Annotated in this window: 50 protein-coding genes and 1 other RNA gene (2 of these 51 cut by a window edge); 35 read left to right on the forward strand and 16 right to left on the reverse strand. The window is 62.9% G+C overall.

The features are described from left to right. Positions 1-975: the final stretch of an efflux RND transporter permease subunit gene (locus BN1120_RS16190; RefSeq protein ID WP_080768069.1), read on the forward strand. It extends 1560 nt beyond the left edge of the window; the window shows 975 of its 2535 coding nt (coding positions 1561-2535); the start codon falls outside the window, past its left edge; it ends in the stop codon at positions 973-975. A 238-nt stretch (positions 976-1213) separates the two neighbouring features. Here the strand turns inward: BN1120_RS16190 and BN1120_RS16195 are convergent, their stop codons facing one another. Then, positions 1214-2266 carry an AraC family transcriptional regulator gene (locus tag BN1120_RS16195; protein ID WP_042017046.1) on the reverse strand — a complete coding sequence of 351 codons (1053 nt, stop codon included), beginning with the start codon at positions 2264-2266 and terminating at the stop codon, positions 1214-1216. Between the two features lie 298 nt (positions 2267-2564). Between BN1120_RS16195 and BN1120_RS16200 the strand changes: the two genes are divergently transcribed. The 3 genes from BN1120_RS16200 (at position 2565) to BN1120_RS16210 (ending at position 6539) form a co-directional block, all read left to right on the forward strand. Next, positions 2565-3146: an RBBP9/YdeN family alpha/beta hydrolase gene (locus BN1120_RS16200; RefSeq protein WP_042016957.1), complete on the forward strand. Its 582-nt coding sequence runs from the start codon at positions 2565-2567 to the stop codon at positions 3144-3146. A 59-nt stretch (positions 3147-3205) separates the two neighbouring features. Next, on the forward strand, positions 3206-4864 hold the full coding sequence (locus BN1120_RS16205; protein WP_042016959.1) for a fatty acid--CoA ligase: 1659 nt from the start codon (positions 3206-3208) through the stop codon (positions 4862-4864). Between the two features lie 121 nt (positions 4865-4985). Further along, on the forward strand, positions 4986-6539 hold the full coding sequence (locus tag BN1120_RS16210) for a methyl-accepting chemotaxis protein (RefSeq protein ID WP_042016964.1): 1554 nt from the start codon (positions 4986-4988) through the stop codon (positions 6537-6539). 103 nt (positions 6540-6642) lie between these two features. Here BN1120_RS16210 and BN1120_RS16215 read toward each other — a convergent pair whose 3' ends face one another. Then, entirely contained in the window at positions 6643-8235 is a 1593-nt protein-coding gene (locus tag BN1120_RS16215; protein WP_042016967.1) for a GGDEF domain-containing protein, read from the reverse strand. An 88-nt stretch (positions 8236-8323) separates the two neighbouring features. Between BN1120_RS16215 and BN1120_RS16220 the strand changes: the two genes are divergently transcribed. The 6 genes from BN1120_RS16220 to maiA all read left to right on the forward strand — a co-directional run bounded on the left by BN1120_RS16220 (position 8324) and on the right by maiA (position 13870). Then, positions 8324-8968, forward strand: coding sequence for a TIGR01621 family pseudouridine synthase (locus BN1120_RS16220; RefSeq protein WP_042016970.1), 645 nt, complete (start codon positions 8324-8326; stop codon positions 8966-8968). Beyond that, positions 8965-9618 (forward strand): HAD family hydrolase, encoded by a 654-nt coding sequence (locus tag BN1120_RS16225; RefSeq protein ID WP_042016971.1) that lies wholly within the window; start codon positions 8965-8967, stop codon positions 9616-9618. The genes BN1120_RS16220 and BN1120_RS16225 overlap by 4 nt, the downstream gene beginning before the upstream one ends. A 239-nt stretch (positions 9619-9857) precedes the next feature. Continuing rightward, complete coding sequence (hppD, locus tag BN1120_RS16230) at positions 9858-11012, forward strand: 4-hydroxyphenylpyruvate dioxygenase (protein WP_041214989.1); 1155 nt, start codon at positions 9858-9860, stop codon at positions 11010-11012. Beyond that, a complete protein-coding gene (locus tag BN1120_RS16235) occupies positions 11005-12153 on the forward strand; it encodes a homogentisate 1,2-dioxygenase (RefSeq protein WP_042016973.1) in 1149 nt (382 codons plus the stop codon). Before hppD ends, BN1120_RS16235 begins: the two co-directional genes overlap by 8 nt. 10 nt (positions 12154-12163) lie before the next feature. Beyond that, complete coding sequence (locus BN1120_RS16240; RefSeq protein ID WP_042016975.1) at positions 12164-13162, forward strand: fumarylacetoacetate hydrolase family protein; 999 nt, start codon at positions 12164-12166, stop codon at positions 13160-13162. A 69-nt stretch (positions 13163-13231) separates the two neighbouring features. Further along, on the forward strand, positions 13232-13870 hold the full coding sequence (gene maiA / locus BN1120_RS16245) for a maleylacetoacetate isomerase (protein ID WP_010675120.1): 639 nt from the start codon (positions 13232-13234) through the stop codon (positions 13868-13870). Positions 13871-13942: 72 nt separating this feature from the next. Here maiA and BN1120_RS16250 read toward each other — a convergent pair whose 3' ends face one another. The 5 genes from BN1120_RS16250 to BN1120_RS16270 form a co-directional block, all read right to left on the reverse strand. Beyond that, a complete protein-coding gene (locus BN1120_RS16250; protein ID WP_042016978.1) occupies positions 13943-14566 on the reverse strand; it encodes a glutathione S-transferase family protein in 624 nt (207 codons plus the stop codon). Positions 14567-14694: 128 nt separating this feature from the next. Next, the gene (locus BN1120_RS16255; protein WP_042016979.1) at positions 14695-15195 is read right to left on the reverse strand and encodes a thioredoxin family protein; all 501 of its coding nucleotides are present in this window, start codon (positions 15193-15195) and stop codon (positions 14695-14697) included. A 167-nt stretch (positions 15196-15362) separates the two neighbouring features. After that, positions 15363-17027: an asparagine synthase B gene (asnB, locus tag BN1120_RS16260; protein ID WP_042016980.1), complete on the reverse strand. Its 1665-nt coding sequence runs from the start codon at positions 17025-17027 to the stop codon at positions 15363-15365. Positions 17028-17233: 206 nt separating this feature from the next. After that, a complete protein-coding gene (locus tag BN1120_RS16265) occupies positions 17234-17602 on the reverse strand; it encodes a cupin domain-containing protein (RefSeq protein WP_041213049.1) in 369 nt (122 codons plus the stop codon). Positions 17603-17743: 141 nt separating this feature from the next. After that, a complete protein-coding gene (locus BN1120_RS16270; protein ID WP_010675115.1) occupies positions 17744-18493 on the reverse strand; it encodes an HAD-IIA family hydrolase in 750 nt (249 codons plus the stop codon). 201 nt (positions 18494-18694) lie between these two features. On the opposite strand from BN1120_RS16270, the gene BN1120_RS16275 reads away from it, so the two are divergent. After that, on the forward strand, positions 18695-19714 hold the full coding sequence (locus BN1120_RS16275) for an adenosine deaminase (RefSeq protein ID WP_042016982.1): 1020 nt from the start codon (positions 18695-18697) through the stop codon (positions 19712-19714). A gap of 78 nt (positions 19715-19792) precedes the next feature. Here the strand turns inward: BN1120_RS16275 and BN1120_RS16280 are convergent, their stop codons facing one another. The 4 genes from BN1120_RS16280 to BN1120_RS16295 form a co-directional block, all read right to left on the reverse strand. Continuing rightward, positions 19793-20779 (reverse strand): zinc-binding dehydrogenase, encoded by a 987-nt coding sequence (locus tag BN1120_RS16280; RefSeq protein ID WP_042016985.1) that lies wholly within the window; start codon positions 20777-20779, stop codon positions 19793-19795. A 139-nt stretch (positions 20780-20918) separates the two neighbouring features. Beyond that, positions 20919-22028, reverse strand: a complete 1110-nt coding sequence (locus BN1120_RS16285) for an alkene reductase (RefSeq protein ID WP_042016986.1) — start codon at positions 22026-22028, stop codon at positions 20919-20921. 175 nt (positions 22029-22203) lie between these two features. Then, positions 22204-23745: a TerC family protein gene (locus BN1120_RS16290; RefSeq protein ID WP_042016989.1), complete on the reverse strand. Its 1542-nt coding sequence runs from the start codon at positions 23743-23745 to the stop codon at positions 22204-22206. Positions 23746-24036: 291 nt separating this feature from the next. Then, positions 24037-24963 (reverse strand): cation diffusion facilitator family transporter, encoded by a 927-nt coding sequence (locus BN1120_RS16295; protein ID WP_041214996.1) that lies wholly within the window; start codon positions 24961-24963, stop codon positions 24037-24039. Positions 24964-25132: 169 nt separating this feature from the next. Here BN1120_RS16295 and ydiJ point away from each other — a divergent pair, with 169 nt between their 5' ends. The 8 genes from ydiJ to BN1120_RS16335 all read left to right on the forward strand — a co-directional run bounded on the left by ydiJ (position 25133) and on the right by BN1120_RS16335 (position 36488). Beyond that, positions 25133-28189, forward strand: a complete 3057-nt coding sequence (ydiJ, locus tag BN1120_RS16300; protein ID WP_042016991.1) for a D-2-hydroxyglutarate dehydrogenase YdiJ — start codon at positions 25133-25135, stop codon at positions 28187-28189. Further along, positions 28189-28677, forward strand: coding sequence for a hypothetical protein (locus tag BN1120_RS16305; protein WP_042016994.1), 489 nt, complete (start codon positions 28189-28191; stop codon positions 28675-28677). The genes ydiJ and BN1120_RS16305 overlap by 1 nt, the downstream gene beginning before the upstream one ends. Before the next feature lie 126 nt (positions 28678-28803). Continuing rightward, positions 28804-29265, forward strand: a complete 462-nt coding sequence (locus BN1120_RS16310; protein WP_039038762.1) for a hotdog fold thioesterase — start codon at positions 28804-28806, stop codon at positions 29263-29265. A gap of 180 nt (positions 29266-29445) precedes the next feature. Continuing rightward, positions 29446-31344 carry a DEAD/DEAH box helicase gene (locus BN1120_RS16315; RefSeq protein ID WP_029314717.1) on the forward strand — a complete coding sequence of 633 codons (1899 nt, stop codon included), beginning with the start codon at positions 29446-29448 and terminating at the stop codon, positions 31342-31344. Positions 31345-31675: 331 nt separating this feature from the next. Further along, entirely contained in the window at positions 31676-32158 is a 483-nt protein-coding gene (locus tag BN1120_RS16320; RefSeq protein ID WP_039038761.1) for a putative pterin-binding protein, read from the forward strand. A 1-nt stretch (position 32159) separates the two neighbouring features. Continuing rightward, positions 32160-34076 (forward strand): putative bifunctional diguanylate cyclase/phosphodiesterase, encoded by a 1917-nt coding sequence (locus BN1120_RS16325; protein WP_042016999.1) that lies wholly within the window; start codon positions 32160-32162, stop codon positions 34074-34076. A 208-nt stretch (positions 34077-34284) separates the two neighbouring features. Further along, complete coding sequence (locus BN1120_RS16330) at positions 34285-35190, forward strand: LysR family transcriptional regulator (protein ID WP_041214999.1); 906 nt, start codon at positions 34285-34287, stop codon at positions 35188-35190. 104 nt (positions 35191-35294) lie between these two features. Further along, positions 35295-36488 carry an MFS transporter gene (locus BN1120_RS16335; protein ID WP_010675100.1) on the forward strand — a complete coding sequence of 398 codons (1194 nt, stop codon included), beginning with the start codon at positions 35295-35297 and terminating at the stop codon, positions 36486-36488. Positions 36489-36551: 63 nt separating this feature from the next. Here BN1120_RS16335 and BN1120_RS16340 read toward each other — a convergent pair whose 3' ends face one another. Both BN1120_RS16340 and rnt read right to left on the reverse strand, forming a co-directional pair. Next, entirely contained in the window at positions 36552-37874 is a 1323-nt protein-coding gene (locus tag BN1120_RS16340) for a Na+/H+ antiporter family protein (RefSeq protein ID WP_042017001.1), read from the reverse strand. Positions 37875-38100: 226 nt separating this feature from the next. After that, positions 38101-38763, reverse strand: a complete 663-nt coding sequence (gene rnt / locus BN1120_RS16345) for a ribonuclease T (RefSeq protein WP_010675098.1) — start codon at positions 38761-38763, stop codon at positions 38101-38103. A gap of 145 nt (positions 38764-38908) precedes the next feature. Between rnt and BN1120_RS16350 the strand changes: the two genes are divergently transcribed. Together BN1120_RS16350 and BN1120_RS16355 are read left to right on the forward strand one after the other, a co-directional pair. Then, a complete protein-coding gene (locus tag BN1120_RS16350) occupies positions 38909-40882 on the forward strand; it encodes a methyl-accepting chemotaxis protein (protein ID WP_042017003.1) in 1974 nt (657 codons plus the stop codon). A gap of 68 nt (positions 40883-40950) precedes the next feature. After that, positions 40951-41826: a flagellar protein MotY gene (locus BN1120_RS16355; RefSeq protein ID WP_039038755.1), complete on the forward strand. Its 876-nt coding sequence runs from the start codon at positions 40951-40953 to the stop codon at positions 41824-41826. Between the two features lie 100 nt (positions 41827-41926). On the opposite strand, the gene suhB is transcribed toward BN1120_RS16355, so the two are convergent. Beyond that, positions 41927-42730, reverse strand: coding sequence for an inositol-1-monophosphatase (suhB, locus tag BN1120_RS16360; RefSeq protein WP_039038754.1), 804 nt, complete (start codon positions 42728-42730; stop codon positions 41927-41929). 200 nt (positions 42731-42930) lie between these two features. On the opposite strand from suhB, the gene BN1120_RS20990 reads away from it, so the two are divergent. The 8 genes from BN1120_RS20990 to emrD all read left to right on the forward strand — a co-directional run bounded on the left by BN1120_RS20990 (position 42931) and on the right by emrD (position 51196). Then, positions 42931-43386 carry a hypothetical protein gene (locus tag BN1120_RS20990; RefSeq protein WP_080768071.1) on the forward strand — a complete coding sequence of 152 codons (456 nt, stop codon included), beginning with the start codon at positions 42931-42933 and terminating at the stop codon, positions 43384-43386. 120 nt (positions 43387-43506) lie between these two features. Then, positions 43507-44115: a glutathione S-transferase family protein gene (locus BN1120_RS16370; protein ID WP_042017014.1), complete on the forward strand. Its 609-nt coding sequence runs from the start codon at positions 43507-43509 to the stop codon at positions 44113-44115. A gap of 31 nt (positions 44116-44146) precedes the next feature. Next, positions 44147-44809 (forward strand): glutathione S-transferase family protein, encoded by a 663-nt coding sequence (locus BN1120_RS16375; protein WP_041215003.1) that lies wholly within the window; start codon positions 44147-44149, stop codon positions 44807-44809. A 195-nt stretch (positions 44810-45004) separates the two neighbouring features. Then, a complete protein-coding gene (locus BN1120_RS16380) occupies positions 45005-46531 on the forward strand; it encodes an ABC transporter substrate-binding protein (protein WP_080768072.1) in 1527 nt (508 codons plus the stop codon). Beyond that, positions 46528-47490, forward strand: coding sequence for an ABC transporter permease (locus BN1120_RS16385; RefSeq protein WP_042017019.1), 963 nt, complete (start codon positions 46528-46530; stop codon positions 47488-47490). The genes BN1120_RS16380 and BN1120_RS16385 overlap by 4 nt, the downstream gene beginning before the upstream one ends. A gap of 2 nt (positions 47491-47492) precedes the next feature. Further along, on the forward strand, positions 47493-48299 hold the full coding sequence (locus BN1120_RS16390; protein WP_010675089.1) for an ABC transporter permease: 807 nt from the start codon (positions 47493-47495) through the stop codon (positions 48297-48299). Further along, positions 48296-49726: an ABC transporter ATP-binding protein gene (locus BN1120_RS16395; protein ID WP_042017021.1), complete on the forward strand. Its 1431-nt coding sequence runs from the start codon at positions 48296-48298 to the stop codon at positions 49724-49726. Before BN1120_RS16390 ends, BN1120_RS16395 begins: the two co-directional genes overlap by 4 nt. Before the next feature lie 270 nt (positions 49727-49996). Then, positions 49997-51196 (forward strand): multidrug efflux MFS transporter EmrD, encoded by a 1200-nt coding sequence (emrD, locus tag BN1120_RS16400; protein WP_039038746.1) that lies wholly within the window; start codon positions 49997-49999, stop codon positions 51194-51196. Positions 51197-51329: 133 nt separating this feature from the next. Here emrD and ssrS read toward each other — a convergent pair. Both ssrS and zapA read right to left on the reverse strand, forming a co-directional pair. Beyond that, a non-coding RNA gene (ssrS, locus tag BN1120_RS20995) (6S RNA) lies at positions 51330-51512 on the reverse strand. Between the two features lie 16 nt (positions 51513-51528). Beyond that, complete coding sequence (zapA, locus tag BN1120_RS16405) at positions 51529-51861, reverse strand: cell division protein ZapA (protein WP_010675086.1); 333 nt, start codon at positions 51859-51861, stop codon at positions 51529-51531. 173 nt (positions 51862-52034) lie between these two features. On the opposite strand from zapA, the gene BN1120_RS16410 reads away from it, so the two are divergent. The 6 genes from BN1120_RS16410 to gcvP all read left to right on the forward strand — a co-directional run. Next, on the forward strand, positions 52035-52604 hold the full coding sequence (locus BN1120_RS16410; protein WP_042017023.1) for a UPF0149 family protein: 570 nt from the start codon (positions 52035-52037) through the stop codon (positions 52602-52604). Positions 52605-52791: 187 nt separating this feature from the next. Further along, positions 52792-54015, forward strand: a complete 1224-nt coding sequence (gene ubiH, locus BN1120_RS16415; protein ID WP_042017025.1) for a 2-octaprenyl-6-methoxyphenyl hydroxylase — start codon at positions 52792-52794, stop codon at positions 54013-54015. Positions 54016-54116: 101 nt separating this feature from the next. After that, positions 54117-55337 carry an FAD-dependent 2-octaprenylphenol hydroxylase gene (locus tag BN1120_RS16420; protein ID WP_010675083.1) on the forward strand — a complete coding sequence of 407 codons (1221 nt, stop codon included), beginning with the start codon at positions 54117-54119 and terminating at the stop codon, positions 55335-55337. Between the two features lie 382 nt (positions 55338-55719). Further along, the gene (gcvT, locus tag BN1120_RS16425; protein ID WP_042017028.1) at positions 55720-56817 is read left to right on the forward strand and encodes a glycine cleavage system aminomethyltransferase GcvT; all 1098 of its coding nucleotides are present in this window, start codon (positions 55720-55722) and stop codon (positions 56815-56817) included. A 76-nt stretch (positions 56818-56893) separates the two neighbouring features. Continuing rightward, positions 56894-57283, forward strand: coding sequence for a glycine cleavage system protein GcvH (gcvH, locus tag BN1120_RS16430; RefSeq protein ID WP_010675081.1), 390 nt, complete (start codon positions 56894-56896; stop codon positions 57281-57283). Between the two features lie 232 nt (positions 57284-57515). Next, a protein-coding gene (gcvP, locus tag BN1120_RS16435; RefSeq protein ID WP_042017030.1) for an aminomethyl-transferring glycine dehydrogenase crosses the window boundary here: on the forward strand, positions 57516-57671 show its 5' portion. The gene runs 2721 nt beyond the window's last position; only the first 156 of its 2877 coding nucleotides appear in the window; its start codon is at positions 57516-57518; its stop codon lies beyond the right edge, outside the window.

A 57671-nucleotide genomic window follows, 5' to 3' on the forward strand; every position in this document is an offset into this window, starting at 1 on the left:
CAGACCCTGATCCTGGCGGATCGCCTGGGCTGGGAGCTGCAGCAGCATCCCGGGGTGCAGGCCACCAGCTCCCTGGTCAATGCGGTGCGCCAGATCACCGCCGGCACCTATGAGGGCAACCCCAGGCTCGCCAGCATCCAGCGCAACCAGAACGTGTTGAACTACGCGGCCCAGCAGGCCTCGGTCAACAGCCCCGAGCTGTTCAACACCGACTGCTCCCTGATGCCGGTGATCGCCTACCTGAGGGATCACAAGGCCGAGACCCTGAGCGGCGTGGTGGCCATCGCCGAGCGGTTTGCCCGGGAGAACTCGTCGCCGGATCGCCAGTTCCTGCTGGCCGCGGGCTCGGCGGGCATCGAGGCGGCCACCAACCTGGTGGTGCACGAGGCGAACCGCACCATGCTGCTCTACGTCTACCTGGCGGTGACCGTCTTCTGCCTCATCACCTTCCGCAGCTGGCGGGCGACCGTGGTGGCCCTGGTGCCGCTGATGCTCACCTCTGTGCTGTGCGAGGCGCTGATGGTCTTCATGGGGATAGGCGTCAAGGTGGCGACCCTGCCGGTGATTGCGCTCGGGGTCGGCATCGGGGTGGACTACGCGCTCTACCTGCTGAGCGTGCAGTTGCACCATCAACGCCAGGGCATGTCGCTGGTGGAGTCCTATCGCCAGGCCGTGGCCTTCACCGGCCGGGTGGTGGGGCTGGTGGGCATCACCCTGGCCGCCGGCGTGGTGGGCTGGGTCTGGTCCCCCATCAAGTTCCAGGCCGACATGGGCATACTGCTCACCTTCATGTTCCTGTGGAACATGCTGGGGGCCCTGATAGGGGTGCCGGCACTCTCCTACTTCCTGCTGCGCGGCACCCAGCCCGCTCTGGCCGAAGCCGTTGAGAAGGCTGCTGCGCCCCGTGCGAGCGTCGACGCCTCCGCGCCCCAGGGGAGGATGAAGGCGGAACAGCTGCCGGCTGATGTCCGCTAGGGGCGGCAAGCCGAGATGTGAAGAGGGAGGCGACAAGCCTCCCTCTTCTTTTTTGGCGTGATCTGTTGAGGGGCCGGGTTGGATGGCAAAGTGATGCGGGAGTGTCGCGCTGCTGGCTTTCATGGCATCCCACTCGTTTCGCTGTCGATGGCGAGTGCCCCACATGATGGAGAGCGGAATGCAAAGAGGGAGGCCGCAGCCTCCCTCTTTAACTCAACGTCTGGCGAAGGAATGGGGTCTAGCCGTAGGCAAGGCTGGTGTGCGCGCTCTGGGTCACCTTGGGCAAGCCCTTGTGGCGGAAGCGCCAGGTGGCGGGCGGCATGCCGAACTGGGCGTTGAACCAGCGGGTGAATGAGCTCGGCATGGAGTAACCCAGCATGTCGGCGATGTGGCCCAGCGAATAGCCGGAGTTTTGCAGATAACGCATCACCAGATCCCGGCGCACGTCGTTGACCAGCTCGCTGAAGGTGGCACCGCTCTCCTCCAGATGGCGCTGCAGGGTGCGCACGTTCATGCCCAGGGTGCGGGCTATTTGCTCTATGGTGGCGCGCCCCATGGGCAGCAGCAGGTAGATGGCCTTGCGCACGTCAGTCATCAGGGATTGCTGGGTCTCCACCAGCAGGGTGTCGAGGTACTGGCGCGCATGGCGGGCCATGGCCTGGTTGGCCAGGGGGTTGGGGATGTCCAGATCCGCTGACTGACAGACGATGCCGTTGAACTCGCTGCCAAATTCCAGCTTGCAGCCGAACAGCCGCTTGTGGATGGAGAGATCCGCCGGCGCGTCATGGGTGAAGTTGACGCTGATGGGATGCCAGTTCGCCCCGACCCCGACCTGGGCCGCGCAGAAGCGATACATGACGCCGACAGCAAGCTCGGTGGCCTGGCGCGAGGGCATGGGGGCGTCGGTGATGATCTCCTCGCGAATGATCACCGCCTTGCCCGCCTCCTCGATGAAGATGGCCAGGGCGTTATTGAACAGATGGATGTATTGCACCATCACCTGCAAGCCCTCGCGCAGGTTGGGCTGATAGCTCAGCAGCAGGCTCACCTCGCCAAAGTCCGACAGCTGGCGATGCTCCGCCATGCGCAGCCCCAGGCTCTGGCAGTCGCCGGTGCGGGCGGTGAGCTCCAGCAAGTTGATGATGGTGGAGACCGGGATGCGCTGATTGGGCACATCCAGAATGGAGGCACTGAGGCCGGCTTGCGACAACAGGTGGGGGGTATTGAGGCCCAGTTGGCGGGCGACATCGAGGTAGTTGGTGAGGGTAGCGGCTCTGGCAAGAAGGGTCATGATGCAGTTCCCATGGCGACAGCTCATCTGCTGGTTGTTAACTATTTATTATCATTTTGGCTACATCATGGGAAGGCTTATTAACCTATCTGTTAGTCGCAGATCTCAGGGGGTGAGCTCGCTCACAGTCCGCTTCCGATGGCATCCAGGCCCAGCGATCACCGCCTTGTCCGGCCGAGTCTCTGTCGCAAAAAGACAACTTCATGGCATCCAAGGTAAAGCAGCCGGGGGCCCGGCACCTTACTGTGGTCACGATGTCATCCGGCCGTCGCCGGAGCGCCTGAACAGGGGAAGATACATGAAGGAATGTCAGCCCGAGGCCACCGTATTGATCGTGCCCGGCCTGCGTGAACACGTGGCGGATCACTGGCAGACCCTGCTCGCCGAGAGGCTTGACAAGGTGGTGACGGTGCCACCGCTCGCCTCGGACAAGCTCAACTGCCAGGCCAGGGTCGAGGCCATCGAGGCGGCGCTCGCCGCCATCGAGGGCCCGGTGATCCTGGTGGCCCACAGCGCCGGGGTGCTGATGGTGGCCCACTGGGCTGCCCAGTACGGCGCTGTCAGTCAGCACAGGATAAAGGGCGCCCTGCTGGTGACGCCACCGGATCTGGATGCCGACTGGCCGTCCCACTATCCCAGCAAGGAGGCCATGGCGGCCGGTGGTTGGCACCCCTTGCCCCGTATGACGCTGCCGTTCCCGAGTCTGGTAGTGCTGAGCCACAACGATCCCCTGGCGAGCACTGCGGCGGTGCGAGCCCTGGCCGGGGAGTGGGGGAGCGAGCTGGTGGATGCCGGGGCGGTGGGACACCTCAATCCGGCGAGCGGATTTGGCCCCTGGCCAGAGGCCGAGGCCTTGCTCGGGCGTCTCGACGCCCGCTAACTCAGATGGCGAGGGGAGACGGCTCCCCTGCGCCCAAACACGAATCGGAAGGAGTCCGTATGGTGAAGACAAGGATCATACCGCCAGCCCAGGGAGCCCATGCTTATCCCTTGCTGATCAAGAGCCTGCTGTTGTCCGGGGTGCGCCATCACCCGGGCCGGGAGATCGTCTACGCAGATCGGCTGCGCTACGACTACCGCACCCTCAATCAGCGCATCCACCGCCTCGCCAACCTGTTGACCGCCTCGGGCATTGGACCGGGGGACACGGTGGCCCTGCTGGACTGGGACAGCCACCGCTCCCTCGAGTGCTTCTTCGCGGTACCCATGATAGGCGCCGTGCTGCACACGGTGAATGTGCGCCTGTCGCCGGAGCAGATCGCCTTCACCATGCACCACGCCGAGGATCACCTGGTGCTGGTTCATGACGACTTCCTGCCCATGATGGACTCCATTCAGGAGAAGCTGCCCACGGTGCGCGGTTACATCCGGCTGACCGATGGGGAGTCGCCCTCTACCGGTTTGCCCCTGCTCGGGGAGTACGAGACGCTGCTGGCCGGGGCGGACGACCAGTTCGACTTCCCCGACTTCGACGAATATTCGGTGGCGACCCTGTTCTACACCACGGGCACCACCGGGGATCCCAAAGGGGTCTACTTCAGTCACCGCCAGCTGGTGCTGCACACCCTCAACGAGCTGGGCACCCTGGCGGCCCATGCGGGCCAGTCGCTGCTCTGCTCCGACGACGTCTACATGCCCATCACACCCATGTTCCACGTCCATGCCTGGGGCGTCCCCTATGTGGCGACCATGCTGGGGGTGAAGCAGGTCTACCCGGGGCGCTACGAGCCGAACAAGCTGGTCAAGCTCTATCGCGACGAAGGGGTGAGCTTCTCCCACTGCGTGCCGACCATATTGCAGATGATCCTGGACTGCGAGGAGGCCAGGCAGACCTCGTTCGAGGGCTGGAAGATGCTGCTGGGAGGCAGTGCGCTGCCGCTCGGGCTGGCGACCCAGGCGAGCCAGAAGGGGATACGGGTGCACGCCGGCTACGGCATGTCGGAGACCTGCCCGCTGTTGTGCGTGGTGCACCTCGCTCCCGAGGAGCTGGCGCTGCCCATGGCGGAGCAACTGCCGCTGCGGATCAAGACCGGAAAGCCCATCGGCCTGGTGGACTTGCGCATCGTCGATACCGAGGGCAAGGATCTGCCCCACGACGGTGAGGCCATGGGGGAGATAGTGGTGCGCGCCCCCTGGCTGGCCCAGGGCTACCTGAAGGAGCCCGCCAAGGGGGCTGAGCTGTGGGATGGCGGCTGGCTGCACACCGGGGACGTGGCCTCCATCACCCCGGACGGCACGGTGGAGATCAAGGACCGCATCAAGGACGTGATCAAGACAGGTGGCGAGTGGATAAGCTCGCTGGCGCTGGAGAGCCTCATCAGCGCCCATTGCGGGGTGCATTCGGTGGCCGTAGTGGGGGTGCCGGACGAGCAGTGGGGGGAGCGCCCGTTGGCCCTGGTGGTCGGCAAGGAGGGGACGAACCTGGATCCCCAGGCCATCAAGGCGCACCTGCAGGGGTTCGTCGACAGTGGTCGCATCAATCGCTGGGCCATTCCGCGCCAGATCCGCATAGTGCAGGAGATCCCCAAGACCAGTGTCGGCAAGGTGAACAAGAAGCTGATCCGGGAGCGCGAGTGCCATCCGGCGGTGGAGAACTGAGGGCGCCGTCATAGATCCAGAGGACGGCCTCTCAGTCATCCCCACTGTCTGAGGGGCCTTGTTGGCCGGGCTGCCATGGCTTGACTACGATAACTGAGTTATCAAACAAGGGGTGTGCGCCATGAAGAAAAGCCAGGTTCATCTCATCGACGAAGAGGTGGATTTTCCTGCCAATGAACAGCTGGTCTCCACTACGGACCTGCAAGGTGTGATCACCTACGCCAATGATCACTTCTGCCGGGTAGCGGGGTACAGCCGGGCCGAGCTCATCGGCCAGCACCACAACATGGTTCGCCACCCGGACATGCCCAAGGCCGCCTTTGCTGACCTCTGGGGCAAGCTCAAGCAGGGCAAACCCTGGCGCGGCATGGTGAAAAACCGCTGCAAGGATGGGCGTTACTATTGGGTGGATGCCTATGTCACCCCCATCTTCGAGCAGGGGCGGATCAATGGCTACCAGTCGGTCCGCAGTCGCGCCGCGCCGGAGATGAAAGCCGTGGCCGGGCGCACCTATGCCAGATTGAAGAGCGTGGAGCGGGGGGAGCGAAAGGGCGGATTGAGCCTGCGCCCGATGCGCCACGGGCTGGCCATCGTCGGTGTCTTGCTGCTGCTGGCGGGGGGGGCCTATCTGATGGGGCCCTGGGGGCCGCTGTTCACCCTGTTGCCTCTCTTGTGGCTGGCCCTGATCTATCGTGACACCCTCATCACTACCCCCCGTTATCTGCGACAGCTCGCGGACGAATATGACAGCCTGACCCGGCTCATCTATTCGGGGGAGGATGCCAGTGCCATTGCAGACTTCCACATCAAGCTGTTGCAGGCCAGGATCCGCACCGTCCTTGGACGAGTGGACGATGCGACCCTCTCCCTGCAGGATCTCGCGGTGCATCTGAAAACAGCCTCCAGCGAGGCGAGCGCCGACATCGCCGAACAGGATGTCCAGACCCAGCAGGTGGCGACGGCCATCACCGAGATGGCGGCGACAGCCCACGAGATTGCCCGCAATATCCTGGAGACGGACAACCAGATAGCTCAGGCCAAGGCGCACTGCCAACACACCGACCAGCAGTTGGAAGATACCCAGCACAGGGTGACGGAGCTGGCCACCCAGGCAGAGCATGCCTTCACGGCCGCCGTGGCACTGGCGGAGGAGTCGGACCGCATCGGTGTGCTGATGAGCGAGATCCAGGGCATTGCGGATCAGACCAATCTGCTGGCGCTCAACGCCGCCATCGAGGCTGCGCGGGCAGGGGAGCAGGGGCGAGGCTTTGCGGTGGTGGCGGACGAGGTGCGAACCCTCTCCACGCGCACCCACAAGGCGACCGAGCAGATCCAGAGCAGCATAGGCCAGATCCAGCGTACTCTGAACGGCTGGAAGGGCATGATGCAGCAGAACCTGCAACAGACCCAATCCTGCGTGACCCTGACCCGCCAGGGATCAGAGAGCCTGCATCAGGTACTGGCGGAAATAGAACGGGTGGTGGACCTCTCGGCCCAGATCTCGACGGCGGCAGAGGAGCAGCAGGCGGTGGTGGAGGACATCAGCCGCAACGTCAACGCCATCTCCCAGCACTCCCACACCAACAGCAACAAGATGCAGGACATGGATGCCTCGAGCGACATCCTGCTCACCAAGGCTCGCCAGCTCAAATCCCTGGGGCAGACCTTCGGGTAAGAGCGGTCAGACTCATGCAATGCAGGAAGGCCACCCCTGGGGTGGCCTTCCTGTTTATCGGTTTCATGGGGGTATCGGCTCTGTGTACCGGGAGATGAGCCAGTCAGCCGGGCTGCTCCGCCAGCGCGATGACGCGGCCACCCTTGTCACAATACATGGCCCTGTCGGCCTGAATGAGCCACTGCTCCGGGCTCCAGTCATGCTGGTAGTGGCTGACGCCGATGCTGATGCCCACCTGCATCGGCTGGTCATTGACCACGAAGGGGGCCTGCATGGCCTGGCGGATCACGGCGGTGACCTCCTCTGCCTGACGGATATCGTAGCCAGGCAGCAGCAGGATGAACTCGTCCCCCGCCAAGCGGGCAAAATAGCACTGGTGGCCGATGGCGTCGTGGATCCGTCGGGCCAGCTGGCAGAGGATGGCATCCCCCTGGCTGTGGCCGAAGTTGTCGTTGATGCGCTTGAAGTCATTGAGATCGCAAAACAGCAGGCAGCCCGGATTGTCGCTTTGTACCTGGTGTTTCAACTGCTCCATCAGGCTCAGGCGATTGGGCAGCCCGGTAAGGGGATCGAGGCGGGCCAGTTGCAGTATCTCCTGCTCTCGCTGCTTGCGCAGGGCCACTTCCTGGTTGAGCCGCTTGTTGCTCATCAGAAGATAGAGGGAGAGCAGCAGGATGAGACCACCAACACCCAGGCTCAGCAGGAACCAGGGGCGCCAGAAGATCCACTGTTCTGAGGGGACCTGATAGAGGAAACGGGTCAGGGAGACCGGTTTGGCAAGGAGGCCTATCTCCACCAGCTGCTGCATGATGTGAGCGAAGCGATCCGGATTCATATACCCGATCTCCACATAGAGCGGCTGGATCATCTCCTTGCTCATCTGCAACTCGTATTCCATGTGGGCCTGGCTGCGGTTGACGCCATACTCCGTGCGCAGCAGTGCGATGGCTTCCTCGGGGTGGGTGAGGGCATAGCGCCATCCCTTGAGGCTGGCTGCACGAAAACGTGCTACCCGCTCCGGATTGAGCCGCTCCTGTGCCTGGGTGGTGAAGAGAATGTCGCTGTAGAAATCGATGCCGTAGTTGCGAGGGTTGATGACGGACACCGAGATGCCGCGCTCTTCCAGATAGAAGGGCTCATTGCTCAGATAGGCGTTGAAGATGTCTATTCGGCCGGCGATCAGATCGTCGATGTTGACCGAGGTGGGTACCGGGATGAGCTGGCGCTCGTGAAGCCCCTGATAGTAGAGGGTGGCCAGCAGTTCGGCATCCTGATGACCCGGAAACATCATGATCCGTTTGCCACGCATGTCCGCAACGGTGAGAATGCCGCTGTCGCGGCGTGCCAGGAAGATGGAGGGAGAGTGCTGGTAGACGCTGGCCAGCGCCAGCAGCGGCTTGCCCTGGGCGTAGTGGGTCAGCACCTCGGTGTTGCCGACGCCAAAGTCGGCGCGTCCGGCCAGCACCTCCTGAACCGGACTTATTCCCTTGCCACCTGGCCTTATCTCGACATCCAGACCGGCGTCGGCGTAATACCCCTTGGCCTTGGCCATGTGATAGCCCACAAACTGGGGCTGATGCAGCCAGCGCAACTGCAATACCACCTTCTCCGGCAGATCACGTGTCCGTTCACTGGCCTGGAGGGGCGAGAAGCAAGTGATGCCAAGCAACAACAGCCAAAACAGGCATTTTTTCATTCGTGCGATTCTTGTGCTGAGGGTCCATGAAGATGGCCTGCAGGCCTGCATTCAAGTTGTTAACAAATAACATTCTAAAGGGTTATACATGTACCGGATACAATTGCAGCACAAAGATTTCATGGTGATCAACAAGCGTCCGGGCATTGGCATGCACGATGATGCCGGCGAGCCGGGTCTCGTCAATCGGGTCAGAATGGATACCGGTCTTGACCTCTATCCGGTCCATCGACTGGACAAGATGACCTCTGGGCTGGTGCTGCTGGCCCGCACCCCCGAAGCGAATCGCGCCCTCAGCATGGCTTTCGCGGCGCGGGAAGTGAGCAAGCAGTATCTGGCCCTCTCCGATCGCAAGCCGAAGAAGAAGCAGGGCTGGGTGAAGGGGGACATGGAGAAAGGGCGAGGCGGCAGCTGGATGCTGAGCCGCACCCAGGATAACCCGGCCATCAGCTGGTTCGACTCCGTTTCGGTGCGCGAGGGGCTGCGCCTTTATCGCATCAAGCCCCGGACCGGCAAGACCCACCAGATCCGGGTGGCCTTGAAGAGCGTGGGAGCCCCCATCCTCGGGGATGAGCGTTACGGCGGCACGGCGGCGGATCGCGGTTATCTGCACGCCTGGCGCCTCGCCTTCACCCTGGCAGGTGAGAGCTTCGATCTCGTCTGTCCGCCCGATGAGGGGGCGCTGTTCCTCCTGCCCGAGTTGCATGCCGCCATCGCGGAGATCTCCGAATGAGCGCTGCAACCGCGAGAGTCCCAGCCCGCGGCTGGATCCTGGCCGACTTCGATGACACCCTGGCGCCGGATGACAGCCATGCGGGGTTGCTGCGTTTCATCTTGCGCCGCCGTCTCTGGCCGCTGCTGCTGTGGCCACTGATGGCGTTCGGTGCCGTGATCTATCTGCTGCCAGGTCAGCGCAGTCGCGGCATTGCACTCATCTGGTGGGCCATCACCCTCGGGCTATCCCCCCTGGCCTGGCGCGCCCTGGTACGGCAGTACAGCCTGACCCGGCCCGGTCTGTATCGGGAGGCGCGAGCCCTCTTGACGGGGGAGGGGTACCGCTGCTGGGTCATCTCCGCCAGTCCCCGCGCCCTGGTCCGTGCCCAGATCCATCGTCAACTGCCAAGGCTCCCTCACCGCATCATCGGCTCGCGGATGGGTTACCGTTTCGGCGGCCTGGTGCCGCGCTTCTATTGCCATGGCAGGCACAAGCTGCTGCCCGAGCTCCTGACCCTGGAGGCCGCACTCACCCTGAGTGACAGCTTGCACGATCTGCCCCTGCTGGCGTTGGGGGAGCAGGCCTGGCTCATCAACCCGCAAAGGACTCGATTGCTAAAAGCGAGGGCGGTGCTGCCCCATATCGAACCCCGTTATTGGTCGCTGTAAGGCAAAGCTGACAGCCTTGCGGGACGCTAACGAGCGCAGTGCAAGGTTGAGGCTGTGACGTCACATTTCATTTACATTTTTTGGCGCGGATCCCCGCCAAACTATCTGAACGCCGCCCCTTCTCATTCCCTGCGCCTGCCACTCTAATGAAACAAGTTGTTAACAATGCCGTGCGGGCTGCCTGTCGAGCCCTTGCGGCGTGAACCGTTTCGTTATCAGTTCATCGCAAGGAGCGCATCATGACCACCCCCTCTTCCCGTACTCACACCATCAACCCCCTTGGCACCGACGGGTTCGAGTTTGTCGAGTACACGGCGCCGGATCTCAAGGGCATTGCGGCCCTCAAGGCGCTGTTCGTCTCACTGGGCTTTGCCGAAGTGGCCAAGCACAGGCACAAGCAGTGCTGGCTCTATCGCCAGGGGGACATCAACTTCGTGGTCAATGCCGAGCCCCACTCCCAGGCGGAGGAGTTTGCCCGGGCCCATGGTCCGAGCGTGTGCGGCATGGCGTTTCGGGTGAGCGATGCCGGCCGTGCCCAGCAGTACGCCATCGGCCAGGGGGCCAAGCCGTTTGTGGGCAAAATAGGTCCCATGGAACTCAACATCCCCGCCATCTACGGCATCGGCGAGAGTACCCTCTCCTTTGTCGATCGCTATGGCGAGCGGGGCTCCATCTATGACGTGGACTTTATCTTCTACCCCGACTGGCAGGCCCGCATGGCCGAGGTGGACGCAGGGCTCTATGAGATCGACCACCTGACCCACAACGTCCATCGCGGCAATATGAACCTCTGGTCGAATTTCTACGAGCGGATCGGCAACTTCCGGGAAATCCGCTACTTCGACATCGAGGGCAAGCTGACCGGACTGCACTCGCGCGCCATGACGGCCCCCTGCGGCAAAATTCGCATTCCCATCAACGAGTCGGCGGACGACAAGTCCCAGATAGAGGAGTACCTGCGCCAGTACAAGGGGGAGGGGATCCAGCACATCGCGCTCGCCTCTGCCGACATCTATCACACCATCCGCACGCTCAGAGGGCGGGGAACCGGCTTCATGCCGACGCCGGACACCTACTACGAGAAGGTGGACAGCCGGGTCGCTGGTCATCAGGAGGATCTGGCGGCGCTGAAAGAGCTGCGCATCCTCATCGACGGCTCGCCGACGAAGGACGGCATCCTGCTGCAGATCTTCACGGACACCGTCATCGGTCCCGTGTTCTTCGAGATCATCCAGCGCAAGGGCAACGAGGGCTTTGGTGAGGGCAACTTCCAGGCACTGTTCGAATCCATCGAGCTGGATCAGATCCGCCGTGGCGTGCTGGACGGATCCACGCAAGGGGAGGTGAACAGTGCCGCGCAGGGCCAGAAAAACGGAGAACCGAGCGATGCGTAACTGGATAAGCTTCCCCCATCGGGAGGGAACCCACTCCCGCCAGGCCCATGCCGACCTGCCGGAGCAGGCCATCTATGAGCGCGAGCTGGGGCGCTCGGGCTTCTTCGGTCCGGCCACCCACATGCACCACAAGCATGCTCCCACCGACTGGGTCAACTGGGAAGGGCCGCTTCGGCCACGGGCGTTTGACTTGAACGATCTGCAGGAGGAGGTGAGCTCCCTCTCCCCCTGGGTGATGCCGGATATTCTCAGCAACCCCCACTGCCGCTACCGCATCTGGCGCCTGCATGAGCCCATGCCGTTTCTGGTGCGAAACGCCGATGGCGACGAGCTCCTGTTCATTCACGAGGGGAGCGGAGAGTTCTATTGCGACTACGGGCACCTCATCTTGAGAGATGGCGACTATGTGGTGATCCCCCGTGGCACCATGTGGCGCATCGAGCCCACCGCGCCCCTCTTCATCCTGATGATCGAGGCGACGGAAGACAGTTATCAGCTGCCGGACAAGGGACTGGTGGGCAATCACGCCATCTTCGATCCGGCGGCCCTGGACGTGCCCGCCATCAACGAGCGCTTCCTGGCCCAGCAGGATGAAAACCCCTGGTCGCTGCAGATCAAGCGCCACGATCAGGTCTCGGTCGTCACCTGGCCGTTCAACCCGCTGGATACACAAGGGTGGCACGGGGACTTGTGCGTGGTGCGCCTCAACTGGCGGGATATCCGCCCGCTGATGAGCCACCGCTACCACCTGCCTCCCTCGGCCCACACCACCTTCGTGGCGAGCCGTTTTGTCATCTGCACCTTCGTGCCGCGTCCCATCGAGAGCGACCCAGGTGCCCTGCGGGTGCCCTTCTACCACAGCAACGACGACTTCGACGAAGTGCTCTTCTACCACGCCGGGGACTTCTTCAGCCGGGACAACATCAAGCGGGGCATGGTCACCTTTCACCCTGCCGGCTTCACCCATGGTCCCCATCCCAAGGCCTTTGCGGCGGGGCTGGCCCATGCCAAGACCTTCACCGACGAGGTGGCGGTGATGCTCGACACCCGGGATGCCCTGGTCGTCGGCCCGATCTGCGAAGGGGTCGAACACCCCGGTTATATCACCAGTTGGCAGCGTCCAGAGACGCTCGGCAAATAAGGAATTCGATATGAAACTGGCAACCCTGAACAATGGCAAGCGCGACGGCGCCCTGGTGGTGGTGAGCCGCGATCTGGCGCGCGCCGTCCACGTGACGACCATTGCCCCGACCCTGCAGTCGGCCCTCGACGAGTGGGGCGAAGTGGCGCCGCAATTGGCGAAGGTTTATCAGCGACTCAACGAGGGCGCCTGCCCCGACGCCTTCCCCTTCGATGAGGAGGCGTGCCTCTCCCCGCTGCCTCGCGCCTACCAGTGGATTGACGGCAGTGCCTACGTCAATCACGTGGAGCTGGTGCGCAAGGCGCGCGGCGCCGACATGCCAGAAAGCTTCTGGCACGATCCCCTGATGTATCAGGGAGGCTCTGACAGCTTCCTGCCGCCCCGTGGCCCCATCGTGATGGGCTCCGAGGAGTGGGGTATCGACTTCGAGTCGGAAGTGGCCGTCATCACCGACGACGTGCCCATGGGCACCCGTTCGCAGGGGGCGGCGAGCCACATCAAGCTCTTGATGCTGGTCAACGACGTGAGCCTGCGCAACCTCATTCCCGGGGAGCTTGCCAAGGGCTTCGGCTTCTTCCAGTCCAAGCCCTCCAGCAGCTTCTCGCCGGTGGCCATCACCCCGGACGAGCTGGGGGATGACTGGCGCGATGGCAAGGTCCACCTGCCCCTGGTGACCCACCTCAACGGCGCCCTGTTCGGGCAGCCCGACGCCGGGGTGGACATGACCTTCACCTTCCATGAGCTGATTGCCCATGCCGCCAAGACAAGGCCGCTCGGGGCGGGCTGCATCATCGGCTCGGGCACCGTCTCCAACTACGACAGAAGCCGGGGATCCTCCTGCCTTGCCGAGCGGCGGATGCTGGAAATTATCGAGTCAGGTCAAGCCACTACACCCTTTCTGCGCTTTGGTGATACAGTGTCCATCGCGATGCAGGATCGCAACGGGATGAGTCTGTTTGGCACCATTTTGCAGCGGGTCACGCAAGCAACGGCCGAGCGGGCGAGCTAGGAGAGCCCGACCCCTGGAGGGGCGGGCGACACGGCAGGTGGCAGACACCTGCCACCACAGGGACACACTATGCTGCAGTTGTTTGGATATTGGCGCTCATCGGCCAGCTTTCGCGTGCGTTTGGTACTGCAACTCAAGGGGCTCGATTATGAGCAGCACCCGGTCAACTTGCGGCAGGGTGAGCAGAAGGAGAAGGCCTACCGCCGGGTCAATCCCCAGGGGCTGGTGCCGTTTCTCGTGGACGATGACGTGCATCTGGGTCAGTCGGTGGCCATCATGGAGTACCTCGACGAGACCTATCCCGCCTACCCCCTGATGCCCTCCGCCCCCATCGAACGTGCCCGGGTGCGCCAGATAGTCAACATGATCGCCTGTGACACCCACCCCCTCAACAACCTGCGCGTGCTGCACTACCTGGAGCAGGAGTTGGGGCAGAGCAAGATGGCGCGGGATGCCTGGTATCGCCACTGGATAGACGAGACCTTTACCGCGCTGGAGCAGCTTCTCATGACCACCGCCGGCATCTATTGCGTGGGCAACGAGGTCACCCTGGCGGACTGCATGCTGGTGCCCCAGGTCTACAACGCCCGCCGCTTTGACATGACCCTGGATGACTACCCCACCATTGCGCGCATCGTCGCCAACTGCGAGCAGTTGCAGGCCTTTATCAAGGCTGCCCCCGCCAATCAGCCGGATGCCCAGCCCTGAAGCTGTGCAGACCGGGCCAGCGCGTTGGCCCGGTCTGCCGTCTCTTTCCTTGCCCGGGTTATCTTGCTCGCCTCAGGGCGTGCCATTGGCCCCATAGCGTCGAAACCCCGGCCGCTCTTTCAGTCGCTGGTAGTAGTCATTCACGGCGGGTAGCGACGGGCGATCATAGGGCGTCTCCAGCCAGCGGTTGACTGACAGCCCGATGGGAATGTCTGCCAGCGAGAAGTGCGTACCGGCCACATATCCTCCGGTTGTTTGAAGCTGTCTCTCCAGGATCTCCATGCAGTGAGACCACTGCAGGCAAGCTGCGTGAAGGGCCTGATGGTCTTGATGCTGGGGGGAGCGCCTCACCAGCGACAGGAAGGCGTAGCGCCAGGCGGTGTTCAAGTCCGATGCCTGCCAGTCAATCCATTGATCGACCCTGGCCCTGGCTCTCGCCTCGGCGGGATAGAGTGCATTGGCACCATGGCGCGTCGCCAGGTAGCGGATGATGGTGTTCGACTCCCACAGCGTAAAATCCTCATCCTGAATGACGGGCACCATGGCATTGGGGTTGAGCGCCAGAAACGCCGGGGTGTCCGTGGGTTTGAAGCCAGATCCCCACTCCTCCAGCTCGAACGGGAGGGTCAGCTCGGCGCAGGTCCACAGTACCTTGCGCACATTGATTGACGACGCCTTGCCCAGTATTCGCAACATCTTTTTCGTCCTTGTCCGGGGTGATGGATGGCCTGTTTGTCGCAGACATGCCACTTCCCTGTTTGCGTAGCCATCAGTGCCCTGCACTGTCACTGACCGTGCGGGGCCCTGTTTTATTGACTGGCGAGTCAGCCGTGGGTGGTTCTGGGCTGGAAATAGGCGATAAATTTGCCGAGTTTCTCACCGTCGTAACTCTTCCCCTTCTCCAGCAGCCCGGTGTTGAAGGACTCGAGCAGCCTGCCCTTGGCATCCAGCACGTAGAAGTGGGGGACCCCCAGATACTCGGGATAGGCTTTCAGGAAGGATTCATTCTTGTTCTGCTCGCTGACGTTCACCTTGACCACCACGAAGGTGCGGTTGAGCTGGCCGGCGAGATCGGGTTCCCGGTCCAGAAAGCGGTTCATCTCCTGGCACCAGCTGCACCATTCGCCCCCCACCAGCAGCAGGACTTTCTTGCCCTCGGCACTGGCCTTGGCGGTAGCGGCGGCGAGATCGCGGGCCGGATCCCGCGTCTCGTCATAACCCTGGCTGTAATCGGGCAGGCTCTGACTCCAGAGGTGGTCGCCCGCGCAGGCGGCGCCATTGAAAAGGAGGGTGCCCAGCATCAGGGGCAGTAACAGTCGTTTCATGGTCTCTTCCTTGTGTCGTTATCTTTGCTTCCAGGCGCAGACAATGTGACACGGGGCGTTTCCTGCGCCAAGCCGCAAACAGGGAAGGGGAAGGCAAAAAGCGGCAATGGAATGGCAGAAAACAACAAAGCCCCTCGAGAGGGGCTTTGTATTCAGGTCAGGGGCGATCAGTAACCCTGCTGGTGGACGTCCATCACGGCGCGACCGGACGGGTCGGCCATCTCCTTGAACTTGGCATCCCATTCGAGCGCGGTCGGGGTGGAGCAGGCGACCGACTTGCCGTAGGGCACGGTGCGGGCGGCGGACTCCAGCGGGAAGTGCTCATCGAAGATGGCGCGGTAGTAGTACGCCTCCTTGGTGAGCGGGGTGTTGACGGGGAAGCGGAACGCCGCGGCCTCGAACATCTGATCCGTCACCTCTTCCTCGACCATGGCTTTGAGGCTGTCAATCCAGGAGTAGCCTACGCCGTCGGAGAACTGCTCCTTCTGGCGCCACGCCACTTCGTGGGGCAGCAGATCCTCGAAGGCTTCCCGCAGAATGTGCTTCTCGATCTTGCCCTTGCCGCACATCTTGTCGGCGGGATTGAGGCGCATCGCCACGTCCATGAACTCCTTGTCGAGGAAGGGCACGCGGCCTTCCACGCCCCAGGCGGCCATGGACTTGTTGGCCCGCAGGCAGTCATACAGATGCAGGGAGGCGAGCTTGCGCACGTTCTCCTCGTGGAACTCACGGGCGTTGGGGGCCTTGTGGAAGTAGAGGTAGCCGCCGAACAGCTCGTCGGAGCCCTCTCCCGACAGCACCATCTTGATGCCCATCGCCTTGATGTAGCGGGCCATCAGATACATGGGCGTGGAGGCGCGGATGGTGGTGACGTCATAGGTCTCGAGGTGATAGATGACGTCCCGCAGGGCATCCAGCCCTTCCTGCACGGTGAAGTGGATCTGGTGGTGGATGGTGCCGAGGTGATCGGCCACCTTGCGGGCGGCGGCGAGATCCGGCGACCCTTCCAGGCCGACGGCGAAGGAGTGCAGCTGGGGCCACCAGGCTTCGCTCTTGCCATCATCTTCCACCCGGCGGGCGGCATAGAGCTTGGTGATGGCGGAGATGACGGACGAGTCCAGACCACCGGAGAGCAGCACGCCATAGGGCACGTCGCACATCAGCTGGCGCTTGACCGCCGCTTCCAGGGCCGCTTTGAGCTCGGCCTTGTCGCTGACGTTGTGCTCGACCGGCGCGTATTCCATCCAGTCCCGTTTGTACCAAGTTTTAAGCTCGCCATCCTTGCTCCACAGGTAGTGTCCCGGCGGGAAGGTTTCGACGCTCTTGCACACGGGCACCAGCGCCTTCATCTCGGAGGCGACGTAGAAGTTGCCGTGTTCGTCGCGGCCGGTATAGAGGGGGATGATCCCCATGTGGTCGCGACCAATCAGGTAGGCATCCTGCTCAGCGTCATAGAGGATGAAGGCGAAGATGCCGTTCAGTTCGTCCAGGAACGCCGGGCCTTTCTCCTTGTAGAGGGCCAGCAGCACTTCACAGTCGGAGTGGGTCTGGAACTGGAAGTCGACCTTGAGGTTCTTCTCCAGCTCCTTGTGGTTGTAGATCTCGCCGTTGACGGCCAATACGTGCGTGCGCTCGGGGTTGTAGAGAGGCTGTGCGCCGTTGCCCGGATCGACGATGGCCAGGCGCTCGTGCACCAGGATGGCCTTGTCGGAGCTGTAGACGCCGGACCAGTCAGGCCCGCGGTGACGCAGTCGCTTGGACATCTCCAGGGCCGATTTGCGCAGGGCAGTGGCGTCGGTCTTGATGTCCAGAATGCCGAAAATAGAACACATTGGCGGTAATCCTCTTGATTTTTATATGAGCCCCCCACGTTTGGGCTCGAAATTCCATTTACATTCCTCGCCAATCACAATGCCTAGCGGAAAACCCTTTTGCAAGCGGGAAAACCGCAGAAAATCATGCCGTAAGCGTCAAGTTGCGCCAGAGGATGGCGGCCGTCCGGCCGCCTGAAGAGAGAGGGTCAGGGTTGACGTGCGCGTCAAGTCGCGGCGGGTTCGAAGATCACATAGAGCTTGCGGCAAGGGGTGAGGGTTTCCCACTGCCCGACAAAACCGGCGGGAATGACGAACTGATCCCCCGGTTTGAGGTGCAGCCGGCCGCCCTGCTCGTCGTGGATCACCGCCTCCCCTTCCAGCATCTGGCAGTATTCGTGTTCGGTATAGTGAACGGCCCAGCAGCCCGGCTCGCAAGCCCAGAAGCCGACGTGAAACTGCTGGCTCGGGTCGGAGTAGTGGTTCCATGCCGTCTGGCTCGGCGTTCCGGCCCTGATGCGCTCGGGGGCGGGCATCAGCGGGGTGGGGGAGACAGTGTGCTTGTCCAGCAGGATCCAGTCGTTCAGGCTCTTCATGGTGCGTCCTTGAGTGGCGAAGGAGCATCCTGCTCCCGTTTAGTTTGTTTAACGATATTGCGCTTACGTTAAACGAAACGGGCCCCCTTTGCCAAGGGGGCCCGTGCAGGCTGAAGGCTACCGGAAGGGCGGCACCCGGGATCAGACGATGTCGATGTCCACCACGGAGTCGAAGATGTGGTTCGGTCGAAACGGCATGCGGTCGATGTCCGCCACCTTGCTCACCCCGGAGAGCACCAGCACCGTCTCGAGACCGGCCTGGAAGCCTGCCAGGATGTCGGTGCGCAGGTTGTCGCCGATGATGATGGTGTCGTCGGAGTGGGCCTCCATCCGGTTGAGGGCCGCGCGAATGATCCAGGCGCTCGGCTTGCCGACATAGAAGGGCTTCTTGCCGGTCATCCGCTCGATGGGGGCACACAGGGCGCCGCAGGCCGGGTACATCAGGGGGCCGTGGGTGTCGGGGTTGGTGGCGATGAAGCGGGCCCCCTGATCCACGAACTTGGCGCCCTGCTGCATCATGGTCCAGTTGTAGTTGCGGGTCTCCCCCACCACCACGAAGTCCGGGTCGATATCGGTGATGGTGAAGCCGGCCTTGTAGAGCTCGTGGGTCAGGGCCCCTTCGCCAATCACATAGGCCTTCTTGCCATCCTGGCGCTTGAGAAAGTCGGCGGTGCCCATGGCGGAGGTGTAGAAGCACTCCTCGGGCACCTCTATTCCGGCGGAGCGGAAGCGGTTTTGCAGATCTTTCTGGGTCTGGGCCGGGTAGTTGGTGAGGAACAGGAGCTTGCTGCCCTGCTCCAGCAGGCGGTGGACGAAGCGGTCGGCGCCGGGAATGAGATCGTTGTTGTGCAGGATGACGCCGTCAATGTCACAGATGACGTTTTTCTTCATGAATTCTCCTTGTAGGGCGCAAGAGCGGGGACAGGGCATCCCTCTGTTCGTCTCTTCAATGGGTTATGGTTTTTGTGCCGCCATTATAAGGCCCTTTGATGACAAGTCTCCTCCGGCGGGCCAGATGGGTGCACAATGAAGGCGAAGGGAGGGCGCCGCCCCGGTGGTGTCCGCACGGAGTCTGACGATGGAGCCGTCATCATGGAGCACTTTATTGCGGGCTTGCCCAAGCTGGAACTGCACCTGCATATCGAGGGGACCCTCGAACCCGAGCTGATGTTCGCCCTGGGTCAGCGCAACGGGGTGGCGCTGCCCTGGCCCGATGTTGGCAGCCTGCGCGCCGCCTATGAGTTCGACGGCCTGCAATCCTTCCTCGATCTCTACTACCTCGGTGCCAGCGTGCTCATCCACGAACAGGATTTCTTCGACCTCACCTGGGCCTATCTCGAGCGCTGTGTTGCCGATCACGTGGTGCACGTGGAGATCTTCTTCGATCCCCAGACCCACACCGCCCGCGGCGTGCCTTTTGCCAACGTGTTGGGGGGCATCGAGCGGGCGCTGCAGGCTGGGGAAGCAGCCTTTGGCATCAGCTGGCGTCTTATCATGAGCTTCCTGCGCCACCTGAGTGAAGAGGCGGCATTCGCCACCCTGGCAGAGGCCACGCCGCACCTGGCGCGCCTGCACGGGGTCGGCCTCGATTCGGGGGAGCGGGGCAACCCGCCCAGCAAGTTTGCCCGGGTCTTTGCCCGGGCCAGGGAACTGGGGCTGCCGGTGGTGGCCCATGCCGGCGAGGAGGGACCTGCGGACTACATCTGGCAGGCGATCCGGGAGCTCGGGGTGCAACGCATCGATCACGGGGTGCGCTGCGTCGAGGATCCCTCGCTGCTGAGCTATCTTGCTGACACACGGCTGCCCCTCACCGTCTGCCCCCTCTCCAACGTGCGGCTCAGGGTGTTTGACCAGATGGCCCACCACAATGTGCTGAGGCTGCTGGAGCAGGGGCTCTGCGTCACCGTCAACTCCGACGATCCTGCCTATTTCGGGGGATACCTGGGGGCCAACTTTCAGGCCCTGGCCGACGGGCTTGGCGCCAGCCAGGAGCAGCTGTGCCGACTCAGTCTCAATGCCGTGGAGGCGAGCTGGCTGAGCCTTGCGGACAAGGTGCGCCTGACCCGGGACATTCGCCTCCATGCCGCCCTGCACGGGGTGAGCCTGCACTGAGCAGGCCGCCTTGCACACCTTGAATGGAGGAGGCCCGCCATGGCTGGCGGGCCTCTTTGTGCCATCGTTGGGCGGGTATCAACCCACCCTCACCAGATACTTCTCCCCTTGTCCCTCCTGCTTGACGCGGGTGAGCAGGGCAGGCAGGGCGTCGAAGTCGCCCACTACCAGCGGCGGCAGGGTCAGCTCGCCGCTCGCCATCTGCGCCATCATGGCGACACCGGCCGCTACCAGACGGCTCCACTGTTTATCCGAGCCAAAGGCGTGCTGGGCGCCGAGGGCAATCTCGTGCAACGAGTGGCAATGGCTAAAGGCGGGCAGCGGGTTGCGCGCGATGCGCCCGAGCACCGTCACCATGTGGCCGTAATAGCCAAGGGCAGGCAGCAAGGCTTCTGCCTGCTGGCTGGAGACCAGATCGATGATCCCCTCGAAGGGTTCACCGCCGTTGGCGGCCTGCAACTGGGCCAGCCAGTCGGGATCCCGATAGTCCGCCACCCCCTGCACGCCTAGCTGTTTGAGCCACTGGTGGTGGCGCGGGCTGGCGCTGGCAAAGACGCGGGCACCCTTCTGGAGGGCAAGTTGCACCGCGAAGCGGCCGACACTGCTGCCAGCCCCCGAGATGAGCAGGGCCTCCCCGTGCAGGTGCGGCAGCTTGGCCAGCGCCTGCCAGGCGGTGAGGCCGGGGCAGGGGAGCGCGGCGGCCGCCTCGTCGCTCAGGGCATCGGGCACCGGCATCAGGGCGCGAGCCGGCACCAGGGTGTGGCGGGCAAAGCTGCCGCCGTGGCGCAAGTCGGTGTGATAGGCGACCCGGGTGCCGGGGCGCAGGTGGGTGACATTGGCCCCCAGCGCCACCAGGGTGCCCATGCCATCGACGCCGGGCACATGGCCTGGCTGCCAGTGGGGATGACCCTGTTCGATGAGTTTCCAGTCCACCGGATTGAAGGCGATGATCCGGTTGGCGACGAGGACCTCGTCGGGGCCGGGGGTGGGGAGCGCTTGCCGGGTGAGGGTGAGCTGGTCCGGTTCGCCGGGGGCGTGCCAGCACCAGGCCTGGGTATGGTTCATGGTGACTCCTTGAAAGAGAGGGGCGCAGATTGAATCACATGGCGTAACAATGTCTTGGGTTGTTGTTGCACTGGCAAGACAACAAGGCGGACCCCACGCTGGTGGGGTCCGCCCGGGAAGAGGTTCGGCGCCAGCCGCCTTATGCCCGCTCTGCCCCATAGACGGGGTAATCGGTCAGCCCTTTCTCGCCGCCGCCAAACAGGGTGGCGGGATCATGGGGGGCGAACGGATGGCCGTGGCGCAGGCGGTTCGGCAAGTCGGGGTTGGCCACGAAGGGGCGACCGAAGCCAATCATGTCGGCCCAGCCCGCCTCGATGGCGGCGCGGGCGCGTTCCCCATCGTACTTGCCGGCGTAGATGAGGGTGTTGGGGAAGGCGTCGCGCAGCCCCTGCTTGAAGCTCTCCGCCATCAGGGGGGCGTCGTCCCAGTCCGCTTCGGCGACGTGCAGATAGACCACGCCGAGCTTGCCCAGCAGGCGCGCGGCGGCCAGATAGGTCTCCTGGGGGTTGGCATCCACGGTGCCGTTGAGGGTGGTGAGCGGCGCAAGGCGTACCCCGACCCGGTCGGGACCGATCTCGTCACAGACCGCTTCGGTCACCTCTTTGAGGAAACGCAGCCGGTTTTCGAGCGAACCGCCATAGCTGTCGGTGCGGGTATTGGACTCGGAGTCGAGGAACTGGTTGATGAGGTAGCCGTTGGCGGCGTGCAACTCGATGCCGTCAAAGCCCGCTTCCATGGCGTTGCGGGCGGCCTGGCGAAACTGCCCCACCACGGCGTCGATGTCGGCCTGGGTCATGGCGCGCGGGGTGACGGTCTCCACAAACCCCGGGGCATCGCTGCCGTTGTCGACGAATACCTTCACTCCCTTGGCCTGGATGGCGGAGGAGGAGAGGGGCTGGGCGCCGCCGATGTTGTCAGGATGGGTGACCCGGCCCACGTGCCAGAGCTGGGCGAACATAATGCCCCCCTCGGCGTGGACGGCATCGGTTACCTGCTTCCAACCTGCCACCTGCTCGGCGCTGTGGATGCCCGGCGTCCAGGCGTAGCCCTTGCCCAGGGGGTCTATCTGGGTGCCTTCGCTGATGATGAGGCCGGCCCCGGCACGCTGGGCGTAGTAGGTCGCCATCATGGCGTTGGCCACGTCCCCGGGCTGGCTGGCGCGGGAGCGGGTCATGGGGGGCATGACGATGCGGTTGGCAAGGTGCAGCTGGCCGAGGCGAAGGGGGCAGAACAGGGGATCGTGGTGCATGATGGATTCCTCAATCTTTGGGAGTGAGGTGACTTTAGAGGGGATTGTTATTGTGAAAAAGAGGGGGTATTGCAGAAGAGAATTGCCGCTATCGCAGCAATGGCGCGGGAGGGGCCGGGCTCGGGCCAGAAAAAAGAGGGCCAAAGGCCCTCTTTTGCTGCATTGCCACCGATGATCAGGGGGAGAGTGGGGTGACCCGTACTCGCTCGATGCGCCGCTCGCTCACGGCCATGACCTCGAAGCAGAACTGGCCGAGGTGCAACTGCTGACCGACGTCGGGCAGGCTGCCGAAGTGGGAGAGCAGCATGCCCGCCAGGGTCACGTACTCGTCGCTCTCGCTCACCAGACCGTCGCAGTTCAGGGCCTGCTCCACCTGATGGATGTTGGTGGTGCCGTGGATGAGCCAATGCTCGCCCTCGCGCACCACATCGGGGGTCTCGTCCTCGTCCGGCAGCTCTCCGACGATGGCCTCCAGCAGATCGTGGTTGGTGACCAGCCCCTGGATGACGCCAAACTCGTCCGCCACCAGGATGAGGCTGCCCCTGGCCTGGCGCAGCTCCGCCAGCAGCCGGATCACGTTGATGGTCTGGGGCACGATGACGGGCTCGTTCTGTCTGGCTAGTGCTGCCAGGGATTGCCCCTCGTTGAGGGCAAACAGCAGATCCCGAGCCTTGACCACCCCGATGATCTCGTCCAGCTCCCCGTCACAGACCGGGAACAGGCTGTGGGGGGCCCGTTGCAGCAGGGCGCGGATCTCGTCCTCGCTGTCGCTCACGTCGATCCACTCCATCTCGGAGCGCGGGGTCATGATGGTGCGAATGGAACGCTCGGCCAGCGACAGCACGCCGCTCACCATGTAACGCTCCTCTTCACCGAAACCAGGGGGCAGGGGCTGAGCCTGCACCTCTTCTTCGTCCTCCTGCGGGTGGGCTGAGCGTTTGTTCCCCCCCATCAGCTTGAAGATGGCGGCGGTGGTGCGCTCGCGCAGGGGCTGGCGCGCCTCATGGCGCAGGGCACTGCGCTGGGCGAGCTGGTTGAAGAACTCGATGAGCACCGAGAAGCCGATGGCCGCGTAGAGGTAGCCCTTCGGAATGTGGAAGCCGAAGCCCTCCGCCACCAGGCTGAAGCCGATCATCAAGAGGAAGCTCAGGCAGAGCACCACCACAGTGGGGTGGGCGTTGACGAAGCGGGTCAGGGGCTTGGAGGCGAGCACCATCACTACCATGGCGATGGTTACGGCCGCCATCATGACGCCGAGGTGATCCACCATGCCGACGGCGGTGATGATGGAGTCCAGGGAGAAGACCGCATCCAGCACCAGGATCTGGGCGATCACCACCCCGAACCCGGCATAGACGCCGGTGCCGCCTTGCTCCTCGGGCTTGGCCTCGAGTCGCTCATGCAGCTCGGAGGTGGCCTTGAACAGCAGGAAGAGTCCGCCTCCCATCAGGATGAGATCCCGACCGGAGAAGGGGTGATCCCAGATGTGCAGCAGAGGCGCCGTGAGGGTGACCAGCCATGACATGATGGTGAGCAGTCCCAGGCGCATCAGCAGGGCCAGGGAGAGACCGATGATGCGCGCCTTGTCCCGCTGGGCGGGGGGCAGTTTTTTCACCAGGATGGCGATGAAGACCAGGTTGTCTATCCCGAGAACGATTTCCAGGATGATCAGGGTAAGCAGACCGACCCAGAGTGACGGGTCCAGCAAGAATTCCATGTGATTGACCTCAATGAAGACAGATGCAGTGAATCGTGGTCACGGCGTGGCCGTGGTGACGGAGACGATCGCTTCAGAGGCGTTGGTTGAGCAGGTACAGATAGGCTTTGATGGGAAAAGACGAAGGGCTACTTCGGGGATTGTCCATGATGGGCAATAAAACCTCGGGTCAAAAGTGAGCCCTGATGATAACGACTCGCCGCCATTTGGCAAGGGGGTCTGGACGCGCAGGGGGAGGCGCTCGCCCAACAGGGACAGGCGGGGCTTGCCAGGCAAGCCCCGCCTTGCGGCTTACAACCAGCGTTTCTCGCGGGTGAAGCAGACCGAGAGCCAGGCGTCTCCCAGGGTGTCGCCGAGGCGAGACCAGAGCTCCTGGCGCAGGGCATCCTGGCGTTCGACGGGCCACTCCTGGCCGGGGGCCACCAGGATGTTGAGCTCGAGATCGAAGCGGCGGCCGCTTTTTGCCAGGTGGCTGTAGCACTCGACCCCATGGCGCAGGCGCAGGGCCTCGACTTCGCTGGCCACCAGCCGGGAGACATCCCCCTTGGGGGCGATTTTCAGCACTTCCCGCAGGTTGCGACCGAGCACCTTGATGGGGATGAGGGTGGCACACAGGGCCAGCAGCGAGACCAGCACCGGGTCTATGTAGCGGTTGTAGTGGCCGTAACCCAGGGTATCGAGCCCGATGGCGACCAGAAAGCCGATGAGCAGGGTGGCGCTGAGCAGGGTATCCACCAGCCACTCCTTGGAGTCCACCCGCACCAGCTCGGAGTTGACCCGCTCGGCCACGTCGGCCTCGATGAGATAGAGGATGCCGCAGAAGAAGGTGGAGACGACGGCATAGATGAGGGCGTGGCCGAGATCGATCTCCCGTCCTCCTGCCAGCAGGGAGGTGATGCCGCCATAGAGGGCGCCGAGGCAGAGCAGCAGAATGATGGCGCCGTTGATGACGTTGGCGATGGGTTCGAAGTGGGCGTAGCCGTATTGGAAACGGGCGTCGGAGGGGCGGGTAACCAGGTAGGCGGTGATGAGCCCAAGGCCCGTCATGCCCATGCTGAACAGGGTGAAGATGCCGTCCAGCATGATGGCGTTGGAACCGACGAACAGACCATAGCCGATCCCGAAAATGGCAAAGGTGATGCAACCAAACAGCGACAGGGTCAGCGCCTGTTTTTCGGTGCGAATAAGCGTACTGATAACATGGCTGTAGTGAGCCATAAAAGTCCTCCTTTCAAATGGTGAAGATTGCGCGCGCAAGCGGTTTTCTAGCTGATATACTGCCCGCTCACATGTGAGCGGACTGGTTCGGACACCCGCAAAGAGGCAGGTCCGAACGGTCGTTGTCGCCGGAATGCCGGCATCAAGCAAAGGATGGGAACAAGGATTCATGATCCCGAGACTCGATTACCAGGACAGTTTGTCACCTACAACCCTGCAGTTTCTTGAGTTGCTGGCGCGATCAGCATTTCGTGGTGATATCGAAAAGTCTTATGCAAGCCGGTTGGCGATGGCGACGGATAACAGCGTCTATCAGGTCGTACCTCAGGCGGTTCTCTATCCGCGCAGCGCGGATGACATAGCGGTGATGCTCAAGCTGGCCCAGGGGCCCGAGTACGCGACCTTGAGTTTCTTCCCTCGCGGCGGCGGTACCGGCACCAATGGCCAATCCTTGGGCGGCGGCATTATCGTCGATCTCTCGCGCCATATGAACCAGATCATGGAAATTAATCTGGAAGAGGGCTGGGTGCGGGCCCAGGCAGGAGTGGTCAAAGACCAGCTCAACGCCTTTTTGAAGCCCCACGGCTACTTCTTCTCGCCGGATCTCTCCACTTCCAACCGGGCCACCTTAGGGGGCATGGTCAACACCGATGCCTCGGGGCAGGGGTCCCTCGTCTACGGCAAGACCTCGGATCATGTGCTCGGCCTCAAGGCCGTGCTGGAAAACGGTGATATCATGGCCACCGAGCCGGTGACCGGTCAGCGTCTGGCGGACAAGCTGGCCCTCGAGACCCGTGAAGGGGAGATCTATCGCACCCTCTATCGCATCGGCCGCGAGCGGCGCGCCGACATCGAAGCCACCTTCCCCAAGCTCAACCGCTTTCTGACCGGTTACGATCTCAAGCACCTCTATCAGCCCGAGAGCGACACCCTGGACGTCAGCCGGGTGCTGTGCGGTTCGGAAGGTTCCTTGGGTTTTATCACCGAAGCTAGGCTCAACATCACCCCTATCCCGCGCTACCGCACCTTGGTCAACGTCAAGTACGACAGCTTCCCCTCCGCGCTCAGAAACGCCCCCTTTATGGTACAGGCCCATGCGCTGTCGGTGGAGACGGTGGACTCCCGGGTGCTGGGACTGGCCCGCGCCGACATCATCTGGCACTCGGTGAAGGATCTCATCCAGGATGTGCCGGGCAAGGATCTGCAGGGGCTCAACATCGTCGAGTTTGCGGATACTGACGAGGCCGAACACAAGGCCAAGGTGGCGGAGCTGTGCCGGCGCATCGACGGCCTGCTGGCGCGTGGTGAAGCCGGGGTCATTGGCTATCAGGTGTGCGACCACCTGCCGAGCATCGAGACCATCTATGGCATGCGCAAGAAGTCGGTGGGGCTGCTCGGCAACGCCGAGGGGCGCAAGAAGCCGGTGGCCTTCACCGAAGACACCGCCGTGCCGCCGGAATCCCTGGCGGACTTCATCATGGAGTTTCGCGCCCTGCTGGATGCTCACGGCCTTGACTACGGCATGTTCGGCCACGTCGATGCCGGGGTGCTGCATGTGCGCCCGGCGCTGGACTTGTGCGATCCCGAGCAGGAGGTGCTGCTGCGGCGCATCTCGGATCAGGTGGTGGCGCTGACCGCCAAATACGGCGGCCTGATGTGGGGGGAGCACGGCAAGGGCTTTCGCTCCGAATACAGCCCCGCCTTCTTCGGCGAGCTGTGGGAGGAGCTGCAACGGGTCAAGGGGGCGTTCGATCCGGCCAACCGCATCAACCCGGGCAAGATCTGCATGCCTTATGGCAGCGGCGCTTCGCTTGTCTCGGTGGACGGGCCCAAGCGCGGCAAATTCGACCGCCAGATCCCGATTGCCGTGCGCGAGAGCTATACCCGGGCCCTCGATTGCAACGGCAACGGTCTCTGCTTCACCTTCGAGACCGACTCCCCCATGTGCCCCTCGGTCAAGATCAGCCGCGACCGCCGTCACTCCCCCAAGGGGCGGGCTGGCCTGATGCGTGAATGGCTACGCCAGTTGTCGGAGCAGGGCTTCGATCCCCTTGCCGAAGAGGTGGCGCTGCAAAGCGGCGGTTTGCGCTTCAAGCAAATTGTCGACAAGTTCCGCAATACGGTGGCCCGCGCTCGGGGCGAGTATGACTTCTCCCACGAGGTGATGGAGGCGATGGAGGGGTGCCTTGCGTGCAAGGCATGCACCAGCCAGTGCCCCATCAAGGTGGATGTGCCCACCTTCCGCGCCCGCTTCATGCAGCTCTATCACAGCCGATATCTGCGCGGCCCCAAGGATTATTTCGTGGGCACGGTAGAGAGCTATGCGCCCCTGCTGGCCAAGGCCCCCAAGCTGGTCAACTTCTTCCTCGAAAAAGAGTGGGCCCAGAAGGCGACCGAGAAGAGCATCGGCATGGTGGATGTGCCGCTGCTCTCCGTGCCGACTCTGGCCGAGGAGCTGCGGGATCACCGCGCCCGCTATTTCGATCTGCCGGGCCTGGAGGCCATGAGCCCCGAGCAGCGCCAAAAAGTGGTGCTCATCGTGCAGGATCCCTTCACCAGCTACTACGACGCCCCCGTGGTGCGTGACCTGGTGAAGCTGGCCAGCAAGCTGGGCTATCAGCCCTACCTGTTGCCGTTCAAACCCAACGGCAAGCCCCAGCACGTGAAGGGATTCCTGCGCGCCTTCGCCCGCACCGCAGCCAGCAGCGCCCAGTTCCTCAACAAGGTGGCGGCCCTCGGCATCCCCATGGTGGGGGTGGACCCCTCTCTGGTGCTCTGCTATCGAGATGAGTACGTGAAGGCGCTCGGCCCCGCCCGCGGTGATTTCCAGGTGCTGCTGCCCCAGGAGTGGCTGCTCTCCCTGCCTGACGAGGCGCTGCCGCTGCGGGAAGAGGCTGCCGCCGACCCCTGGTATCTGTTTGCCCACTGCACCGAGAAGACCGCCAAGCCCACCACCCACGGTGACTGGAGCACCCTGTTCGGCCGCTTCGGTGCGCGTTTGCAGCCGGTGTCGGTGGGTTGCTGCGGCATGGCGGGCACCTATGGTCACGACGCCAAACAGGTGGAGAACTCCAAGGGGATCTACGGTCTGAGCTGGGCCGAACCTCTTGAACGCCTGCCCAAGGCTCGCTGCCTGGCCACCGGTTATTCGTGCCGCAGCCAGGTCAAGCGGATGGAGGGGGAGAAGCTCAAGCACCCGCTGCAGGCCCTGCTGGAACTGCTCTGATGCTCCACTTTCCCAAGGGATTCCGGGTGCCGAAGGCCTATCGGCACCCGCATTTTCTGTTGCTCCCCACCACGCCGTCCCAGGCCGTGGTGGAGTTTGTCGCCATCCTGCGCGAGCGGGAGCAGCTCCATCAGCTGTTTCGCCCGGACGATGTGTGGCCCTCCGCCCATTTCAGCCTGAGTCAGCACGAGGCCGACTTGGAGTGGCAGCACTCCGAGTTTCTGGCCAAGCGCTCCTTTGCCTATGGCCTCTGGAGCCCGGACAGGGAGCCCCGCTTCTGGGGCGGGGTTTACCTCTATCCGTCGGTGCTGCCGGAGGTGCAGGTGGAGCTCTTCTTCTGGAAGGTGGCCGAGGCGCCGCTCACTGACAGCGAACTCGAAGCCGAACTGCGCACCTGGCTCGGCAAGGTATGGCGCTGGTCCGAGCCGCGTCTGCCGGGGCGGGACGGCACCTGGGCCGAGTGGCCAGGGGTGACCTATCCCTGGTGAGGGTCAATCTCGATGCAAGATGCCCCGGCGTGGGCATCTTTTTTTTTGCGCCTTTTTCGCCGACACTGCTGGTTTGCCGCTACAGCGCAGCGATAACCCGTTGATCACGCAAGGAGTCCGCTCACCATGAGTCAAGAAAGCAGCCCCATCTGGCGCAAACCCATGAGCCTGGAGGGGCTCAATGCCAGCTCCCGCAACACCCTGATGGCCCACCTCGACATCGTCTACACCGCCTTTGGCCCCGACTGGCTGGAGGCCACCATGCCGGTGGATCACCGCACCCATCAACCGCTCGGCATGCTGCACGGCGGCGCCTCCGTGGTGCTGGCGGAAACGCTGGGATCGCTTGCGGCCAACATGGCGGTGGGGGAGGAGAGTTATTGCGTGGGGCTGGAGGTCAATGCCAATCACCTACGGGCCAAGCGGGAAGGGGTGGTGACGGGGCGCTGCGCGCCGCTGCATCTGGGGGCAACGACTCAGGTGTGGCAGATCGAGATTCGCGATGAACGTGGTCGTTTATTGTGCACCAGCCGATTGACCATGGCAGTGCTCAAGCACAAGCGGGACAAGGACTCTGGCGAAGCGTGATCCGCAATAACGCATCATGAGTGAAAAATAAGCAAGCCATAGTCGCGAGATCCCTCTATAATTGCCAACGTCTTGAGACACCTATCACATTTTTCAAGACAGCAGAACAAAGTGGCGCTATAATCGCCGCCTTTTTGCTATTCCGCGGTGTTAGCCGCCTGCCTTAATCTGGAAGAATCTATGTCTGATACCGAACAACTGCCCCTTTTTAGTGAGCTTGGACTGGCCGCGCCTGTATTGAAAGCGCTGCAGGACGTGGGCTATGAGCGCCCGTCTCCCATCCAGGCCGCAGCAATTCCCCACCTGATGGCGGGACACGATCTGCTGGGGCAGGCACAAACCGGTACAGGGAAGACCGCTGCTTTTGCCTTGCCTCTGTTGTCTCGTCTGGAAGCTGGTAACCGCAACACCCAGATCCTGGTGCTGGCCCCGACCCGCGAGCTGGCCCTGCAGGTGGCTGAGGCGTGCCAACGCTATGCCCACCACATGCCCGATTTCCACGTGCTGCCCATCTACGGCGGCGCTTCCTACGAAACCCAGACCCGCGCTCTGCGCCGCGGTGCCCAGGTTGTCGTGGGTACCCCGGGCCGCGTGATGGACCTGATCCGTCGCAAGAACCTGGACCTCTCCGGTCTGAAAGCCCTGGTGCTGGATGAAGCGGACGAAATGCTGCGCATGGGCTTCATCGACGACGTGGACTGGATCATGGATCAGTGCCCGGCCGGTCGTCAGGTTGCCCTGTTCTCTGCCACCATGCCGGAGCAGATCCGTCGTGTTGCCCAGAAGCACCTGAAGCAGCCCAAAGAGATCAAGATCGCCTCCAAGACCGCGACCGCCACCACCATTCGTCAGCGTTACTGGCAGGTGACCGGTCTGCACAAGCTGGACGCCATGACCCGTCTGCTGGAAGTGGAATCCTACGAAGCCCTGCTGGTGTTCGTGCGTACCAAGAACGCCGCCGAAGAGCTGGCAGGCAAGCTGGCTGCCCGTGGTCACGCCTGTGAAGCGCTGCACGGTGACATCCCGCAGAAGCTGCGTGAGCGTACCGTTGACAAGCTGCGTCAGGGCCAGCTGGACATTCTGATCGCCACCGACGTGGTCGCCCGCGGTCTGGACGTTGAGCGCATCACCCACGTGGTGAACTACGACATTCCCTACGACACCGAATCCTACGTTCACCGTATCGGCCGTACCGGCCGTGCCGGTCGCAAGGGTGAAGCCATCCTGTTCGTGGCGCCGCGCGAGCGTCGCATGCTGCGTGCCATCGAGCACGCCACTCGTCAAGCCATCGAGCCGATGAAGATGCCGAGCACCGAGGACATCAACCAGCACCGTCTGGCCAAGTTCAAGGAGCGCATCCGCGAAACCATGATGGGCGAAGAGCTCGAGATCTACCACAACCTGGTGAACGAGCTGATCGAAGAAGACTCTGCCGATCCGCTGGAGCTGGCTGCCGCACTGGCCAAGCTGGTACAGGGTGACCAACCGCTGCTGCTGGATGACTCCATCCCGGATCCGGTGTTCAATGCTGGCAACGACCGCGGTGGCTTCGAGCGTCGTGAGTTCAACGACCGTGGCGGTCGTGACTTCGGTGACCGTGGCGATCGTCCGGCCCGTCGCATGCCGTCCCTGGAGCCGCGTCCGCTGAAAGACAACCCGGACGTGGAGATGGAGCGTTACCGTGTCGACGTGGGCGCCCATCACGGCGTCAAGCCGGGCCAGATCGTGGGTGCCATCGCCAACGAAGCGAACATCGAGAGCCGCTTCATCGGCAACATCGACATCGCCGATGACTTCTCCACCGTCGATCTGCCCAAGGGCATGAGCGCCGAGGTGCTGGAAGTGATCAAGAAGGCCCGTGTCTGCCAGCGTCCGCTGCAGATCACCCGTTACACCGAAGTGCCGGCCGGTGGCAACACTGCTCCCCGTCCGCCCCGTGGTGATCGTCCGTTCCGTGGCGACCGTCCTTTCAACAAGGATCGCCGTCCCCAGGGTGACCGTCCCTTCAACAAGGATCGCCGTGAAGGCGGTTTCGACAAGGGTCGCAAATTCGGTGGCAACAAGCGCCGCGACAGCTAAACCCTGACTGCACTGATGAGAAGGCCGCTCCATGGAGCGGCCTTTTTTGTGTCTGTTTTTCAGATGCGTAGCAAAGATTGTCACCTTTTTCCGGCCGTGGCGGGCACCCGGTTTGATGAGGAGCCAGTGAAATGAAAAATGGTGCAATCCATTTGCCTGGGGGTGGCGCCTGGTGTCATTCTTTGGGAAGCGATTGGGTACTTTTGGAAGGCGCAGAGATAGTTGCTGGTTGCAAACGACTGCGACTTTGGTCTGAAGGTGCATTCTGTTGTTTGCATATGAGTCAGCAGAGTGAGATGAATAAATAAACCGTATGACAGGGAGGTGCGTGATGGGCAAGTGGCTTGGCAAGGTGTTGCTGATATCTGGATGGCTCGTGTCGGGTATGGTGTTGGCGGAGGAGCCCTTCTTCAGAATTGCGGGGGCGGGGTGCTGCAATGGCAAGGGGGAGGTGGTGCTGACCCGTGCCGAGTTTGAGGCCTTGCCGCAGACGGAGGTTAAGACAGGGACGCCCTGGACCGAGGGGGAGCACCTCTATCGCGGGGTGTTGCTGCGGGACCTGGTCAGGATCTACGGTCTCAAGAGCCAGGAGGTCAAGGCCCTCGCGGTCAATGAATACTGGGCCGCACTGCCGCTGGAAGACGGGGAGAAGTACCCGGTGCTGGTGGCCGAGAAACAGGATGGCAAGGCTCTGACTCTGCGCAACAAGGGGCCGCTCTGGGTCATTTATCCCCTCACCGACCATCCCGAACTCAACAAGGAGCTCTATCACAGCCGGATGGTGTGGCAGCTGACGGCGCTGGAGAGCAAATAAGATGCTGCGCGGCAAGTTCTTGAGCCTGATCCTGATGGTGACCACCTTTTTGGGGGTGACCCTCTGGTCGGTCTGGAACTATGACCGCGCGTTCAATGCGGTGACGCGCTACACCCAGCTCTCCGCCTGGGCACTGGCCCAGCTCGAGCTGGAGATCCACGCCTTCGAGGAGGGCTTGCAGCTCTATCGTGCCGGTGCCGCCAGCCGGGAGGAGATGAACAAGCGCTTTGACATTGCCTGGAACCGGCTCGATGTCTTCCTGCACGGGGAGGAGGCAAAGTCGGTCAGGGCCCGATTCGGTGCGGACAAGGCGGTCGGCAAGATCCTCGCTCTCTTCGAACGCTATGAGCAGGATGTGGTGCAAGGGGAGCCGAATTCCCCTGCACTCAAGATGTTCACGGCCGCGCTCGATGACGAGATGCGCGGGGTGCGGGACGTGATGGTGAAAAACTTCACCGGGCCTTCTGCCATCGCCCAGCGCGAGCTGCTCAACGAGTCGAAAACCCAGAACTTCTTCATCCTGGGATTTCTGATGCTGGCGACCATGGTGATGTTGATGGTGCTGTTTCGCGAAGTGCGTCGCCAGCATTTTCTGGCGTGGAACGACCCTCTCACCCGTCTCCCCAACCGGGCGGCGCTCATCAAGCACCTCCAACAGTGGACCAGCCATCCCGGTCGGCGCAGCAGCATCACCGTCTGTCTCATGGATCTGGGGCATTTCAGGGAGGTCAATGACAGTCTGGGTTACGAAGTGGGGGACGCCTTGCTCAAACGGCTTGCGGCGCGGATCAAGGCCGCCTCTGGCCAGGGGATCTTCGCTGCCCGTACCGGCAGTGACGAGTTCACCCTCATCATCACCGGCACCATGCCCACCTATCTGCGCTTCCCGTTTCTGGAGCAACTGCGCAGCGAGCTGGCGGATCTGGTGTTTGCTGCCGATCCGGCGCACCGGGTCCGGGTCTTCATGGGCACCAGCCAGTACGTGAAACCGGATCATTCACCGGAAGAGATGCTGTTGTTTGCCGATATCGCCCTCGACAGCGCCAAGCGCAAGCGGCTGAATCGCAATGTGCTCTTCTCCAGCAGCATGTATCAGCACTATCAGCGCAAACGCCGGCTGTCGACCGAGCTGCGGGAGCTTATCCACTGCCCGCAATGCCCGCAACTGGCCCTTTACTATCAGCCCATCGTGCGCGGCCAGAGTGTGGTGAGGCTGGGGGCGGAGGCGCTGATACGCTGGCATCATCCGGAATATGGCTTTATTGCCCCCCTCGACATCATCTCGCTGGCAGAAGAGAACGGGTTGGGTGAGGCGCTGGGGGGCTGGATCATCCGGCGCATGCAGCTCGATCTGTCCGGCTTCCCGAAGGAGGTGCTAGCACCGCTCGAGATCTCCATCAACCTCTCCAACTCCATGTTCAACATGGGGTTGGCCAGGGAGATTGAAGAGAAGATGAGTGACGGTCCGTTGGGACTGCACCAGTTGATAGTGGAGCTGACCGAAACCATCGCCCTCGATGACATCGCCCTGAGCAAGCAGATCATCCACTCCCTGCGCCAGATAGGGGTACGGGTGGCCCTCGATGACTTCGGAACCGGCTGGTCCTCGTTCTCTTACCTGCGTGAACTCTATTTCGACAAGCTCAAGATAGACAGATCCTTTATCACCGCGATCGACAGTGACACCCGGCAGGCGCTCTTCGTCGAAACCATCACCACCCTCTCTCATCAGTTGGGGGTGCGCGTCGTGGCGGAAGGGGTGGAAAACAGCGATGAGCTCAAGGCGGTGCTCACCATAGGGGTGGATGAGATCCAGGGTTATTTCTACTCGCGTCCCTTGCCGCTGCCGGAGTTCATGCAGTTCTGTCACCGCTATTTCGCCCACAGCGCCGCCATTCAGGAAGTGGCACTGGGCTAGCCTTGGGGCAATCGAGCTCCTGTAGCCTTGTCTTCGAGTCCCTCTGTTCGATCGTTCCTGGTTGATATTTCATCCCGACACCTTTCTCCCATGGCAGGAGCGCTCATGACGCGGTTTTCTTGTGCCTCCTGCCAGAACGAGGGTGCGAGAGGACAGGCCCGGTGCTACCTTGTGCCACGAACAGTGCCACAGGGCAGAGGAGCCAAAGATGGATCGCTTGGGGGTGATGGAGGTGTTCGTGCTGGCGGTGGAGACCGGCTCGTTTTCGGCGGTGGCCCGCCGACTGGGGATGGGGCAACCCACGGTTTCCAGATTGATTGCCCAGCTTGAGGCGCACCTTGGCAGCCGCCTGTTGCTGCGTTCGACCCGGGGGCTGGCGCCCACCGAGGCCGGAGAGGCCTACTATCTGCGGGCGAGAGAGATCCTGGCCCAGGTCAACGAGGCCGATGCCATGGTGCAGCAATGCCGGGCGGGCCTGAGCGGGCGTCTGCGGGTGAGCGCTCCCGTCACTTTCGCCCGCCTGCATATCATTCCCCATCTTGCCGGTTTTCTGGCGGCTCACCCGGGACTGGATCTGGAGATCCTGCTGGATGACGGCAATGTGGATCTCATTTCGGCGGGCATCGAGGTGGCTCTGCGGATCGGCAAACAGGCCGACTCGTCGCTGGTCGCCCGCTGCCTCGCCCGAAGCGACATGCGGGTGCTGGCGACGCCGGCCTATCTGGCCGCCAAAGGAGAGCCTGAGACCCCTCAGGCTCTGCAACAGCATGATCTGGTGCTTTACAGTCCACGGCCCGGAGTGGGGCAGCAGTGGCGATTTCGCCGCGGCGTCGAAGAGAAGGTGGTTTCCGGAGAAGGCAGGCTGATGGTCTCGGCGGCCGAAGGCATGCGCGCCGCCGTATTGGCAGGACTGGGGCTTGGTATCGCCTCGGAGTGGATGTTTGCCCCCGAGCTTGCCCGCGGCGAGGTGGTGGCGGTGCTGCCCGAGTGGCAACTGCCCATGCAGGAGCTCTGGACCCTGCTCCCGGCAGGTCGCCAGCCTGGTGCCAAGGCGAGCGCCTTTCTGGCATTCGTGACCGGCCTGCCCGGGGTGGGGCATGCACCAGCGGAATAACTGTTATGGTCTCCACCGCTCTACTGGTGGCGACGTTCCCCGGGTAGGCTGTGCGCATGGGGCCCGTATCCTGGCGGGAGCCCTTCTACCACGAGGAGAAGATCATGAGTACATCGCCTTCTGCCGGAGGGGCCGCAACCCCCGGCCCCTCCCTGCTCTTCGCCATGGCCCTGTCATGCGGCCTGGCAGTTGCCAACATCTACTACAACCAGCCCATGCTGGCGGTGATGGCGCAGGACTTTCCCGGGCACTCGGGCATGCCATTGATCGCCATGCTGACCCAGCTCGGCTATGCCATGGGTCTGCTTTTGCTGGTGCCGCTTGGCGATGTAGTCGAGCGCCGCTGGCTCATTCCGGGGCAGTTTGCACTGATCGCGCTGGCTTCCCTGCTGGCGGCCACGGCCACGAGTGCCACCACCTTGATGCTGGCCTCCGTCCTGCTCGGCATCGGGGCCACGGCGGCCCAGCAGATAGTTCCGGTGGCGGCGACCCTGGCAGATCCCGCCCGCCGGGGTGCCGTGGTCGGCAGCGTGATGAGCGGCCTGCTGGCCGGAATACTGCTCAGCCGCACCGTCGCTGGCCTGGTCACCGCTTATGGCAGTTGGCGCGCCATGTTCTGGCTGGCCATTCCCCTGGCCCTGTCGGGGGCTCTGCTGATGGCCAGGATGATACCGTCCGGATTGCCGCGCTCTCCCCTCGGTTATGGCCGTCTGCTTCACTCTCTGGTCGGTCTGTGGCGCGAGGAGCCCGCCCTACGCCGCGCGACCCTGACCCAGGCCTTGCTGTTTGCCTCCTTCAGCGCCTTCTGGACCGTGCTGGCGTTCTACCTGGCCGAACCTGCCTATGGGTTGGGGGCCGACATGGCGGGTCTGTTCGGGGTCATCGGGGTGGCTGGGGTGGTTGCGGCCCCTCTGGCAGGCCGGATGGCGGATCGGTTGGGGGCCAGACCAGTGGTATTGGCCGGTGCCGTGCTGGTGGTGCTTGCCTGGATCTGCTTCGAGCTGTGGCTCTCTCTGGCCGGGCTGGCGTGCGGGGTCATCTTGCTGGATCTCGGCGTGCAGAGCGCACTCATCGCCCATCAGCAGCGCATCTATGGTCTGAGACCTGAGGCCAGGGGGCGCATCAATACCCTCTTCATGACCGGCATGTTCCTGGGGGGAACCCTCGGCTCCAGCCTGGGGATGCTGGTCTGGCAACAGGGACACTGGCTCGGGGTGGGAGCAGCCGGCATGGGGTTGGCCCTGGTGGCCTGTCTCTGCGCCCTGGCCGGCAGGCGGGGGCTGCAACCGGCCATCTGAGGCATGTGCAAGACAAGAAAGGCGACCTCGGGGTCGCCTTTTGTCTGTCTGCTCGGGATGGTCTCAGAGCACCATGGCGGCAATCCAGCCGAAGATCACTAGGGGGATGTTGTAGTGGATGAAGGTTGGCACCACGCTGTCCCAGATGTGGTCGTGCTGACCGTCGGCATTGAGGCCCGATGTGGGGCCGAGCGTCGAGTCGGAGGCGGGGGAGCCCGCGTCCCCCAGCGCGCCCGCGGTGCCCACCAGGGCGATGGTCGCCATGGGCGAGAAGCCGAGGTGGATGCACAGGGGCACATAGATGGTGGCGATGATGGGCACGGTGGAGAAGGAGGAGCCGATCCCCATGGTGATGAGCAGGCCCACCAGCAGCATCAGGAAGGCCGCCAGTCCCTTGTGACCGGCCATCATGGTGGAGACGGACTGCACCAGACTCTCCACCCCGTGGGTCTCCTTCATGACGGCGGCGAAGCCTGCGGCCGAGATCATGATGAAGCCGATGAGGGACATCATGCGCACACCCTGGGTGAAGGCATCCTGGCTCTCGCGGCATTTGATGACGCCGCCGCAGGTGAAGATGATGAAGCCTGCGAGTGCCCCCAGCACGATGCTGTTGGTCATCAGTTGCAGGCCGAGTGCCACGGCGATGGCCAGCAGGGCGACCCAGATGTGGTTGAGATTGAGCTCGACCGTCTCGGGTTCGGCGGCCAGGATCTTCTCCAGATCATACTGACGCGGCTTGCGGTAGCTGAAGAAGACGGCGATGAGCAGGCCGAGGAACATGCCGAATACCGGGATGGCCATCGCCAGGGGCAGTTGGCTGAATTCCACCGGTACGCCGTTGTCGACGAGATTCTTGGCCAGGATGTTGTTCAGGAAGATGCCGCCAAAGCCCACCGGCAGCAGCATGTAGGTTGCGGTCAGGCCGAAGGTGATGACGCAGGCCACCTGACGGCGGTCTATCTGCATCTGGGCCATGACATGCAGCAGCGGCGGGATCAGGATGGGAATGAAGGCGATGTGCACCGGGATCAGGTTCTGGGAGGAGATGGAGACCGCGAGCACCGAGGTGAGCAGCAGGCTCTTGACCCAGAGAATGCGGGTGCTGCTGGCATCCTTGCCGAGCTGGTTGATGACCTTGCGGGCCAGCAGATCGGTGATGCCGGAGCGGGAGATGGCTACCGCGAAAGCCCCCAGCATGGCGTAGGAGAGGGCGATTTCTGCACCGCCGCCCAGGCCGCCGGTGAAGGTGCTGAGGGTCTGCTCGAGGGAGAGTCCACCGAGCAGGCCACCCACGATGGCACCGATGGCGAGGGAGACCACCACATTGATCCGCAGCAGGCTGAGCACCAGCATCAGCGCCACCGCGATAACAACAGGATTCATTTGATTTCCTTATGGATTGTGTTGCTGTCAGTCGTGTGAAAGCCAGCTAGTTTGCGAAAAACAGGCTAAATGTCGAGAAAAAAATCGGCAGATCCCGGCCAAGGGACGCATCTTCTGCTGGCGGTGAACGGGAACCGGGAAAATGGCCCTTCTTCCTTGCCCAGACAGGTCCCCTCATGCAGACAGGCTGCCATGGGCAGCCTGTCTGGGCAGGGGCTGGGAGTGTTCAGCCCTCGTCTTCGGTGTCCGTCGTTTCATCCGGGTTGGCCAGAGGCCAGCCTCCCAGGCTCTTCCAGCGATTGACGATGTGGCAGAAGAGCTCTGTGGTGCGCTCGGTGTCGTAGAGGGCCGAGTGGGCCTCTTTGTTGTCAAAGGGAATATTGGCGCTCTGACAGGCCTTGGCCAGCACCGTCTGCCCCAGGGCAAGACCCGAGAGGGCGGCGGTGTCGAAGGTGGCGAAGGGGTGGAACGGATTGCGCTTGAGGCCGGCCCGCTCGGCGGCGGCCATCACGAAGCCGTGGTCGAAGGTGGCGTTGTGGGCCACTATGATGGCGCGACCACAATCCTGCTCCTTCATGCCCTTGCGCACCCCCTTGAAGATCTCGGTGAGTGCTTCCTTCTCGTCCACCGCGCCCCGCAGCGGGTTGAAGGGGTCGATGCCGGTGAACTCCAGCGCCGCTTTCTCCAGATTGGCGCCCTCAAAGGGCTGGACATGAAAATGGAAGATCTGGTCAGGGACGAGCCAGCCCTGCTCATCCATCTTGAGGGTGTGGGCGGCTATTTCCAGCAGGGCATCGGTCTTGGCATTGAATCCGGCGGTTTCAACATCGATGACGACGGGGTAAAAGCCGCGAAAACGGCCCTTGAGGGTGTGAACGGCGTCGGTCATGGTATCTCGGTCGGCGTGAAAGGAGGCGGCATTATGGCAAAAAAGCGGGCCCTTGTCCCTTATCTGCCGCCATGGGACGGCAAGAGGACCATTTTGAAACACCTGTGCTTATAATGGGCGACGTCAACCATGGAGGGAGAGGACGATGAAGAAGCTGGGATTGGCACACAAGATGATGTTGGTGGTCTGTCTGCCGCTGTTGGCCCTGCTGTTTTTCTCCGGCCGGTACGTCTATGAACGTTATCGGGTCGAACAGGAGATGAGCGGCGCCCTGGTCGCGCTGGCGGTGGTGAAGGAGGCGGCGCAGCTGGCCCATGAGCTGCAACGGGAGCGCGGCATGTCGGCCGGCTTCCTCGGCTCTGGCGGCAACAAGTTTCGCGATGCGCTGCCTGCCCAGCGCAAGGTGGTGGACAGTCTGTTGCAGCGTTTTCATCAGGATCCTGCCTTGCTGGCGCTGACCGAGGTGCAGCAGGGAGTGGCCGGACTCACTGCCATGCGTGAGCGGGTCAGCGCCCTGGGGGTCGAGGTGGCGGAACAGGTCGGCTTCTATACCCGCCTCGTGACCGCCTTGCTGGCGGTAGTGGACAAGATAAGCGTCGACAGCATGGATGCCACCATCGCCCTGCAGACCAATGCCTACGCCGCCTTCCTGCAGAGCAAGGAGCGTGCGGGGCTGGAGCGGGCGACGCTCAGCAACGTCTTTGGCCGTGACAGCTTCACGCCTGCGCTGTTGCAGCAGTTCATCTCCCTGCTGGCGGCCCAGAACACCTATCTCGAACGTTTCCAGGCGGTGGCGAGTCCAGCACAGCGTCAGTTGCTGAACGACAGCCTCGCCTCACCCGTGGTGGCCAAGGTGGCCGCCATGGAGAAACTGGCCCTGGACAAGGCGGCAAGCGGCGGTTTTGGCGTCGATGCGGAGGCCTGGTTTGCCTTGAGTACCGACAAGATAGGCCTGCTCAAGGAGATAGAAGACAGCCTCTATCAGCAGCTCTTCGAGCGGGTGGAACAGATGCGGGTCGGGAGTGCCAGTGACTTCTGGTGGGGGGCGGCTGGCGTGTTGCTGTGCATCGTCCTGACCACCTTCGTCTGCTGGCGGGTGGTGCGGGATCTGCATCTGGGCTTCATGGCCCTGCACCAGACCTTCAAGCGCCTGGTGCAGGAGAACGACCTGACCGTGCGGGTCGACTGGCGATCCGGGGATGAGCTGGGGGCCCTGGCGCGGGATCTGAACCATTTCCTCGGGCACCTGGAGAGTTTGCTGCTGGCTGTGCGCCACTCCTGTGACGTGCTGATACGCAGCGCCGCCAGCTCGGCCGAGGTCATTGCCGAGGTGAATGCCGGCGTAGTCAGGGGATGCGGGCAGGTGGATCTGGTGGCGACTTCCGCCACCGAGATGGCATCGACTGTCGCGGAGATTGCCCGCAACGCAACCCAGACCTCCCAGGCGACTCAGCAGGCCATCGGCCGGGCGAAGCAGGGTGACAAGGAGGTGGATCAGACCATCCACACCATCCAGCAGGTGGCGGGTACCCTGAGTGATACCCAGCAACTTGTGGACAGCCTGCATCAGGATACCGAGTCGGTGGGCGAAGCGCTCAACCTCATCAAGCAGATCTCGGACAGAACCAACCTGCTGGCCCTCAATGCCGCCATCGAGGCGGCCCGTGCCGGTGAATCCGGGCGCGGCTTTGCTGTGGTGGCCGACGAGGTGAGAGCGCTTGCCTCCCGTACCCAGCAGGCGGCGGACGACATAGAGCGGATGCTGGGCCGCTTGCGCCAGGGGGCTAACGAGGCGGTGGCTGCCATGCACACGGGCACCGAACAGGCCGGCCTTAGCGTGACGGAGGCCAAGCGGGCGGGGAGCGAGCTGACCGACATCGTCAACGAGGTGCGCAAGGTGAGCGACATGACGGCCCAGGTGGCCACCGCCACCGAGGAGCAGCGTTATGTGACCGACGACATCCAGCAAAACGTGATGACTATCCGTGACGTGTATGAGACCCATCGCCAGCACTCCCATACCCTGCAACAACACAGTGCCGAACTGGATGCCCTGGCCCGGGATCTGGCGGGACGCATCGCCAGCTTCAAGCTGATGGCCCCTTCTTCCCCCCACTGAGCGTTTTGACCTAAAGCTTGTCCTGCCGCTGCCGATAGATAATTCGAGATAGTGTGGAGGACAAGCCGTTGAATGCTTGGGTGTTGGGGTTGATCAGCATATCAGTGAGTATGCAGCTGCAGGCGGGCGTGACCGAATTTGGCGCCGGTCTGGATCAATCCGTCTGGCGTCTGACCTCTGATACCCAGGTGGAGTGCAGGTTGGAGCATCCTATTCCCCGCTGGGGAACCGGGGCCTTTGTCAGCCGGGCCGGGCGCAAGATCAATCTGGATTTCGAGCTCAAGGGGCAGCGACCCCAGGCGCGTACCCAGACAGTGAGCCTCGGGATCATGCCCCCCAGCTGGCGTCCCGGGGTGGCCGGGCGACAGATCAGCCAGTTGCAGTTCTATCAGCAGTTTGACGGCCTGGTGGCGGGGCAGACCGCCTGGACCATGCTGGACGAGCTGGAAGGAGGGCGTATGCCGACTTTCCAGTATCGCGACTGGTATCGTCAGGACAGGCCGGTGCGGGTATCGCTCTCGTCGGTCAATTTCAGGGTGAAGTACCAGGCGTTCATGGACTGCCTGAGTGGCTTGCTGCCCTACAGCTTCAACGACATCGCCTTCAGCGTGCTCTCCTATGACAAGAACAGCGATCAGTTGTCACCGGCCTCCAAGCGGCGGCTGGCGATGATCGGTGACTATGTGAAGGCAGACAAGAGCATCGATGTGGTGGTGATCGACGCCTACAGCGACAGCTATGGCGGCCGCTGGCCAAACCAGAAGCTCTCCGAGAAGCGGGCGGATGCCATCAAGCAGGTGTTTGTGGATCTCGGCATCGAGGAGGGCAAGATCTCGGTGGAAGGGCACGGTGAGAAACAGCACGTGGCCTCCAACGAAACGGAAGCTGGCCGAGCCAAGAACCGCCGGGTGGTGATCAACATGGGACGCAACGGCACTATCTGATCCCGATGAGTCATCGAGAGGGGCGGGATTTTCGCTGTAGTCAGGAATAAAAAATGCCAGTCGGCGAACCGACTGGCATTTTTTTCACGGGTATCCGGGATTACTTGGCCAGGGATTCCGGCAGGTTTTCACGGATCTTGCCGAGCATCTCTTTCAGCACGCGGGGGTTGGCTACCACGATGTTGCCGGAGTTTTCGTAGTTGTGACCACCGACGAAGTCGGTGACGATGGCGCCGGCTTCTTTGGCCAGCAGCTCACCGGCGGCGGTGTCCCAGGGTTTCAGGCCGATTTCCCAGAAACCGTCGACGCGGCCAGCGGCCACATAGGCGAGATCCAGCGCGGCGGAGCCAGCACGGCGGATATCGGCACACTCGATGAACATGCTCTGGAACATCTTCAGGTAGGGTTCGATGTGGTGCTTCTGCTTGAACGGGAACCCGGTGGCCAGGATAGTGCCGGAGAGCTCTTTGGCCTTGCCGACACGAATACGGTAGCCGTTCAGCTGGGCGCCGCTGCCACGGGTGGCAGTGAACAGCTCGTCACGGATGGGATCGTAGACAACGGCTTGTTCGGTCTTGCCCTTGACGCGCAGAGCGATGGAAACGGCAAAGTGCGGAATGCCCTTGACCAGGTTGGTCGTGCCATCCAGTGGGTCGATGATCCATTGGTAGTCCGGATTGGTACCGGCAATCTCACCAGACTCTTCAGCAACGATACTGTGTTCCGGGTAAGATTTTTTGATGGTGTGAATGATGGCCGCTTCGGCGTCACGGTCAACGTTGGTCACGAAGTCATTGCTGCCTTTCTGGATAACCTCGATGTTCTCGGGTTGAGAAAAGGCTTTTACTACTACTTGACCGGCGTTGCGCGCAGCGCGCACGGCGATATTCAGCATCGGATGCATAGGTTCACCACTGGATGTTAAAGAACGGGGGATAAAAGGACGCGACATCTTACCAAGATATTCGGGAATAGCAACTGCTATGCCCTCATTCGGTCAGGGTGGTGACTGACAGATCTGACGGCTCCAATAAAGACCTGTAATCAACTAGTCTTATCGCGACAGCCGGATAACAGGCTGTGGTGAGCATAGGGATATGAGCCATGAATCTGTCATTAGTCAGTCAGAAACCGTCGTCGCGGACGACTCTGGGTGTGTTGGCCGCACTGCGTGCCGCCAGCGAAGAGAGCGATTATGTCACCGAGGTCCGGGTGGCGCAGCCCCAGCAGTGGCAACCGTCGAAGGACGAAGCGGCGATACTGCTGCTGGAAGAAGAGGGCGCTGCTTGGCCTGTTCCGCTCTGGCCAGCAGGAGGCAGTACACTGGGATTGCCGGTGCTTCCCCTGTTGGTGCATCGACAGTATGAACATGCTCCACAGGGGCCGGATGTTCGGGATCCGCATTTTTATTTCGTCTCCAACGGTATTCTGCTGGATGAGGCCGAACTGGCGGATCCTGCCTGCAGCCTGGTGCTGCAAAGCAAGTTTGAATCCTATTTCCCGCTGCTTTCCCGTCTTATTTTGCTGCGCCAGCGCCAACCAGGGGTACTGAGCAGCTAATCATCTCCCCCTCGATGCGGGCTGTTCAAGCGGCACAATATTTGTCATAACTGACCGACATTGTGCCGCTTTGCTATGGCCTGTGCAGCAGCTCACCGTGTGTTCGTCGACGGAGGTGACATGAAGGTTTATGAGCTGAGACGAGCCCCCAATGCCCGTCGGGTCAGAATGTTTCTGGCGGAGAAGGGGATCGAGATGGACTATCAGCAGGTCGATCTGGGGGCGGGGGAAAACCTGGTGCCCGCCTTTTTGACCAAGAACCCGGCCGGGCGCATTCCTGTACTGGAACTCGATGACGGAACCTGTCTGAGTGAAACCCTGGCCATCTGCCGCTATTTTGAAGAGCTTCATCCCGAACCGAACCTGTTTGGCAGCACCGCGCTGGAGCGCGCCACCATAGAGATGTGGAGTCGCTTCATCGAGTTCAACCTCTGGCTGCCGACCGGTATGGCGTTTCGTCATATCACCGGTTTTTACAAAGACCGGGAGCGGGTCTTCCCCGAATGGGGGGAGGAGTGCAAGCAACAGGCTCAGACCTGGTTTGACAAGCTTGATGCCCGTCTTGCCGAGGTGCCCTATATTGCGGGGGAACGCTTCACCATCGCTGACATTCTTGCCCTCTGTACCATTGATTTTGGCAAGGTGGTCGGCCTGCGCATCACCCCCGAACAGCCCCATTTGCAGGACTGGCATGACCGGGTGAGTGCCCGGTCCAGCGCCCAGGCCTGATCCTTTCCTCTGAACGTTCAAGGAGTCCAAGATGATAGAGTTGTACACTGCCGCCACGCCCAACGGGTTCAAGGTGTCGATCGCCCTCGAAGAGCTGGGGCTGCCCTACAAGGTCATTCCCCTTGATTTCGCGACCATGGAGCAGAAGAAGCCCGAGTTCCTGGCCATCAACCCCAATGGCCGCATCCCGGCCATCGTCGATCGGGACAATGGTGACTTCGCAGTGTTCGAGTCCGGCGCCATCCTTCTCTATCTGGCGGAAAAAACCGGCAAGTTGCTGCCACAGGATCCCAAGCGCCGCTCCCAGGCCATCCAGTGGCTGATGTTCCAGATGGGGGGCGTCGGTCCCATGATGGGGCAGGCCAACGTCTTCTATCGCTATTTCCCCGAGAAGATCCCGGCCGCCATCGAGCGTTACCAGAAGGAGGGGCGACGCCTGTTCGAGGTGCTCGACGGTCATCTGGCACACCATGAGTATCTGGCAGACGAGTACAGCATCGCCGACATCGCTACCTGGCCCTGGGTGCGCATCCACGACTGGAGTGGTATCTCCATCGAGGGGTTGGTGCATTTGCAGGCCTGGATGGCACGCATGGAAGCCAGGCCCGCCTGCCAGAAGGGCATCACCATTCCACCGCGCAATGAGAGCCCCGAGGATCAGGTCAAGCGGGCGCAGCAGATGGTGACTCGCTGACACCATCATGATGGCCCTGACGGGCCATCTTTTTTATTCCCCTTTGACTCCCCGTTGTTTGACGATCTGCATCGCAGTCGCTTTTTGTCTTTCAAATAAGCCATTTATCAAAAATCAAAAGTCATTCTCCCTGATTAATTGTTATGTTATAACGCCACCTCTTTGGTTGATGAACATGAAGCTTGGATGGAAAGGATGACAAAAAAATGCACCGCAGCCGGGTGGTTCGCCCTGGCTCTGATGGCAGGAACGACAGCAGTCGACGGCAAACCGCTTGCCATGGTGGGGCCCTGGGAGATCCACAGTGTCGACCCCGCCAGCAACGGGGTCTTCTTTACTCGCATGCAGGTGGCGGAGACCCTGGTAGATGTCGATGGGAAAGGCAATCTGCAACCCGGGCTTGCCAGTGAGTGGTCGCGTAGCGATGACGGTCTGCAGTGGCAATTCACGTTGCGCCCCGGGGCCCGTTTTCACGATGGCAGCGAGGTGAGCGCCGAGCAGGCCGCTTTTGCCCTGCAACAGGCCTGGCGCAAGCCCGGCGTGATGACCAGTGCTCCCATTGCGTCCATCGGGTCTGGAGATGGCGTCTTGAAGGTCACCCTGAGCGAACCCTTCGCCTCCCTGCCGGCCGTGTTGGCCCACCCCAGCACCCAGATCCTGGCGAAGGCCGCCTACGATGCCAAGGGAGAGGTAACCCAGGTGATAGGCTCTGGCCCCTACCGCATCACCCGCCTGCAACAACCCCAGCGGATAGAGACTGTGCGTTTCGACGGCTGGCAGGGGGCCAGGCCCGCAATCGAGGAGGTCAGCTACCTGACGGTGGGGCGCGCAGAGAGCCGCACCCTGATGGCCGAGAGCGGTCAGGCCGACATCGCCTGGGGGCTGGATCCGGTCAGCATCCGCCGCTTGCAGCAGGCGTCACGGGTCTCCATCGCCTCGGTCACCCTGCCACGGACCATCCAGCTCAAGCTCAATGGCGCCGATCCCCGTCTGAGCGATCCGGTGGTGCGCCGTGCCCTGAGTCTCGCCATCGATCGTCGTGGTATGGCAGCCGCCCTGCTGCGGGATCCAGAGATGGCGGCAACCCAGCTCTTTCCTCCCACTCTGGGGGAGTGGCACCAGCTCGGGTTGACGCCGCTTGCCTATGACATCAAGGCGGCCCGGGCGGCCTTCGCGGCGGCAGGCTGGCAGCCGGGGGAGGACGGTGTGCTGCGCAAGGGGGAAGAGCGCTTCGCCCTGACCCTGCGTACCTTCCCTGACCGTCCGGAGCTGCCGCTCCTCGCCACGGCACTGCAGGCGCAGTGGAAGGCGGTAGGGGTGGAGCTCAAGGTGGCGGTGGGCAACTCGAGCGAGATCCCGGCGGGCCATCAGGACGGCTCCCTCCAGCTTGGTCTCTACGCCCGCAATTATGCCCTGGTACCGGATCCCCTGGTCACGTTGCTGGGGGACTTGGCCCCTGCCGGTGCGGACTGGGGGGTGATGAACTGGCACTCCCCAGCTATGACGCAAACACTGACCCGCCTTGCCACGCAAGCCTTGTCGCCCACAGACGCCGCCGCGGCTCGCCGGGAGATAGCCACGACATTGCAACAGGAGTTGCCGCTCCTGCCCATCGCCTGGTACCGCCAGAGCGCGGCGGTCAGTCGGGGGCTGGAGGGATTTGAACTCGATCCCCAGGAGCGCAGCTATGGCCTGGACAAGTTGACATGGAGCGCACGATGACAGCGACACCCTTGTCTCGCGTCATGGGGATACTGGGTCAGCGTCTGGTGCAGGCGCTGGTGGTTGCCCTGCTGGTGGCCGGACTCTGTTTTCTGATGGTGCAGTCCCTGCCCGGAGACATCGCCTTTCGCATCGCGGCGGGTCGTTATGGCTATGACTATGTCACCGCCGAGGCGGCCAACGCGGTGCGCAGTGAGCTGGGGCTGGCCGGCTCGGCCCTTGCCCGTTTTGGCGACTGGCTGTGGGCCTTGCTGCAAGGGGATCTCGGCAGCTCCCTGGTGACGGGCGCACCGGTCGCCACCGACGTGGGTCATCACCTGGGCGCCACCCTGACGCTCGCGAGCGCCTCCGTGGTGCTGGCGCTGGTGGTGGCGCTGCCGCTTGGCAGCCTGAGTGCGCTGCGCCCGGGGGGATGGTGTGATCGCCTGACCCTGGGCTGGAGCGTGCTGATGCGTGCGTTGCCCCCCTTCTTGCTCGGCCTGGTGCTCATGGTGATGCTCTCGGTGGAGCTGGGTTGGGTCAGTGCGGCAGGGCACGGGGAGGGGAGCAACCTGCTGCTGCCCGCCCTGACCCTGGGATTGGGGCTCTCCGGCGTGCTCTCCCGGGTGGTGCGTGAAAGCGTGCTCACCGTGGTGCAGTCCGGTTATTACCGATTTGCCCTCACCAAGGGGCTTTCGCCGGCCCGGGTTTTCTGGCGTCACGGTCTGCGCAACACCGGGGTCAGCATCATCACCTATACCAGCGTGCAACTGGTGCTGCTCATCGAGGGGGTCGTGGTGGTCGAGAGCCTGTTTGCCTGGCCCGGGATCGGCCATGCGCTGGTGCACGCCATCTTCTGGCGCGACATCCCCATGGTTCAGGGGACAGTGCTGGTGCTGGCGGTGCTCTTCGTGCTGCTCAATACCCTCACCGATCTGCTTTGTCTTGCCATTGACCCCCGCGGTCCCAAGGAGTCCTGATCATGTCGTTGTCTGTCAAAACGGGGCTGGGCCTGCTCCTGCTGGTGGTGCTGTTTGCCCTGCTGGGCCCCGTGCTCTGGCCCGATCCGGCGGCTCAGGATCTGGCACAGTTTCTGGCTGATCCCTCCTGGCAGGAGCCCCTCGGGCGGGATCAGATGGGGCGCAGCCTGATGGCGCGCCTCGCGGCGGCGACCCGGCTCTCCCTGCTGTTGGGACTGCTGTGCGTCATCACGGCGGCGCTGCTGGGCTCATTGCTGGGCTGGCTTTCGGCCTGGCGCGGCGGCTGGGTCGACGGTCTGTTGCGCAGCCTGGCCGACGGCGTGCTGGCCCTGCCAGGCCTGTTGCTGGTGCTGCTCTTCTCCGCCATGGCCCAGGGTGGCTTTGCCATCCTCTATCTCGGGTTGGCCATGGCCCAGTGGGTGGAGTATTACCGGGTGGTGCGTGCCCGCAGCCGGGGGCTGCTCGCCTCGCCCCAGGTGGAGGCGTCCCGTCTGCTGGGATTCGGCCATGCCCATGTGGTGCGGCGCCATCTCTGGCCCGAGCTCGCCCCCCAGTTGCTCACCATGATGGCCTTCGGCCTAGCGGGTGCCATTCTAACCCTCTCTACCCTGGGCTTTGTCGGCGTCGGCATTCAGCCGCCCACGCCGGAGCTGGGGCTGATGATGACGGAGGCGCTGCCCCACTATCAGGAGGCTCCCCGTCTGCTACTGGCCCCCATTCTTGTCATGGGGCTGATGTTGCTGGCCCTGGTGCTGCTTCATCAGACGCGCGGCCTTGACATGCCATCTTCACAAGGAGCCACCTCATGACGGCCATTAAAATCAAGGGGTTGCAGGTCGATGATGGCCAGAAAACCCTGTTGCAGGCGCTGGATTTCACCATTCATCCCGGCACCGCCCTGACCCTGATCGGGGAGAGCGGTTCGGGCAAATCCCTGTTGGCTCATGCCCTGATGGGGACCTTGCCAGCCCCTCTGACAGGCCGGGGTGAGATGGTGTCGGGTGGCCGCCATCACAACCTGGCCGACACGCCTCGCCTGCGCACTCTCTGGGGGCGGGAGCTGGCGATGTTGCCCCAGGAGCCGGTGCTGGCGCTGGATCCCACCATGGGGTTGCTTGCCCAGGTGGAGGAGGGGTGGCTGCCAGGGGGCAAGGAGGCCCGATCGCGGGCCCGCGCCGCCCTCGAGCGGCTTGGACTGGCCGGGCGGGAGGGCGCCTTTGTACACCAGCTCTCGGGAGGCATGGCCCAGCGTGCGGCCTTTGCCGCCGCCACCCTGGGGGAGGCCCGTCTGCTGGTGGCCGACGAGCCCACCAAGGGGCTCGACAGCCGGGCCGCAGCCAGGCTGGGTGCCTTGTTGCTGGGCTACCTGGCCCGTGGACGCCATCTGCTGACCATCACCCATGATCTCTCCCTGGCTCGCGCATTGGGGGGCTGGGTGCTGGTGGTCAAGGGAGGAGAGATCGTGGAGCAGGGGCCCGCCGAGCGTGTGCTGCACACGCCATCCCATGCCTATACCCGGGCCCTGCTGGCGGCGGAGCCCTCCGCCTGGCCCGAGGCGGCTGTCCCTCCCACCGGAGACTGGCTCATCCGCGGAAAGGGGCTTGCCATGGGATATGGGGAGCAACCCCTGTTCACGGGGCTCGACCTTGCCCTGGCGCAAGGGGAGCGAATGGCCATCATGGCGCCGAGCGGCGCGGGCAAGAGCACCCTCGGCAACGTGCTGCTGGGTCTGCAACGCCCCCTGCAAGGGGAGGTGCTGCGACGGGAAGGGGTAGCCCCCTGCCGCTGGCAGAAGCTCTATCAGGATCCGGTGCAGGCCTTTGCCAGCCGGGTGCGCCTCGCCACCCAGTTCGATGATGTGCTGCGTCTGCACAGGCTGCCTCGCCATCGGCTTGTCGACTATCTGGCCCGGTTGGGGCTGGATGAACGGCTGCTGACGCGCCTGCCAAACCAGGTCTCGGGAGGGGAGCTGCAGCGGCTGTCGCTTATCCGGGCCCTGCTGCTGCGCCCTGTGCTGCTGTTCGCCGATGAGCCCACGTCCCGGCTCGATCCCTTGAGCCAGCAACAGACCATCGCCTGTATGCTGGAGGAACTGGGAGAGATAGGCTGCGCCCTGCTGCTGGTGACCCATGACGAGGGGCTGGCCGGCAAGGTTGCCCCTCGTTGTCTGAGACTGGGGGAGGTAGGTTCCCCCATGTTCGAAGGCGCGTCGGCCGAGGTGAGAAGAGTGGGGTAAAGAGGGGACAGGATGAATCCTTCCCCCATGATGAGATGACAGTGACGGGGCCTTGGGCCCCGTCGCATTAGAAAAACTTGGGTAAGCAGATTATAAAGTTTCGTTCGTTTTTTGTGATATGAATCACTAAGATTGTCGTAAGCCAGAGAGCGTCCTGCTGCTGGCGGGTGCGGGTCCTCCGCCTTGTTCCTCTTCAACGACCTTTGTCAGACACCTCCTGCAGATCCCTGCCCGGAGGGTGGCGGCTTTTTGATCTTTTTCGGACGAGATATGTATCGGCACAGCTTCTATCCCCTGTTTTTCCTGACCATTCTGATGGTCGCCGTGGGTCAGATGACCCAGACCCTCTATGTGCCCTCCATTCCCATGATGGCGGGGGACTTCCATGTGGCCTCCGGCCAGCTGCAGGCGGTGATGGCCTGCTACCTCATTCCCTACGGCCTCTCCCAGTTCGTTTATGGCCCCTTGTCGGATCGCATCGGTCGTCGCCCTGTGCTCATCATCGGCATGATGATCTTCCTGGTCGGCACCCTCACCATCCAGCTGATCCCGAGCTTCACCGCCTTGCTGGCGGGCAGCCTGATCCAGGGGCTGGGCACCGGGGCAGGGGGCGCCATGAGCCGGACCGTGATGCGCGACCGTTACAGTGGCGCCGAGCTCAACCGTGCCAACAGCCTGGTAAGCATGGGCGTCATCTTCTCCCCTCTGTTGGCACCTGTGCTGGGCGGCTGGCTCACCGAGCTGTTCAACTGGCGTGCCGGCTACTGGTTCCTGTTCGGTTTTGGTGCCCTGACCACCCTGGCGCTGCTGGCCTGGTTTGGCGAGACGCTGCCAGCATCCGCCCGCCAGCATTCGCTGCGGGTGGGCGCCGCCTATCGTCATGTGCTCGGCAACCCGCGCTTTCAGGGCAACCTGCTCTGTCTGATGGCCACCTTTGCCGGCCTCGCGGTGTTCGAGGCGGCGGCCGGGGTGTTGCTGGGGGACGTGCTCAAGCTGAGTGCCCGCACCGTCAGCGTGCTGTTCGTGCTGCCGCTGCCCGGTTATCTGTTCGGCGCCTGGCTCTCCGCCAGACTGAGTTTTCGCCTGAGCCAGGGCAAGCTGATGCGCCTTGGCATCGCCTTCCTGGCCCTGGGGTCGCTCATCATCCTGGTACCCGGGCTGCTCGGCATGGTGAGCGCTGCCTCCCTGGTGGGCGGGGCTGCGGTCTACTTCATTGGCAGCGGCATTCTCTATCCGACCGCCACCTCCTGTGCCATCGAGCCCTTCCCGGGCCAGGCCGGCACTGCGGGAGCCGTGCTCGGGGGCATGCAGAATCTGGGGGCTGGCGTGGTAACCCTGCTGGCCGCCAGCTTCCCGATGACGGGGCAGGTGACCCTGGGGGCCATCATGACGGTGATGGTGCTGATCGTGGCCTTGAGCTTTGTGTGGCTGCGCCACCACGGCGCGCCCCACGAGCAGATGGCCGTCTGACACGGCCAAGAGCCCGCCCCGTTGGCGGGCTTTTTACTGCCTCCTGCCGGGTGGCGAGACGCCGCAGGCGAGTGGAAGGGAGTTGCCGCGCAGGCAAAGAAAAAGCCCGTCGTGATGACGGGCCTTTTTGGGTAGGTACCCCGGAGATGCCGTTGCCGGTTTGGGCCCTTGAACCGTCGGTTCAAGGCGGAGATCTAATCTGGCCGCAGGCTTCTCGGTCGGGCCGAGCATGCTCAATAGCCAGAAGGCAGACCCCCTGTTTGGTATGAATATCGGCTCGGGGACTTGAACCGGCTGACAAACACTCCAGGGAATTTCAAAACTCGGTGCGATTAGGGCTGTTGCGCCTCTTCGCTGGATTCACCGTATTGTCCGTGCTCGATCAAGGCGGCTTCGATGGTGCGTTGCAGCATCTTGATCCGCTTGTCCATGGTCTCAGAGTATTGGTGGTTTTTCTCTTTTTCAAGGCAGAGCTCATGACAGAAATTGAGCGCTGCCATGACGGCCAGCTGTTCGTTGCTGGAGACCTTGGAACGTTGACGAAGCTCGATGAGCTTGTCGGTCAGCTGGTCGGCGGCCTGGCGCAGGGCATCTTGTTGTCCCAGGGGACAGGACACCTTGTAGGGACGTCCCAGAATGACGATTTCTACGGCCTCTATGCTCATGCCTTCCTCAATACGGCGGGGCTGATTTCCGCCTTTATCCACGTGGACAACTGGGCGGGACTATATAGCGCAGATGCAGAAGTTTCAAGGCCTTGCTGGCTCTGGCAGGGGGAGAATGCTAGGATCTCGGCCATAAATTCTGCATATTTGCCTGAACTTTGAGCGGATCCTAGATGAGCAAAACAAACCCCCTGAAATACGCCGCCGTGGCGGACCTGATGGCACAGCACGACCTCATGGCGACGGCCGTCGAGGCCCATGGCGTGATCTGCGGCCTGGTGTGCGGTGGCGTGGCCCTGGACGACAAAAGCTGGCAGCCCCATTTCAATGATCTGATCAACGACGGTTTCGGTCTGCCGGCACCGGTGCGCCAGGTGATGACCGACCTCTATCACGAGGTGATCGAGAGCCTGATGGCACAAAAGGGCGTCGAGCTGCTGCTGCCAAGCGACGAGGCGCCGCTCGATGAGCGCATCGACTCGCTGGTGGACTGGTCCCAGGCCTTCCTGGCCGGCTTTGGCGTGGTCCAACAGGAGCTCTCCAAGGCATCCGAAGAGCTGCAGGAGGTGATTCAGGACATCGCCAGCATCACCCAGGTCTCTGCCGAGTTCGATCAGGAAGATGAAGAGAACGAAGCCTCCTTCCTGGTGCTCTACGAACACGTGCGCCTCGGAGTCATGATGGCGTTCGAGGAGTTTGGCAAGCGCCCTGCCGCGCCGAGCACGCCGCCGACCCTGCACTGATCTGCCCGCCCAGCGGGTCAATGAAAGAGCGCATCACGGCGCTCTTTCTGTTTTACAAGGGGCGAGAGCAGGGGAGGTACTCTGCTAACCCATGGTGCCAAAGCGGTTTTTTGCCCGTGGCTTCGCATCCCGTCCGCCACCTTTGTGGTAGGATTGGCCCACGTTTTTTCGCCTATGCCCTCTTCTCATGTCTCAATCTGATCTGGTTCACGTCGACGTGGCTATCGTCGGCGGTGGTATGAGCGGTGCCGTGCTGGCCCTCTCCCTTGCCGCCCTGAAAGGACAGGATGGCGCCCCCCTGCAGATCCTGCTGCTGGAGGCGAGTGCGCCCGAGCTCAATGCTCATCCCGGTTTCGATGCCCGTGCAATCGCGCTTTCCGCCGGTACCTGCGAGGCGCTGGCCCGTCACGGCCTCTGGCCGCACCTGGCGCCCCACTGCTCCCCCATCACCCATATCCATGTGTCGGATCGGGGCCACTGCGGCCAGACCCGGCTGTCGGCGGCGGAGTATGGCCTGCCCGCCCTCGGTCAGGTGATCGAGCTGTCGGCGGCGGGCATCGTGCTGCAAGAGGCGATCGCCGCCTGCCCGCAGATCCGTATGTTGTGCCCGGCCAGGCTTGAGGCCATCGACCCCGACGAGGGGGGAGTGACGCTCGCCCTGGAGGGGGGCGCGCGCTACCGCACCCGGCTGCTGGTGGCGGCCGACGGGGGCCACTCCTTCGTGCGCCAGCATTTCAAGATGCCGGTCAGTCGCCACGATTATGGTCAGAGCGCCATCATCGCCACCGTCAAGACCGCCGAGGATCCCGCCGGACGGGCCTTCGAGCGCTTTACCGACGGAGGGCCGCTGGCCCTGCTGCCCATGCAGGACGGCCTCTCTTCCCTGGTGTGGAGCGTCCCGCGGGACGAGGCACAGGTGCTGCTTGCACTGGATGACGCCGCCTTTCTCGCCCGTCTGCAGCAGGCCTTTGGCTGGCGCCTCGGGCGCATCGAGCGTACCGGCGTGCGCCACCTCTATCCGCTGGTGCTGACGGTGGCCGACTATCCCCTGGCCCAGCGTACCGTGCTGGTGGGCAACGCCGCCCACCTGCTGCACCCCATCGCCGGTCAGGGGTTCAACCTCGGCATGCGGGATCTGGATGTGCTGACCCGGACCCTGGCCCGTGCGCTCGCGGCGGGGGAAGACATCGGCGGCTTTGAGGTGCTAAGCGGCTACTGGCAGCAGCGGCGGGACGATCAGGCCCAGACCGTCTGGCTCACGTCCTCCCTGGCCCAGCTCTTCTCAAACCATCACGCTCCCCTGGTGGTGGGTCGCAATCTGGCGCTCTCCCTGATGGGCAGAGTGCCCTGGCTCAAGGCACCGCTCGCCTCCCGCACCCTGGGATTCGTGGGCGAGGTGTGCGGCCAATAAGCGCTGTCGCCCTGGGCGGCAAAGACGATTTCGAGCAAGAGGCACGCCTGTGGGCGTCGCCTCGCAGATCCTGGCGACCCGCCCGGAAAGGACACAAGAGAATGCAGATGCAAGATGTGGATGTGGTGATCGTGGGGGGGGGCATGGTGGGCCTGGGGCTCGCTGCCGCCCTCAAGAACCGGGCGATCAAGGTGGCCATCGTGGAAGGCCGGCTGCCCGATGCAACGCTCGGTGAGACGCCGGACAACAGGGTCAGTGCCCTGAGCCTCGCGAGTCAGCACATCCTGCAAGGGGTCGGCGCCTGGGACGGCATAGTGGCGCGCCGCCTGCAGCCCTACGAGAAGATGCAGGTGTGGGAGCAGGACAGTTTCGGCCACATCGATTTCGATGCTGCCAGCCTGCGTCAGGGGGCCCTTGGCCACATCGTCGAGAACCGGGTGATCCAGCTTGCGCTGCTGGACGCCATCGCGGGGGCCAGCAATATCCAGATGCTGACCCCGGCCCGGGCCACCAGCCTGCAGTGCGGGCCAGCGGGCGCCCTGCTGCTGCTGGAAGATGGCCAGGCCCTCTCGGCCAAGCTGGTGGTGGCCGCCGACGGCGCCCACTCCTGGGTGCGCCGTCAGGCAGACATTCCCCTCACCAGCTGGGATTACGGTCATCACGCCCTGGTGGCGACGGTGCGTTGTGCCGAGCCCCATGAGGCGGTGGCGCGCCAGATCTTCACCCCCCAGGGGCCCCTCGCCTTCCTGCCCTTGTGGCAGCCCGACCTCTGCTCCATCGTGTGGTCTGTGCCCGCGGCCCGCGCCGAGGCGCTCTGCGCCCTGGATGACGACGGCTTCAACCGCCAGCTCACCGCCGCCTTTGATGGGCGCCTCGGGCTGTGCAAGGTGGAGGGGGCTCGCAGCGCCATTCCGCTGACCGCCCGCTACGCCCGCGACTTTGCCCGCGAGCGCCTGGTGCTGGTGGGGGATGCGGCCCACACCATCCACCCGCTGGCGGGGCAGGGGGTGAATCTGGGCTTGCTGGATGCCGCCGCCCTGGCGGAGCAGATCCTCATTCATCACGGCAAGGGCGCGGACATCGGCCTGCTCGCCAACCTGCGGGGCTATGAGCGCTGGCGCAAGAGCGAGGCGGCGCGCATGCTGGCGGCCATGGAGGGGCTCAAGCGACTGTTTGCGGGCAGCAACCCCCTCAAGAAGCTGGTGCGCGGGGTGGGGCTTCGCGCCGTCGACGGTCTTGGTCCCCTCAAGCAGGGCATGATCCGGGCCGCCATGGGGCTGGATGGGGAGCTGCCCACCCTGGCCAAAGGTGAAAAAATCTAATATTACCCCGGGGTTTTAACAAAAAAAACTAATCTGACAGGGCGAGATGCCCCTTCGGGGTGTCAGCCTTTAATGTTGGCGAGAAGCGAAACGTTTTTCTGTAAATTGTGACGGGACGGTAAAAATCAACATTAAATCCCGCAGTGGCGCGGTTTTGGCTGTTTTTATCACTGTTTTTGCCTTAGTGTCTGGTGTCAGTGAGTTGGGTGAGGATTAGTTTTTTTTGAGCGGTGCCCCGGCACGCTTGTCATATAATCCGCTCCGTTCAAGGAATCACTCCTGCCCGCCCGGGCGGGAACGAGCACAGAGCTTGTGGTCCGTAGTTCCCGACGAGCCGGGGCGGATTGCGAGTGTTGTCGCGAACGCTTAAGGAAACACAGCGATGATCCAGACTACTGTATTGCATCCGAAACACCTGGAAGCGGGTGCCAAGATGGTGGACTTCCACGGTTGGGAGATGCCCATCAACTACGGTTCCCAGTTGGAAGAGCACCATGTGGTGCGCACCGATGCAGGCATGTTCGATGTCTCCCACATGACCATCGTCGATTTGACCGGCGAGCGGGTCAAAGCCTTCCTGCAACACCTGCTGGCCAACGACGTGGCCAAACTTACCGTCCCCGGCAAGGCCCTCTACAGTGGCATGCTCAATCCGGAAGGCGGCGTCATCGATGACCTCATCACCTATTTCCTGACCGATACCTTCTACCGCCTGGTGGTGAACTCCGCCACCCGCGAGAAGGATCTGGCCTGGATCCGCCATCACGCCATCGACTTTGCCGTGAGCGTGACCGAGCGCCCCGAGCTTGCCATGATCGCGGTGCAGGGCCCCCACGCCAAGGCCAAGGCGGCCAAGGTGTTCACCCCCGAGCAGAATGGGGCGGTCGAAGGCATGAAGCCCTTCTTCGGTGTGCAGGCCGGGGATCTCTTCATCGCCACCACCGGCTACACCGGCGAAGATGGCTACGAGATCGTGGTCCCCCAAGAGAAGGCGTGCGATCTGTGGCAGGCCCTGCTGGACAACGGCGTGGCCCCTTGTGGCCTGGGAGCCCGTGATACCCTGCGCCTGGAAGCGGGCATGAACCTCTACGGTCAGGACATGGACGAGACAATCTCTCCGCTCGCCGCCAACATGGCCTGGACCCTGGCCTGGGAGCCTGCCTCCCGCCAATTCATCGGCCGCGCCGCCCTGGAAGCCCAGAAGGCCGCCGGCAACCAGCCCAAGCTGGTGGGTCTGGTGATGGAAGAAAAGGGCGTGCTGCGTGCCGGCATGCCGGTCACCTTCACCAGCGAGAGCGGCGAGACACGGGAAGGGGTGATCACCTCCGGCTCCTTCTCGCCCACCCTGGGTTACAGCATTGCCCTGGCGCGGGTGCCCCGTGATATCGGCGAACAGGCCCAGGTGGAGATCCGCAAGAAGCAGGTCACCGTGAAAGTCACCAAGCCGGCCTTCGTGCGCAACGGCCAGCCGTTGGTGTAATCATTGATGGCGGCGAGGGTTGACCTTCGCCGCCCCATTTTTGTTGAAGCGATCCAAGAGCATAAAGGAAGCACAAATGAGCCATATCCCGAGCGAACTGAAATATGCCACCTCCCACGAGTGGGTCCGTGTTGAAGCCAACGGCGAAGCCGTGGTCGGCATCACCGAGCACGCCCAGGATCTGCTGGGGGACATGGTGTTCGTCGATCTGCCGGAAGTGGGCAAGCAGGTGAGCGCCGGTGAAGATTGCGCCGTGGCGGAGTCCGTCAAGGCCGCCTCCGACATCTACAGCCCGGTGAGCGGCGAGATCCTGGCCGTCAACGAAGAGCTGGAAGGCAGCCCCGAGCTGGTCAACTCCGACCCCTACGGCGCCGGCTGGCTGTTCCGCATCAAGCTGGACGACGCGGGCGAGCTCGCCAACCTGCTGGATGCCGAAGGCTACCAGAACGTGGTGGACGAAGAGTAATGCCCCCGGGCCCTGCCAACACAGCAGGGCCCTCTTGTATGACTGCCATCCTGCGGCCATGGCGGTTGCAGGATGGGCGCAGCCTTTGCGCCTTCGGGATGCCCTTGCCGCATTCCCCGTCTGCCCGCGGCGGACACAGAACATGAGTGGAGCCGGTATCGACCGGCTACAGGAACATCAGGTCTTGGTTATCAGGATGTCATGCCAGGACCTATTACCAGGAAATAGGGAAATGACCCAGTCACTGTTTGAACTCGAGCAAAAAACCGATTTCATCCGCCGTCATATCGGCCCGGGTGAGGAAGAACTGCGGGCCCTGCTCGCCACCGTGGGTGCCGAGAGCCTGGACGCTCTGATTGAGCAGACGGTCCCCGCCGCCATCCGTCGT

The sequence above is a fragment of the Aeromonas caviae genome, assembly GCF_000819785.1.
In the GTDB taxonomy this organism is placed as follows: domain Bacteria; phylum Pseudomonadota; class Gammaproteobacteria; order Enterobacterales; family Aeromonadaceae; genus Aeromonas; species Aeromonas caviae.

Coding starts and splice junctions, on each gene's coding strand:
- BN1120_RS16195 (WP_042017046.1), bottom strand. CDS start 2,266: ATGACCCTTCTTGCCAGAGCCGCTACCCTCACCAACTACCTCGATGTC.
- BN1120_RS16200 (WP_042016957.1), top strand. CDS start 2,565: ATGAAGGAATGTCAGCCCGAGGCCACCGTATTGATCGTGCCCGGCCTG.
- BN1120_RS16205 (WP_042016959.1), top strand. CDS start 3,206: ATGGTGAAGACAAGGATCATACCGCCAGCCCAGGGAGCCCATGCTTAT.
- BN1120_RS16210 (WP_042016964.1), top strand. CDS start 4,986: ATGAAGAAAAGCCAGGTTCATCTCATCGACGAAGAGGTGGATTTTCCT.
- BN1120_RS16215 (WP_042016967.1), bottom strand. CDS start 8,235: ATGAAAAAATGCCTGTTTTGGCTGTTGTTGCTTGGCATCACTTGCTTC.
- BN1120_RS16220 (WP_042016970.1), top strand. CDS start 8,324: ATGTACCGGATACAATTGCAGCACAAAGATTTCATGGTGATCAACAAG.
- BN1120_RS16225 (WP_042016971.1), top strand. CDS start 8,965: ATGAGCGCTGCAACCGCGAGAGTCCCAGCCCGCGGCTGGATCCTGGCC.
- hppD (WP_041214989.1), top strand. CDS start 9,858: ATGACCACCCCCTCTTCCCGTACTCACACCATCAACCCCCTTGGCACC.
- BN1120_RS16235 (WP_042016973.1), top strand. CDS start 11,005: ATGCGTAACTGGATAAGCTTCCCCCATCGGGAGGGAACCCACTCCCGC.
- BN1120_RS16240 (WP_042016975.1), top strand. CDS start 12,164: ATGAAACTGGCAACCCTGAACAATGGCAAGCGCGACGGCGCCCTGGTG.
- maiA (WP_010675120.1), top strand. CDS start 13,232: ATGCTGCAGTTGTTTGGATATTGGCGCTCATCGGCCAGCTTTCGCGTG.
- BN1120_RS16250 (WP_042016978.1), bottom strand. CDS start 14,566: ATGTTGCGAATACTGGGCAAGGCGTCGTCAATCAATGTGCGCAAGGTA.
- BN1120_RS16255 (WP_042016979.1), bottom strand. CDS start 15,195: ATGAAACGACTGTTACTGCCCCTGATGCTGGGCACCCTCCTTTTCAAT.
- asnB (WP_042016980.1), bottom strand. CDS start 17,027: ATGTGTTCTATTTTCGGCATTCTGGACATCAAGACCGACGCCACTGCC.
- BN1120_RS16265 (WP_041213049.1), bottom strand. CDS start 17,602: ATGAAGAGCCTGAACGACTGGATCCTGCTGGACAAGCACACTGTCTCC.
- BN1120_RS16270 (WP_010675115.1), bottom strand. CDS start 18,493: ATGAAGAAAAACGTCATCTGTGACATTGACGGCGTCATCCTGCACAAC.
- BN1120_RS16275 (WP_042016982.1), top strand. CDS start 18,695: ATGGAGCACTTTATTGCGGGCTTGCCCAAGCTGGAACTGCACCTGCAT.
- BN1120_RS16280 (WP_042016985.1), bottom strand. CDS start 20,779: ATGAACCATACCCAGGCCTGGTGCTGGCACGCCCCCGGCGAACCGGAC.
- BN1120_RS16285 (WP_042016986.1), bottom strand. CDS start 22,028: ATGCACCACGATCCCCTGTTCTGCCCCCTTCGCCTCGGCCAGCTGCAC.
- BN1120_RS16290 (WP_042016989.1), bottom strand. CDS start 23,745: ATGGAATTCTTGCTGGACCCGTCACTCTGGGTCGGTCTGCTTACCCTG.
- BN1120_RS16295 (WP_041214996.1), bottom strand. CDS start 24,963: ATGGCTCACTACAGCCATGTTATCAGTACGCTTATTCGCACCGAAAAA.
- ydiJ (WP_042016991.1), top strand. CDS start 25,133: ATGATCCCGAGACTCGATTACCAGGACAGTTTGTCACCTACAACCCTG.
- BN1120_RS16305 (WP_042016994.1), top strand. CDS start 28,189: ATGCTCCACTTTCCCAAGGGATTCCGGGTGCCGAAGGCCTATCGGCAC.
- BN1120_RS16310 (WP_039038762.1), top strand. CDS start 28,804: ATGAGTCAAGAAAGCAGCCCCATCTGGCGCAAACCCATGAGCCTGGAG.
- BN1120_RS16315 (WP_029314717.1), top strand. CDS start 29,446: ATGTCTGATACCGAACAACTGCCCCTTTTTAGTGAGCTTGGACTGGCC.
- BN1120_RS16320 (WP_039038761.1), top strand. CDS start 31,676: ATGGGCAAGTGGCTTGGCAAGGTGTTGCTGATATCTGGATGGCTCGTG.
- BN1120_RS16325 (WP_042016999.1), top strand. CDS start 32,160: ATGCTGCGCGGCAAGTTCTTGAGCCTGATCCTGATGGTGACCACCTTT.
- BN1120_RS16330 (WP_041214999.1), top strand. CDS start 34,285: ATGGATCGCTTGGGGGTGATGGAGGTGTTCGTGCTGGCGGTGGAGACC.
- BN1120_RS16335 (WP_010675100.1), top strand. CDS start 35,295: ATGAGTACATCGCCTTCTGCCGGAGGGGCCGCAACCCCCGGCCCCTCC.
- BN1120_RS16340 (WP_042017001.1), bottom strand. CDS start 37,874: ATGAATCCTGTTGTTATCGCGGTGGCGCTGATGCTGGTGCTCAGCCTG.
- rnt (WP_010675098.1), bottom strand. CDS start 38,763: ATGACCGACGCCGTTCACACCCTCAAGGGCCGTTTTCGCGGCTTTTAC.
- BN1120_RS16350 (WP_042017003.1), top strand. CDS start 38,909: ATGAAGAAGCTGGGATTGGCACACAAGATGATGTTGGTGGTCTGTCTG.
- suhB (WP_039038754.1), bottom strand. CDS start 42,730: ATGCATCCGATGCTGAATATCGCCGTGCGCGCTGCGCGCAACGCCGGT.
- BN1120_RS20990 (WP_080768071.1), top strand. CDS start 42,931: ATGAATCTGTCATTAGTCAGTCAGAAACCGTCGTCGCGGACGACTCTG.
- BN1120_RS16370 (WP_042017014.1), top strand. CDS start 43,507: ATGAAGGTTTATGAGCTGAGACGAGCCCCCAATGCCCGTCGGGTCAGA.
- BN1120_RS16375 (WP_041215003.1), top strand. CDS start 44,147: ATGATAGAGTTGTACACTGCCGCCACGCCCAACGGGTTCAAGGTGTCG.
- BN1120_RS16380 (WP_080768072.1), top strand. CDS start 45,005: ATGACAAAAAAATGCACCGCAGCCGGGTGGTTCGCCCTGGCTCTGATG.
- BN1120_RS16385 (WP_042017019.1), top strand. CDS start 46,528: ATGACAGCGACACCCTTGTCTCGCGTCATGGGGATACTGGGTCAGCGT.
- BN1120_RS16390 (WP_010675089.1), top strand. CDS start 47,493: ATGTCGTTGTCTGTCAAAACGGGGCTGGGCCTGCTCCTGCTGGTGGTG.
- BN1120_RS16395 (WP_042017021.1), top strand. CDS start 48,296: ATGACGGCCATTAAAATCAAGGGGTTGCAGGTCGATGATGGCCAGAAA.
- emrD (WP_039038746.1), top strand. CDS start 49,997: ATGTATCGGCACAGCTTCTATCCCCTGTTTTTCCTGACCATTCTGATG.
- zapA (WP_010675086.1), bottom strand. CDS start 51,861: ATGAGCATAGAGGCCGTAGAAATCGTCATTCTGGGACGTCCCTACAAG.
- BN1120_RS16410 (WP_042017023.1), top strand. CDS start 52,035: ATGAGCAAAACAAACCCCCTGAAATACGCCGCCGTGGCGGACCTGATG.
- ubiH (WP_042017025.1), top strand. CDS start 52,792: ATGTCTCAATCTGATCTGGTTCACGTCGACGTGGCTATCGTCGGCGGT.
- BN1120_RS16420 (WP_010675083.1), top strand. CDS start 54,117: ATGCAGATGCAAGATGTGGATGTGGTGATCGTGGGGGGGGGCATGGTG.
- gcvT (WP_042017028.1), top strand. CDS start 55,720: ATGATCCAGACTACTGTATTGCATCCGAAACACCTGGAAGCGGGTGCC.
- gcvH (WP_010675081.1), top strand. CDS start 56,894: ATGAGCCATATCCCGAGCGAACTGAAATATGCCACCTCCCACGAGTGG.